The 57,671-nt window shown below is 41.1% G+C and carries 49 protein-coding genes (2 of these 49 cut by a window edge); 35 read left to right on the top strand and 14 right to left on the bottom strand.

From position 1 onward, the window contains the following. On the top strand, positions 1-510 hold the 3' portion of the coding sequence (locus H6G76_RS07295; protein WP_190697679.1) for an aldo/keto reductase. It extends 297 nt beyond the left edge of the window; 510 of the gene's 807 nt are visible here — the last part of the coding sequence; the start codon falls outside the window, past its left edge; the stop codon is at positions 508-510. Between the two features lie 146 nt (positions 511-656). Here H6G76_RS07295 and H6G76_RS07290 read toward each other — a convergent pair whose 3' ends face one another. Beyond that, positions 657-2,246 (bottom strand): helix-turn-helix domain-containing protein, encoded by a 1,590-nt coding sequence (locus tag H6G76_RS07290; protein WP_190697677.1) that lies wholly within the window; start codon positions 2,244-2,246, stop codon positions 657-659. A gap of 1,007 nt (positions 2,247-3,253) precedes the next feature. Between H6G76_RS07290 and fdxB the strand changes: the two genes are divergently transcribed. The 8 genes from fdxB to H6G76_RS07250 all read left to right on the top strand — a co-directional run bounded on the left by fdxB (position 3,254) and on the right by H6G76_RS07250 (position 9,855). Continuing rightward, the gene (gene fdxB / locus H6G76_RS07285) at positions 3,254-3,547 is read left to right on the top strand and encodes a ferredoxin III, nif-specific (RefSeq protein ID WP_190697674.1); all 294 of its coding nucleotides are present in this window, start codon (positions 3,254-3,256) and stop codon (positions 3,545-3,547) included. A 569-nt stretch (positions 3,548-4,116) separates the two neighbouring features. Beyond that, positions 4,117-5,085: a cytochrome c oxidase subunit II gene (locus tag H6G76_RS07280; RefSeq protein ID WP_190697669.1), complete on the top strand. Its 969-nt coding sequence runs from the start codon at positions 4,117-4,119 to the stop codon at positions 5,083-5,085. A gap of 257 nt (positions 5,086-5,342) precedes the next feature. Then, positions 5,343-7,022: a cytochrome c oxidase subunit I gene (gene ctaD / locus H6G76_RS07275; RefSeq protein WP_190697666.1), complete on the top strand. Its 1,680-nt coding sequence runs from the start codon at positions 5,343-5,345 to the stop codon at positions 7,020-7,022. Between the two features lie 160 nt (positions 7,023-7,182). Then, positions 7,183-7,779: a heme-copper oxidase subunit III gene (locus H6G76_RS07270; protein WP_190697663.1), complete on the top strand. Its 597-nt coding sequence runs from the start codon at positions 7,183-7,185 to the stop codon at positions 7,777-7,779. 66 nt (positions 7,780-7,845) lie between these two features. Continuing rightward, positions 7,846-8,331 carry a hypothetical protein gene (locus H6G76_RS07265; protein ID WP_190697659.1) on the top strand — a complete coding sequence of 162 codons (486 nt, stop codon included), beginning with the start codon at positions 7,846-7,848 and terminating at the stop codon, positions 8,329-8,331. Between the two features lie 87 nt (positions 8,332-8,418). Then, complete coding sequence (locus H6G76_RS07260; RefSeq protein WP_190697656.1) at positions 8,419-8,586, top strand: hypothetical protein; 168 nt, start codon at positions 8,419-8,421, stop codon at positions 8,584-8,586. Positions 8,587-8,591: 5 nt separating this feature from the next. After that, entirely contained in the window at positions 8,592-9,203 is a 612-nt protein-coding gene (locus H6G76_RS07255) for a cupin domain-containing protein (RefSeq protein ID WP_190697653.1), read from the top strand. 172 nt (positions 9,204-9,375) lie between these two features. After that, positions 9,376-9,855 carry an ArsC/Spx/MgsR family protein gene (locus H6G76_RS07250; RefSeq protein ID WP_190697651.1) on the top strand — a complete coding sequence of 160 codons (480 nt, stop codon included), beginning with the start codon at positions 9,376-9,378 and terminating at the stop codon, positions 9,853-9,855. A 141-nt stretch (positions 9,856-9,996) separates the two neighbouring features. On the opposite strand, the gene cysK is transcribed toward H6G76_RS07250, so the two are convergent. Continuing rightward, the gene (gene cysK / locus H6G76_RS07245) at positions 9,997-10,941 is read right to left on the bottom strand and encodes a cysteine synthase A (protein ID WP_190697648.1); all 945 of its coding nucleotides are present in this window, start codon (positions 10,939-10,941) and stop codon (positions 9,997-9,999) included. Between the two features lie 1,056 nt (positions 10,942-11,997). On the opposite strand from cysK, the gene H6G76_RS07240 reads away from it, so the two are divergent. The 10 genes from H6G76_RS07240 to H6G76_RS07195 all read left to right on the top strand — a co-directional run bounded on the left by H6G76_RS07240 (position 11,998) and on the right by H6G76_RS07195 (position 19,495). Then, entirely contained in the window at positions 11,998-12,426 is a 429-nt protein-coding gene (locus tag H6G76_RS07240; protein WP_190697645.1) for a hypothetical protein, read from the top strand. A 30-nt stretch (positions 12,427-12,456) separates the two neighbouring features. Further along, positions 12,457-12,723, top strand: a complete 267-nt coding sequence (locus H6G76_RS07235) for a hypothetical protein (RefSeq protein WP_190697642.1) — start codon at positions 12,457-12,459, stop codon at positions 12,721-12,723. 2 nt (positions 12,724-12,725) lie between these two features. Next, positions 12,726-13,037 carry a hypothetical protein gene (locus H6G76_RS07230; RefSeq protein ID WP_190697640.1) on the top strand — a complete coding sequence of 104 codons (312 nt, stop codon included), beginning with the start codon at positions 12,726-12,728 and terminating at the stop codon, positions 13,035-13,037. A 253-nt stretch (positions 13,038-13,290) separates the two neighbouring features. After that, positions 13,291-13,653, top strand: coding sequence for a hypothetical protein (locus H6G76_RS07225; protein WP_190697636.1), 363 nt, complete (start codon positions 13,291-13,293; stop codon positions 13,651-13,653). A 12-nt stretch (positions 13,654-13,665) separates the two neighbouring features. Continuing rightward, on the top strand, positions 13,666-14,673 hold the full coding sequence (locus tag H6G76_RS07220; protein WP_190697633.1) for an LLM class flavin-dependent oxidoreductase: 1,008 nt from the start codon (positions 13,666-13,668) through the stop codon (positions 14,671-14,673). Further along, positions 14,666-15,037 (top strand): hypothetical protein, encoded by a 372-nt coding sequence (locus H6G76_RS07215; RefSeq protein WP_190697631.1) that lies wholly within the window; start codon positions 14,666-14,668, stop codon positions 15,035-15,037. The genes H6G76_RS07220 and H6G76_RS07215 overlap by 8 nt, the downstream gene beginning before the upstream one ends. Positions 15,038-15,333: 296 nt before the next feature. Beyond that, positions 15,334-15,693 (top strand): type II toxin-antitoxin system prevent-host-death family antitoxin, encoded by a 360-nt coding sequence (locus H6G76_RS07210; RefSeq protein ID WP_190697628.1) that lies wholly within the window; start codon positions 15,334-15,336, stop codon positions 15,691-15,693. A 139-nt stretch (positions 15,694-15,832) separates the two neighbouring features. Continuing rightward, positions 15,833-16,006 (top strand): type II toxin-antitoxin system RelE/ParE family toxin, encoded by a 174-nt coding sequence (locus H6G76_RS36890; RefSeq protein ID WP_242056332.1) that lies wholly within the window; start codon positions 15,833-15,835, stop codon positions 16,004-16,006. Positions 16,007-16,508: 502 nt separating this feature from the next. Next, positions 16,509-18,812 (top strand): heavy metal translocating P-type ATPase, encoded by a 2,304-nt coding sequence (locus tag H6G76_RS07200; RefSeq protein ID WP_190697625.1) that lies wholly within the window; start codon positions 16,509-16,511, stop codon positions 18,810-18,812. A gap of 83 nt (positions 18,813-18,895) precedes the next feature. Next, positions 18,896-19,495, top strand: coding sequence for a cupredoxin domain-containing protein (locus H6G76_RS07195; RefSeq protein WP_190697623.1), 600 nt, complete (start codon positions 18,896-18,898; stop codon positions 19,493-19,495). 27 nt (positions 19,496-19,522) lie between these two features. Here the strand turns inward: H6G76_RS07195 and H6G76_RS07190 are convergent, their stop codons facing one another. Next, positions 19,523-20,164 (bottom strand): FMN-binding negative transcriptional regulator, encoded by a 642-nt coding sequence (locus H6G76_RS07190; protein WP_190697620.1) that lies wholly within the window; start codon positions 20,162-20,164, stop codon positions 19,523-19,525. Positions 20,165-20,350: 186 nt separating this feature from the next. On the opposite strand from H6G76_RS07190, the gene H6G76_RS07185 reads away from it, so the two are divergent. From H6G76_RS07185 to H6G76_RS07165, 5 genes are all read left to right on the top strand, one after another. Beyond that, the gene (locus H6G76_RS07185; RefSeq protein WP_190697617.1) at positions 20,351-20,764 is read left to right on the top strand and encodes a heavy metal-responsive transcriptional regulator; all 414 of its coding nucleotides are present in this window, start codon (positions 20,351-20,353) and stop codon (positions 20,762-20,764) included. A 370-nt stretch (positions 20,765-21,134) separates the two neighbouring features. After that, positions 21,135-22,445 (top strand): efflux RND transporter periplasmic adaptor subunit, encoded by a 1,311-nt coding sequence (locus tag H6G76_RS07180; protein WP_190697614.1) that lies wholly within the window; start codon positions 21,135-21,137, stop codon positions 22,443-22,445. A 35-nt stretch (positions 22,446-22,480) separates the two neighbouring features. Beyond that, positions 22,481-25,636 (top strand): efflux RND transporter permease subunit, encoded by a 3,156-nt coding sequence (locus tag H6G76_RS07175; RefSeq protein ID WP_190697611.1) that lies wholly within the window; start codon positions 22,481-22,483, stop codon positions 25,634-25,636. 177 nt (positions 25,637-25,813) lie between these two features. Next, entirely contained in the window at positions 25,814-26,698 is an 885-nt protein-coding gene (locus H6G76_RS07170) for a hypothetical protein (RefSeq protein WP_190697608.1), read from the top strand. Between the two features lie 155 nt (positions 26,699-26,853). After that, positions 26,854-27,444 (top strand): Crp/Fnr family transcriptional regulator, encoded by a 591-nt coding sequence (locus tag H6G76_RS07165; RefSeq protein WP_190697605.1) that lies wholly within the window; start codon positions 26,854-26,856, stop codon positions 27,442-27,444. 128 nt (positions 27,445-27,572) lie between these two features. On the opposite strand, the gene H6G76_RS07160 is transcribed toward H6G76_RS07165, so the two are convergent. Together H6G76_RS07160 and H6G76_RS07155 are read right to left on the bottom strand one after the other, a co-directional pair. Next, entirely contained in the window at positions 27,573-28,184 is a 612-nt protein-coding gene (locus tag H6G76_RS07160) for a hypothetical protein (protein ID WP_190697602.1), read from the bottom strand. A gap of 110 nt (positions 28,185-28,294) precedes the next feature. Next, positions 28,295-30,700, bottom strand: a complete 2,406-nt coding sequence (locus H6G76_RS07155; RefSeq protein ID WP_190697599.1) for a transglycosylase domain-containing protein — start codon at positions 30,698-30,700, stop codon at positions 28,295-28,297. Between the two features lie 358 nt (positions 30,701-31,058). Between H6G76_RS07155 and folK the strand changes: the two genes are divergently transcribed. The 5 genes from folK (at position 31,059) to H6G76_RS07135 (ending at position 33,122) form a co-directional block, all read left to right on the top strand. Next, the gene (gene folK, locus H6G76_RS07150) at positions 31,059-31,556 is read left to right on the top strand and encodes a 2-amino-4-hydroxy-6-hydroxymethyldihydropteridine diphosphokinase (RefSeq protein WP_190697816.1); all 498 of its coding nucleotides are present in this window, start codon (positions 31,059-31,061) and stop codon (positions 31,554-31,556) included. Between the two features lie 72 nt (positions 31,557-31,628). After that, positions 31,629-32,174 (top strand): NUDIX hydrolase, encoded by a 546-nt coding sequence (locus H6G76_RS07145; protein WP_190697596.1) that lies wholly within the window; start codon positions 31,629-31,631, stop codon positions 32,172-32,174. 258 nt (positions 32,175-32,432) lie between these two features. Continuing rightward, a complete protein-coding gene (locus tag H6G76_RS07140) occupies positions 32,433-32,648 on the top strand; it encodes a hypothetical protein (RefSeq protein ID WP_190697592.1) in 216 nt (71 codons plus the stop codon). Next, positions 32,609-32,782 carry a DUF5674 family protein gene (locus tag H6G76_RS36885; RefSeq protein WP_313934754.1) on the top strand — a complete coding sequence of 58 codons (174 nt, stop codon included), beginning with the start codon at positions 32,609-32,611 and terminating at the stop codon, positions 32,780-32,782. The genes H6G76_RS07140 and H6G76_RS36885 overlap by 40 nt, the downstream gene beginning before the upstream one ends. Beyond that, complete coding sequence (locus H6G76_RS07135; protein ID WP_190697589.1) at positions 32,763-33,122, top strand: hypothetical protein; 360 nt, start codon at positions 32,763-32,765, stop codon at positions 33,120-33,122. The genes H6G76_RS36885 and H6G76_RS07135 overlap by 20 nt, the downstream gene beginning before the upstream one ends. A gap of 118 nt (positions 33,123-33,240) precedes the next feature. On the opposite strand, the gene H6G76_RS07130 is transcribed toward H6G76_RS07135, so the two are convergent. The 7 genes from H6G76_RS07130 to H6G76_RS07100 form a co-directional block, all read right to left on the bottom strand. Then, entirely contained in the window at positions 33,241-33,576 is a 336-nt protein-coding gene (locus tag H6G76_RS07130; RefSeq protein WP_190697587.1) for a XisI protein, read from the bottom strand. Next, positions 33,564-33,983, bottom strand: a complete 420-nt coding sequence (locus H6G76_RS07125) for a XisH family protein (RefSeq protein WP_190697584.1) — start codon at positions 33,981-33,983, stop codon at positions 33,564-33,566. The genes H6G76_RS07130 and H6G76_RS07125 overlap by 13 nt, the downstream gene beginning before the upstream one ends. Before the next feature lies 1 nt (position 33,984). After that, positions 33,985-34,635, bottom strand: a complete 651-nt coding sequence (locus tag H6G76_RS07120; protein WP_190697581.1) for an HAD family hydrolase — start codon at positions 34,633-34,635, stop codon at positions 33,985-33,987. Positions 34,636-34,671: 36 nt separating this feature from the next. Next, positions 34,672-35,871 carry an NAD(P)/FAD-dependent oxidoreductase gene (locus tag H6G76_RS07115; protein ID WP_190697578.1) on the bottom strand — a complete coding sequence of 400 codons (1,200 nt, stop codon included), beginning with the start codon at positions 35,869-35,871 and terminating at the stop codon, positions 34,672-34,674. A gap of 318 nt (positions 35,872-36,189) precedes the next feature. Beyond that, a complete protein-coding gene (locus H6G76_RS07110) occupies positions 36,190-37,125 on the bottom strand; it encodes an alpha/beta fold hydrolase (protein WP_190697575.1) in 936 nt (311 codons plus the stop codon). An 18-nt stretch (positions 37,126-37,143) separates the two neighbouring features. Continuing rightward, positions 37,144-37,647, bottom strand: a complete 504-nt coding sequence (locus H6G76_RS07105) for a DUF4112 domain-containing protein (RefSeq protein ID WP_190697572.1) — start codon at positions 37,645-37,647, stop codon at positions 37,144-37,146. Positions 37,648-37,774: 127 nt separating this feature from the next. Then, positions 37,775-38,668, bottom strand: a complete 894-nt coding sequence (locus H6G76_RS07100; RefSeq protein WP_190697569.1) for a YihY/virulence factor BrkB family protein — start codon at positions 38,666-38,668, stop codon at positions 37,775-37,777. 479 nt (positions 38,669-39,147) lie between these two features. Here H6G76_RS07100 and H6G76_RS07095 point away from each other — a divergent pair, with 479 nt between their 5' ends. Both H6G76_RS07095 and H6G76_RS07090 read left to right on the top strand, forming a co-directional pair. Further along, entirely contained in the window at positions 39,148-41,595 is a 2,448-nt protein-coding gene (locus H6G76_RS07095; RefSeq protein WP_190697566.1) for an FG-GAP repeat protein, read from the top strand. Positions 41,596-41,826: 231 nt separating this feature from the next. Then, positions 41,827-42,285 carry a hypothetical protein gene (locus H6G76_RS07090; RefSeq protein WP_190697563.1) on the top strand — a complete coding sequence of 153 codons (459 nt, stop codon included), beginning with the start codon at positions 41,827-41,829 and terminating at the stop codon, positions 42,283-42,285. A 199-nt stretch (positions 42,286-42,484) separates the two neighbouring features. Here H6G76_RS07090 and thrC read toward each other — a convergent pair whose 3' ends face one another. Then, a complete protein-coding gene (gene thrC, locus H6G76_RS07085; RefSeq protein WP_190697561.1) occupies positions 42,485-43,576 on the bottom strand; it encodes a threonine synthase in 1,092 nt (363 codons plus the stop codon). Positions 43,577-44,033: 457 nt separating this feature from the next. Between thrC and H6G76_RS07080 the strand changes: the two genes are divergently transcribed. Further along, positions 44,034-44,222 (top strand): hypothetical protein, encoded by a 189-nt coding sequence (locus H6G76_RS07080; RefSeq protein WP_190697559.1) that lies wholly within the window; start codon positions 44,034-44,036, stop codon positions 44,220-44,222. Between the two features lie 56 nt (positions 44,223-44,278). Here H6G76_RS07080 and H6G76_RS07075 read toward each other — a convergent pair whose 3' ends face one another. Beyond that, the gene (locus tag H6G76_RS07075) at positions 44,279-46,603 is read right to left on the bottom strand and encodes a hypothetical protein (RefSeq protein WP_190697556.1); all 2,325 of its coding nucleotides are present in this window, start codon (positions 46,601-46,603) and stop codon (positions 44,279-44,281) included. 196 nt (positions 46,604-46,799) lie between these two features. Between H6G76_RS07075 and H6G76_RS07070 the strand changes: the two genes are divergently transcribed. The 3 genes from H6G76_RS07070 to H6G76_RS07060 form a co-directional block, all read left to right on the top strand. Then, a complete protein-coding gene (locus H6G76_RS07070) occupies positions 46,800-48,491 on the top strand; it encodes an iron uptake porin (protein WP_313934750.1) in 1,692 nt (563 codons plus the stop codon). 478 nt (positions 48,492-48,969) lie between these two features. Next, positions 48,970-57,543, top strand: a complete 8,574-nt coding sequence (locus H6G76_RS07065) for a non-ribosomal peptide synthetase (protein WP_190697553.1) — start codon at positions 48,970-48,972, stop codon at positions 57,541-57,543. Between the two features lie 81 nt (positions 57,544-57,624). Next, positions 57,625-57,671: the start of a hypothetical protein gene (locus tag H6G76_RS07060; protein ID WP_190697550.1), read on the top strand. It continues 778 nt past the right edge of the window; 47 of the gene's 825 nt are visible here — the first part of the coding sequence; its start codon is at positions 57,625-57,627; the stop codon falls past the right edge of the window.

The raw sequence follows: 57,671 nt of genomic DNA, 5'->3' as shown, positions 1-57,671 counted from the left end.
TATGTGTTTCCTGGTGATGATAGCAAACAAATTCTGGCAGTGCTTGAGGAATTGCGATCGCAGCAACAAAAAGGACGAGTACGCTATGTAGGAATTACCACCCATAATCGAGCGATCGCATTAGAGATGATACAGCACCAGCAGTGTGACGTGTTAATGCACCGTTATAATATGGCACACCGCAAAGCAGAAGAAGATGTTTTACCCAACGCTCACAAAGCTGGTATTCCCTTAGTAGCATTTACTTGTACACGTTGGGGTTCACTACTTACCAAGCATCCAAACTGGCAGATGCAACCACCGACAGCAGCAGACTGCTACCGTTATGTACTACATAATCCGGCAGTCAGCCTAGCACTTACCGCCCCAAAAACTCAGCAGCAATTAGAAGCAAACCTCAGCGTTCTGCATACTCCGCCACTCTCCCCTGAAGAAGTAGCTAAATGGCAAGAATATGGCGACTTAGTTTATGGAACTGGTCAGGATGCTTTTGATACCCAGTGGGCTTAACTATAGAGAACTTGGCATTAAAAACTATTAGACTCAGTAAGTCTGCGGTAAGAAGTGCCAAAAATTGCAAATTATTGGCAGATAAAAACACAGATGCTAATAGGTCATCTGTGTTTATTTATATATATCTGCGTTCAATACTCCAGTTAAGCGAGATTTAGCACCTTGCGTAACAGTGCTTGGTCTTCTATTTTCGCTTTCAGACGACCATTTTCGACATCTCGAATCCAGCTTTGGCTTTTGCCAGTGAGTTTGGCTAACTCTCGTTGGGAAAGATTTAAGTTTTTGCGGGCTTCTAAAATCTGTTCGCCAACTAAATCGCCTGTAATTCTGACTCGTCTTCTGTTTTTGATAGTGCGGCGCTGCTTTTTTTCAGAGTCAGAGATTTGCTGTTCCCATTCTGGCGGGAGTTCAAATGACAAAATCCGCGCATTCATTAGCAGGTTCCATTTGCCGCGAGGGCCGGAATCTGTCAGGCGAGTTTCGCCACCACCATCATTAATCCAAAATTCTAAGGCTTCGTCTGGATCTTCAGGTATCCCCATTAACTTTGCCCACAATGGTTGAATTTCTAAGGGGTAAGTTACAGGGTCAAACATGGGTTTGACTCCCAAATGATTCAGCACCTCTAAATCACTTTCAAATGTCCGCAGTAGCCGTTTGCGTTCTTCTCGCTGTCGGGAGGCTAGGGTAACTTTTTCTTCTCCATAGGCGATGCGTAATAAGGTAGGAACAGTGATGCGTTGTTCTCTACCCATCTTGGTTTTAAAGAGCAACCACAGCATGAGTCGGACTGCGCCTTCGTGTTGCTGCCAAATACTCATGACGGTGGTTAGCACGGTTTTTGGCAAACTGCCGTATTGATAGAAGGCGGTGCGCTCTTTACAGGCTTGTTTGTTTAAAAAATACTGCGCCCAGACTCCAGCGCGAATTTTGAAGGTTAGCCCAACTAGGTATTTACATCCTATGTCGTCTTCTTGGAAGTGGTGTTGAATATGGACTAAGTGCCACAAGCGAGATTTAGTAACTGAAAATCCTTTGACGCGGCCTTGTTGCGGCCAGTCAATGGAAATTAACAGGGAACAAGCTTGTTGGACAAGATTTTTCATTAAGGTAAGTTTGGCAGTTTTACTTAGGTCTTTGCGTTTTTCTAGCCCTAAGTATTTTTCTATTTGCCGTTCATCTAGAGAAAATTCTTGCTCCCAAGGTTGTTCTAAGGTTGTAGCATAGGCAGCAAATATTAAATGGATACAAGCTGCCCTAATATCCATTGTCTCAATCGCTTCTAAATTAGTGATCCGATCGCTAACTTGGAAAGGATGTTGAATGTGAAAGGCGATCGCACCTTTGCCTTGGCTGACTTGTCGGCTGTAACATAAATATCCTTCTGCATCGTGTTCCCAATTTAAGGAGGTGCGTTGAGCCAATACATTACACGCTTCCCAAATTGCGATCGCTGAAGCAAAAGGGTTATTCTTCCCATTAGAAAATAAGTCCGGGCTGGTAGGATCTCGCGGTTCGACTTTACATCTCCCCTTTTTCGCCTGCCAAGGTATGGGAGCATTTGTCGGACAAGCTATTACACACTGGGGTTCAGGATAAAAGCCCTCACAATTGTTACACAGACAAGGATCAATCCAATATTCATCGTCTTCTAACTGAATCGCACCCGTAGGACATTGGGGACGGCAGTTATCACATCCAACGCAACTGTTGTTAGGAATTGTATAAGGCATAAAACTTCTTCCCACCTAATCGTTGAGATGTTTGGCTCAAGTCTCCCCCTGGATGTGTCCTGTTTATTAATCACTCGCAACCACATTATTTACCTAGCAATAAGTAAAGGCTTCACCTTGGGGAAAAGCGAAGGGGTAAAGGTTTCTTCCCCTTTTCCCTTTCACCTTTCCCCCTCTTGCAAAACTATTTTTGCAGGAGGTCTATTGCCCACATCCATATTCAGACTTTGCATCCAATCGGAGGCTATGTCAGGCTTTTAAGCCGAGCCGAATATTAGTTCCTCATTAACTATAAATTTCATAAATATTTAGATGATTTTGTTCATCATGAGCTTAGGAAATTTTCTTAAGCTTTCATATTTTTTTATTCTTAATCTTTAACCTTTGCCTTCAAAAGCTTACCCTAAAGATTTTTGCCGAATATTTATATACACAATTATTTCTAAAAATAGCATTTATTAATAATTTTAATATTTAATATCATGCTAACTGCTGCTATAAAAGTTACATTTTTACTGAAGATGCCTAAATTCCTCTCTATTACCATGATTCGTGCATTTTTATTATTAATTAACAATACTTGGCTAATACAAATTGAAAATATATTTATGTAACTGAATAACATATGTTGTGTATAGCGAATTACTAGATTTTTAAGTTCGGCTTAAAGCTGCGAAGTAATTTCATTATTAATATAGGTAGTAATTACCTTGCTAGGAATTTATTTGGCTTAGTATATATGTCTCAGATTCCCAAATTCTTAAACAATTTGGGAGTCTTGTAGTTCACACATGATTTAATGCTGGGCTTTTTATGAAAATTCTCCAAAATTTATTGCTATAAAATCTCATTTAATTAATAAAATAAAATTTGAAATTAGGATAAAAGTCATCAAACTTTAATGAAAGAAAAATTAATCGTTTCACAACAAAACAAAACAATTAGATTAAGTTAGTATGAAATTAAGTACAAACGATTAGATAGGCAAAATCGCCGAAGGTTTATTCATGGCAACACTAACAGGATTGACATTTGGAGGTAAGACCTGGACACCTAAATTTGCCCAGGAGATTGACAAAGATAAATGTATCGGCTGTGGCAGATGCATTAAAGTTTGTGGCTATAGTGTGCTGGATTTAAAAGCACTCAATGAAGAAGGCGAATTTGTAGAAGACGAAGAAGATGATGAAATCGAGCGCAAAGTAATGGTAGTTGCTCATCCAGAGAACTGCATTGGTTGCGTAGCTTGCGCCCGGATTTGTCCGAAGAACTGCTACACCCACGCTGAATTAAACAACTAAATATTTGGTGACTGTTCACAGTTGTTGTTTTGATAAGGGGGGGATTAAGCAAGGTAACTAGAGGGGAATTTATATAGCAGGGGACAGGTGACAGGGTTAAAATTCTTGTGTATCTGTTAATGGGCTAAACTATGCTTCAATTGCTATATATTTACTAGAACTGGATAAAAAGTTCATAGTAAACGAATGCGTAAATTGTAAATTGTTTATTACTAACTAAATCATACTTGCTGCTATTTTTACTGTTCAATATTAGAACTAATAGCACCCTCTTTAAACAACTAACTGTTGTAGAAGTAGAAGGTACTCTTGTGATAGTCATTAGAAATATTGTTAAGTTTTGGGGGAAGGATCTGAAGAGATCTGGAAAATTCCCCCAATTTTTATAGGGGATGAGATACAACTTTAATAAGTAGAAGTCAAAAGTTAAAAATCAAATATCGTAAAAATTTGATGATGAGCTTTTGTACTGTTTTCCATGATGGAGTTATTGATGCTGCTGAAGTATAAAAATTGAAGCGTTAACTATAACATTTCATACTTCATACTTCATACTTACAGGAGCTTTTATGCAACAAATTCCTGTTTCACTATGGACGCTAGTTGCTGGCATAGTAGTTACAGCCTTGAGTGTTTGGATTGGTCACAACCACACGCTATTACCAGAACAAGCCTCACTACAAGCACCTTTGGTAGACGGATTTTTCAATATCATGTTTACCATTGCGATCGCTTTATTTCTGGTTGTAGAAGGAACTATTCTCGTTTTTTTAGTCAAGTATCGTCGCCGTCGCGGTGATGATACTGATGGTTTACCAGTAGAGGGCAATGTTCCCTTAGAAATTTTTTGGACAGCCATCCCATCAGTGATTGTCATTGGCTTAGGCATCTATAGCGTAGATGTTTTTAATCAGATGGGAGGTTTTGAGCCAGGAAATCATCCTCATTCTCCGGCTCATGTTGCTTCAGGAAGCGCAATAGCGGCAACTCTCAACAATACCGCAGAATCGAAAACAGCCCCAAGCATTGGCATTGGTGCGCGCAACAGCCAAAGCAAACCTGCTGATTTAGTAGTGAACGTTACCGGAATGCAGTTTGCTTGGATTTTTGAGTATCCCAACAGTGGCGTTACTACTGGTGAATTGCACGTTCCTATTGGTGCTGATGTCCAGTTGAATTTGTCAGCACAGGATGTGATTCACGCCTTTTGGGTTCCTCAATTCCGCCTGAAACAAGACGCGCTTCCAGGTATCCCCACCGAACTGCGATTCACCGCCACAAAAACAGGTACATATCCTGTAGTTTGTGCGGAACTGTGTGGAGGTTATCACGGTTCCATGCGATCGCAAGTCATTGTCCACACACCCGCAGAATACGATAGCTGGTTAAAAGAAAGCCAAGTTGCCCAAAAGCCTGATTTGCATCAAGCTGTTGCAGTTAATCCAGCCGACTTATCAACATCCGAGTTTCTTGCACCCCACATCCAACACCTGGGCGTAAGTGCAACAACTCTAGAGTCAATAGTCAAAGGTCAATAGTCAATGGTACTAAGACTTACACAATAACTCTCTGAAACTCTTATTCCTCAGTGTCGCGCCAGTTGCTTCTCCTCATCGGAGACCAAGGCGAACAAGTCGGGGAACCCGCCCAACGCACCGGCTTCTCTGCGCCTCTGTGGTTCGATTTTCCATTATCTGTGCATAAGTCTGAATTAACTAACCAATGACAAAGGACAAATGACCAATGACCAATGACATAGACGCATTAGCGGCTTCCCGCCGGGTAGGACTAATTTATGACACAAACAGAATTACCTCGGAATACACCACCAGATAAGAATCCCAAAGTGACGGTTGCCCATAACTTACATCCCAAGGCGTGGAAATGGTACGACTACTTTACCTTCAACGTAGATCATAAGGTAATTGGGATTCAATATCTAGTCACGGCGTTTTTGTTTTATCTCATCGGTGGATTGATGGCGATCGCAATTCGCGCCGAACTCGCCACACCAGAGGCAGATTTACTCGACCCCAATCTGTATAACGCCTTCATGACCAACCACGGAACAATCATGATTTTCTTATGGATTGTTCCCAGTGCGATTGGGGGATTTGGTAACTATTTAGTACCGTTGATGGTTGGTGCTAGAGATATGGCATTCCCCAAGCTGAATGCAGTTGCCTTTTGGTTAAACCCACCAGCCGGATTACTCCTGTTAGGAAGTTTCTTCTTTGGTGGTTCCCAATCAGGTTGGACAGCTTACCCACCACTAAGTTTAGTCACCGCGCCAATTGCCCAATCTATGTGGATTTTGGCGATTGTCTTAGTCGGAACTTCCTCAATTTTGGGTTCGCTAAACTTTGTCATCACCATCCTAATGATGAAAGTCCCCAGTATGAAATGGGATCAACTACCCTTATTCTGCTGGGCAATTTTAGCCACCTCCGTCCTAGCACTTGTCTCCACACCTGTATTAGCTGCGGGTTTAGTGCTGCTGTTGTTTGACCTCAACTTCGGCACATCCTTCTTTAAACCAGATGCAGGTGGTAACGTTGTTATTTACCAACACTTATTCTGGTTCTACTCTCACCCGGCAGTATATCTGATGATTCTGCCCATCTTCGGCATCATGTCCGAAGTGATTCCCGTTCACGCGCGTAAGCCAATTTTCGGATATAAAGCGATCGCTTATTCCAGTTTGGCAATTTGCGTTGTCGGTTTGTTCGTCTGGGTACACCATATGTTTACCAGTGGTACAGCCGGTTGGATGCGGATTTTCTTCACCATCTCTACCCTGATTGTTGCCGTTCCTACTGGCGTGAAGATTTTCGGCTGGGTTGCTACTCTCTGGGGTGGCAAAATCCGCTTCACCAGCGCGATGCTATTCGCCATTGGCTTGTTGTCGATGTTCGTCATGGGTGGTTTAAGCGGCGTGACAATGGGAACAGCCCCCTTTGATCTTCATGTCCACGATACTTACTATGTAGTCGGACACTTCCACTACGTCTTATTTGGCGGTTCCGTGTTTGGTATTTACGCAGGTATATATCACTGGTTCCCCAAAATGACCGGACGCAAGCTAAACGAAGCTTGGGGACGCGTTCACTTTGCCCTCACACTCATTGGGACTAACCTCACCTTCTTACCTATGCACGAATTAGGTTTGCAAGGAATGCCCCGACGAGTAGCAATGTATGACCCCCAATTCATTAGCTTGAATCAACTTTGTACCATTGGCGCATTTGTCTTAGGCTTATCAGTCATCCCCTTTACCATCAATATTCTTTGGAGTTGGAGTAAAGGCGAAGTCGCTGGTGATAATCCTTGGCGTGCCTTAACCTTAGAATGGACAACCAGTTCACCCCCTCTAATTGAGAACTGGGAAGTCTTACCAGTAGTAACTCATGGCCCCTACGACTACGGTCATAGTGTAGAAGTACAACCCACCGCAACACCAGAAGCCAGCACCTAAAGAACTCCGCGCACCTTTGCGTTAACCTCCCTTAGGGTTCACCAGTCGCCTGCGGAGGGAAACCCTCCCGCAGCGCTGGTTCACCGCGATACTTTGCGTTAAAAACCTCCTCTTCCCTCAAAATCAGGGAAGAGGTCAAAGAATTTCAAATGGTAAAAATATGACAGTCGCCACACCCAGCGAACATCACGGACATGATGCCGAACATCATCCAGATTTGCGAGTTCCGGGATTATTAACCTTCCTCATCTCAGAATCCCTGATGTTCGGCGGATTCTTTGCTACTTACTTGTTCTTTCGCGGCACTACACCAGTATGGCCGCCAGAAGGAACAGAAGTAGAATTACTCGTACCGACAATTAACACCATCATTCTGGTGTCTAGTAGCTTTGTCATTCACTTTGGCGATGTCGCAATTAAAAAGAATAACGTTGCCGGAATGCAAAAGTGGTACAAAATTACCGCCATCATGGGCGCGCTGTTCTTGTTAGGTCAAGTTTATGAGTACCTAACCTTAGGATATGGCATGACAGCCAACGTCTTCGCCAACTGCTTTTACATCATGACAGGCTTCCACGGCTTGCACGTATTTGTGGGACTGTTATTGATTTTAGGAGTATTAAAGCGATCGCAGCGTCCCGGCCATTATTCAGCCACCAAACACACCGGCATCGAAATGGCAGAAATTTACTGGCACTTCGTAGACATCATTTGGATTGTTCTGTTTTCTTTGTTGTACATTCTGACTCAGTTTTAAAAGTGAGTAGGGAGTAGTAAATTACTCCACTTCCTACTCCCTACTCCCCACTCCCCATTCACAAATATGCAAATCGATACCAATAGATTTTCTTGGTTTCAAGTACCAGAAAATGTCAAAAAGTTACTAATCTTAGCAGCAGATACTTGGCATAATAATTCTGAATCCGAGAAATATATGCAACAAGCTATCACAGAAGCCGGAGACAATACAGACATTTTAGTTTCAGCATATAGATATTTTTACTACAAAAATAATTATTCTCTTGCCTTGCAAACAACATCGAAATTATTAGATAAAATTAAGAAAGCAGAAAATTTTCCTGAAAGTTGGGAACAGCTAAAACCCATACTTATCAATCGGAGGGAAGAAAACCAAATCAGATTGTACTTAAATGCCTACTCTGCTACTGGTTTGGTTTTAGCTAAATTAGGAAACCTAGAACAAGCTAAAGAAATCAGCATCAGGGTGCAAGAAATTGACCCCAAAAATGATTATGGTGCTGGTATCCTCCTGGATATTTTGACACGCCCAGCAGAGGAAGATGATTGAACAGTCAAAAGTCAATTGTCAATAGTAATTTGACAATTTACCAAGAACAAATACTTACCAACACTCAACGGTCAAAATTTACAAACCATGATGAACAATTTTTCTGTGTATCGACCTCTTTCCACATTTAAGTTTCCAGAAAATCCATTCCCCACTAGTATTAACTTATCTCCTGTGAATTTTCCTGATACTAGTTCACCTTGGTATGCAATGCCAGTAATTGTCACGCCTTCAGCTTCTCAATTTAGATTTTAAAAGTTATGCAAGGTAGGGATTGGCTACTCACTGGAGAAGGTCAGTATCAAATCTGTAAATCTGTAAGAGCATGGGATTTATTGCGAGATAATTATCGCCTCTATCGTTTTTTGACTGAGGTGGAAGATGTTCTCAATGGTATTGAGGATGAGTCTAGCCGTCTGCCAGAAATTAGGATGTTGGTGAGACGCTTAATTGCCAATTCCTACTGGGTCAGAAGTCAACATCTAGAGCCTTGTCCGAAAACAGGTACTTCTGTTATTCTCTTATACGATGAATTAGGTTTTCCGTTGACTGTCCAAACAGTAACTTTTGCACCAGGGACAACTTCAACAATACATAATCATGGAACTTGGGGAGTTGTAGCGGTGTTAAAAGGTCAAGAAAAAAACACTTTTTGGCGACGCAACAACGATTCAAAATCTCCAGATAAAATTGAACAGACGGGAGAAATAACTTTATCTCCAGGAGATATTGTCAGCTTCACTCCCGATGCAATTCATAGCGTGCAAGCAGTCGGTGATGAACCAACTGTAACTTTCAATATTTATGGGGAAACTGATCCAAAACAAAGATTTGAGTTTGATTTAGTAACCCAGACTGCACGGAAGTTTTAAGGAGGGACTAGAGGCTAGAGGCTAGAGGTTAGGGAATACTATTTTTATTCAGTACTCAGCCCTTTAAAATCTCTCTTATCTAGTCTCTAGCCCTAGTCTCTAACCTCTATTTTCACCTTAGAGGGTTCTCTGCGTAAGCCCTAAACCATAAAGTGGATTGGGAGCAAGCACAATGGCAAGAGTAATTTTTTATGAAAAACCAGGCTGTAAAAATGGTACTAGACAAAAAGTTTTGCTGACTGCGGCTGGTCATGAAGTAATTGCATACAACTTATTAACCGAACCTTGGACAATTGAGCGTTTACGGTCATTTTTTGGTAATCGCCCTGTAGCTGAATGGTTTAACCGGGCTGCGCCGCGTGTTAAATCTGGTGAAATCGTTCCTGAAACCATCGATGCAGAAACCGCATTGGTACAAATGTTGCGCGACCCGTTATTAATTCGTCGCCCTCTACTTCAAGTAGGCGATCGCCGCGAAGTCGGTTTTGAAGTGGAAAAGCTTGACGCTTGGATTGGCTTAAAACCTGTAGATGAATCCTTCAAAGAGATGAGTGAAGACCTGATGAGCAAGGATTTACAAGGCTGCGCCCACGGCGGTAATCACCACCATGACCATGAACATGGTCACGGTCATGGTAATTGCAAACATTAAATAAGTAACCTCTCCCTTCCAGCCTCCCTCTCCTTGTAGGAGAGGGAGGAGCAAGATCATAAGCTTTTTAAGCCTCTCTCCTTGTAGGGGAGAGGTTTGGAGAGGGGTTAATTTTACTTTTTCCTTTTAACTTTCGCCTTCTTAACTAAGGCTCAAATCTTGAAACATTGCTGTACTGAGGTAACGTTCACCAAAGGAAGGCTGAATCATCACAATCAAACGACCAGCATTTTCTGGTCGTTTTGCTACTTGCAATGCAGCACACAAAGCCGCACCCGAAGAAATCCCAGACAGTAAACCTTCTTCTTTAGCTAAACGCCGCCCGTAAATCATAGATTGGTCATCGCTGACTCTGATGACTTCATCAACTAGTTCCAAGCGCAGCACATCGGGGACAAATCCTGCACCGATACCTTGAATTTTATGGGGGCCTGCTTCACCACCAGAGAGGACAGGGCTATTGCTGGGTTCAACTGCGATCGCCTGTAAACTCGGTTTACGTTGTTTCAATACTTCGGCAATTCCGGTAATTGTCCCGCCAGTACCAACGCCAGCAATCACAATATCTACTTCCCCATCTGTATCTTCCCAAATTTCTTCGGCGGTGGTTTCGCGGTGAATTTTTGGGTTAGCTGGGTTGCGAAACTGTTGCAGCATATATGCATCGGGTGTGTTCGCTACAATTTCCTCGGCTTTGCGAATTGCGCCGCGCATTCCTTCTGGGCCTGGTGTCAATTCTAGTTTTGCACCATAGGCTCTCAGCATCGAGCGTCTTTCTTGGCTCATGGTTTCTGGCATAGTTAAAACTAAGCTATAACCACGGGCTGCTGCGACCATTGCTAGGGCGATTCCGGTATTTCCAGAGGTTGGCTCGACTAAAACAGTTTTACCGGGTTTAATAAAACCCTCGGCTTCGGCTGAATTAATCATACTCACGCCAATCCGGTCTTTAACAGAAGCGGCTGGGTTCATACCTTCTAGTTTGGCAACTATCCGCGCGACTGCTCCTTCTGCTTGCGGAATTTTATTAAGTTGAACTAACGGAGTTCTGCCGATAAGTTCTGTAACATCTTTAGCAATTCGCATAAATTAACTCCTAAAATCTTTAATTTTAAAGCAGCATCTTTACTTATAACAATCATTTTTGGGTAACTGCTGGGGTGAGCGATCGCCAAACCTATTTACTCTCACTAAAGCATAAATATGTAATCCCAAGAAATAATTTTGGTTAATTTACACCTAAATTCGTATTGTCTACTACCATTGACTTAAAATTTAACTTTTTAAGTATTGTGAAATACTAAACTTCAGTTTGTTTGTTGAAACTTAATTTGCTTACTTCCGTCTAATAAAGCAGGATGATAAAAATCCCCTTCATATTCTTCAATAGTTTAAAAATAAAATCAACAGCTTATTTAACAGTTTGATTAAATATCTGAATTTCCTAATATAAAGCTCTAAAATGTAAATTAAACACAGCAATATATTAAATAATTACAACTTGAGATTTTGAATTTATTTAATTGAACTTTTAATTAATTTTAGTTATTTAAGGCATTCAATCTTAATCTTGAGTACAAAATTTATTCATCAAAATTTGTTCAAAAAAATCGTTTTTAATGATAACCAGTCTAGCTTTGAGGCTGAGTGCAAAAATCCCCGAACCCCACCTCAGCAATACTAGTACCTTTACCCGAAAATACTAGCACCCATTCCCGCAAAAATTTTGCAAAGCTTGTGCAGTGGTTGTTTGCGGCTTTGAGTACAACTTTAATCAATTTAATAAACTTAACCTACACCAACTAAACAGGTGTTGAGAAAGTCGGCTGATATAACACATATAGGATTTACGCAGAGATTCCCCTCTACCCCCCGAAGTTTTCTAGCTTGCTAGCGAATTAGGGGGGACTTCTTAACTCCCACATTGTTGCTCAAGATATAAAACAGCATTTCTGGGTGAAAAGGCGTTAAGTCTACAGGTATAAAAATAGAATTTTTATAAACCAGATAATTAGTCACCAGCTAATAGCTAGTGTCTTTTAATAGACAAAAAACTATTATTTTTTAGTTATTGAATACTGATAAAACGCTCTTATCTAGCCCCTAGCACCTAACCTCTAGTATCTAGATTCTACCTCCAGGATGAAAGTTAAACTTCTAAATGTTCTCACGGTTTGCCTCGTAACATTAATAGTAATTTCTCCAGCGATGGTAGTCCTAAAAGTAGTTTGGGAAAAACATGGGGAGTTAGTTAAGGCACAGAATTCAACTTGTGAAGTTAATAAGATTGACGAAGTAAATCAAGCCTTAGATCCTGCGGCTGCAATTACTCATTACTCGCCACATCAGGCTAGCGTCAATTATTGCGATCGCAACGTCGTGAACGAACCGCTAACTACTGATTTTGTATATAAAGCTGCCATTATCTTGCAATGGTTTATCTTGCTAACCCCAGTTTGTATCGGGTTAGGAATTCTTGTATACGACAGGTATTTAGCTTATCGCGCTGCCGTATTTCAAGAACAAGTAGAAATGTTAGAAAGACTTTGGCAACAAAGTATTGAAAAATAAGCTATTCACGCTACAAAATTACAAAATAACATGACAGACGAACGGCAAGCCCAATATTTTGATTTAATCGATAAATTACTTCACTGTCCTAATGGTCAAGAACCAGAAGTTTTAGAAGCTCATTCAGAATTAATTGATGCTAACTTCGTAGAAGCAATGGCTAGAGTTGCAACTATGTTTGCTCACGAAGGTAATCAAGATGGCGCACAATTTTTATTTCATGTAGCGCGTGAGCTTGCCAAACAATTAGGCTTATACCCAGATTTAAAAAATTCCGAAGTGCCAAATAAGGAGTAATCATGCTACTGACGGCAACTGATGCTGGACATATAGCGTTAGAGTTTCTCTTAGCAGACTGGAATATTCGTGACGAATACAGAGAGTGGTTTACGATTATAAAATCTTGTTTAGTTGGCGAGTATTGGTACATTGTAGAATTAGGTATAGAAGGCTTTCCTGATCGATGGTTTATTCAAGTCTACGATACAGGAGAGTGCGATCCAAGCTATACCTTTATTTCTCCTATCAGTGGTAAAGAGGGATTTTCTGACCTTTGTGATTTACCTGAAATGGTTGCTGAAGTATTAGTAGCAGAGCGAAAATCTCGATAATAAACTTGATTATCTAGAACATCTATCAAAAGTTATGAAGTTTTAGATCCCCGACTTCTTAAAGAAGTCGGGGATCTTAGTTTATCTTATCCTAAATGAATGACCTTACTCCCCACGCCCTACTCTCTATCTCCCCCAGAATTTAATAAATAAATTGCCATAGTCTCTATAGATTATTTAACAATAAATAGTAATATAAAATACCCTTTATGTCATGCTTAATTGACAAATATATGTTATATTAAATAGCGTGATGAACGCTACAGAAATATCAGTTAAAATGATTACTGAAGATATCATCGCTACAGAATTCAAAAGAATCGTCAGCGAGTATTATCCAAAAGTTGGGGAACTACTAGACGGGTGTCATGTGAAAGTGATTACCTGTTTTTGGGGAAGGCCTCCTAGACGTTTGCAATACATAGGTATTTATTGCTCTGAGGAAATGCTGCCTTATGTAAGAGAACAACAAAGAATACTCAGAGATATAGCAGACAATATGGGATTAGTTCAAGTAGTTTGTATGAACGCTAAACGCTTAATTCGAGATCCCAAATCGAAGCTAAAAGATACCGATCCGCGCTTGTGGTTGGAGTTGCAAATGGTAGCAACCTAAGAATAGCAAACAATGAAAATTGGACTTTTCTGCAATTACGAAAATCATCACAAAAATCCCCGTCGCGCTATTTTTGAACAAGTTGCCTTAGTCAGACAAGCCGAAAGCTTAAACTTTGCCGAAGCTTGGGTGAGTGAACATCATTTTAGTGAAGTCAATCTCAGTTCTTCGATGCTGGTATTGATGGCACATCTAGCTGGTGTTACCTCAACAATTAAATTAGGCACGGCGGCGGTTTTACTTCCCTTTCACAACCCGATTCGGGTAGCAGAAGATATTGCTACTTTGGATAACTTGTGCAATGGCAGATTATTATTTGGAGTTGCCAAAGGCGGGCCATTCCCTCAGCAAAATCAACATTTTGCGATTTCGATGGGAGAATCTCGCGCCAGAATGTTAGAGGCAGTAGCTTTGATTCAAAAGCTGTTATATGAAAATGAAGTTTCATTTCAAGGGCAATATTATCACTGCGATCGCCTCACCGTTCACCCCAAACCTTTGCAACAGCAAATTCCGGTATATATAGCCAGTGGTGATGATACAAGCATAGAATTCGCGGCTAAAAATGCCTTTAGCTTGATGGGAGGGCCACCCTTTGCGCTAGAGAGATTGAAAAAGACCGTTAGCCAATATCGAGATATTAATCCTAGTGGTGCGGATAACTTTGTATTAGCGCGTTTCTTTTTTGTTGCCAAAACTAACGAAGCCGCCATCAGTGAAGCAATGCCTTTCATCCGCCAATTTAGCCAAAAAATGAAAGCTAATTCGGCGTTAGTAATGCAGAATAGTTCCACTAACAACGGTCATAAACCATTTGACCGCACAAACATTTGTTTTGACGAAGACTATTTGATTGAAAATTCAATCATTGGTGATGCTATCACTTGTCGAGACAAAATCAAAAAATTCCAAGACGAATTGAATCTGGGTACATTAGCACTCAAACCCACGTCGTTTGATATGCAAAAAAACATCGAGAGTTTGCAGTGCTACAACCAAGAGGTACGCAATTATGTCTAAATTAAACCAGCTTCCACCCGATGATTTACCTCCAACTAAGGTAACAAAAGAGGATGGAATGCTGCACTTAGAGTTAGAGCAATCGATTGGGCGATGTTTTTATCACAGTTGCGATCGCATTACTCAAGCTCTACTCAATAATTGTCAGTGGTATTTAACTGATAAAAACACGAAAGTGTTGTTAGTAATTGATTGCCCTGACATCGTATCTTACTGGCATATAGTCAGCAATATTGCCCAATTAGGCAATAGATTAGAGAGATTTACCACCAACGCCAAAATCAAAGTTTATCCCCCCTTTGGTAAAGGTGAGCCGTTAGAAATTAGTGTGCATGAAATCTCTGCTTATCGAGATTGGTTGTAAATTTTTAATTTACTCATTCTTAAACCCAGTTTTTTGAAAAAACTGGGTTTTTGCAGTTTTAGCGCAGCTTTACAAAGAAATATAAGACTCATATTTGATTTTTGAAAAAAATCGGTACATCGTTACCTGCCTTGTTTTCTGTTGCCTATTGCCTATTGCCTATTCCCTCCCTACACAAGTATTTTAAGTAATCAAACCGAATTCCTCTAGATTAAATTTGACTTTCTTGATTATGTGAGCATTCATTTCGGTTTAAACATCTAATATAATATCTATAAAGCACTTTATTTGATGCTATGGTTAATAAAATTAATTTGGAAAATATTCAAACTCTTACAGACTTTAAGCGGAATGCTAAAGACTACGTAGAGCATATAAAAGCAACAAAATCACCACTGGTGCTAACCGTTAATGGTAAAGCTGAGGTTGTAGTGCAGGAAGCACAAGCGTTTCAGGAGATGATAGATCAATTGGAACAGATGGAAAAAGAACTTAAACAACTTAAGCTAGAAGCGTTAAAGCGAGAAATCGCCATTGGCATAGAGCAGTTAGAGAATGGTGAATACAAAGAATATAATGAAGAGTCTATTTCTATTTTGTTTGAGGAAATTGCCGCACGGGGAAGAAAGAAGTTAGCTGATAACAGCACACTATGAGCCGCTTTAAGATTTCTCAACAGGCAATGCAAGATATTGAAAATATTTGGAATTATATTGCCGAAAACAATCCCCAGGCTGCTGACAATTTTTTGATAAGCTCAGAGAAAAATTTCCGAAGTTAGCGAAATTTCCACAAATGGGAAGGCAGCGATCTGATTTAGCGGCTTCCTTAAGGTGCTTTCCCGTTGAAAGTTATCTTATTTTCTACCGTTCCATAGAACAAGGGATAGAGATTGTACGTATCCTTCATGGAGCGCAGGATATGGAGAGAATTTTTCAAAAAATAGAGGATACACAAGAAGAAAGCTGAGAATTATTAAGTTATTTAAAGGATAAATTTCCTAGAAAAATAATCTGAACCGAAAAGTCCTTGGTGAACAGACTTTTATAGCATTTTAAGTACAGGATTTGAACTGAGGTGGAATTCTTCAAAATTACCTCTTGACTCTCCAGTTCACTGGAGGATTCAAGATAAGGATAGTTGTTAGCTAGGCTGGTATGCGTTTAAGTTGCACATTCTCTGGTTGAGGCTGTCATTAGTTATTTGTCCTTTGTAAATACAAATGACTAATGACAAAGGACGACCTTTACGAGTGGTTATGTAATTTAACCTGAGTTCGACAGAGCTAAAAAACCCCTCTCCAAACCTCTCCCCTGCAAGGAGAGAGGCTTCAAAACCTTTATTTTGTGTTGAGTTTTAAACATATTTAAGCCCCTCTCCGCGTCGGAGAGGGGTTGGGGTGAGGTTCATCGAACTCACGTTAATTTAGATGTGTTTCAGCTTAGTCCTACTTAGTAATAGGAGTAGACAGATGGAGAATGCCACACTGAAATTACGCGGTATGAGTTGCGCTTCCTGTGCCAAAAGTGTAGAAGATGCAATTCGTTCTGTCCCAGGTGTAAATGAATGTAGCGTGAATTTTGGGGCAGAACAGGCAACAGTAGATTACGATCCCAAAACAACAGACTTACAAGCTATCCAAAATGCGGTGGATGCAGCAGGTTATTCTGCCTATCCCCTCCAAGAACAAAACTTGATGGCGGGAGAAGATGACGAAGAAAAAAGATATCGCCAGAAAGAATCTCGTGATTTGCAGCGAAAGGTGACAGTAGGGGGCATCATTGGGACTGTGTTGATAATTGGCTCACTACCAATGATGACAGGGTTAAACCTACCTTTCATTCCAGCATGGTTGCATAACCCTTGGTTGCAATTAGTTCTGACTACTCCTGTACAGTTTTGGTGCGGTTACTCCTTTTACGCCAATACCTGGAAGGCTTTCAAGCGTCATGCTGCCACAATGGATACGTTAATTGTTTTAGGCACAAGTGCAGCATATTTCTATTCACTATTTGCTACTTTAGTTCCTGGCTTTTTTATTGCTCAGGGTTTAAGTCCAGATATATATTATGAAACGGCGGCAATTGTCGTTACTTTGATTTTGTTAGGACGGCTGTTTGAAAACCGCGCCAAAGGGCAAACCTCAGAGGCTATCCGCAAGCTGATTGGTTTGCAAGCGAAGACAGCAAGGTTGATTCGCAACGGACAAGAAATAGATATACCGATTGAACAAGTAAAAATTGGTGACGTGGTGCTGGTTCGTCCTGGGGAGAAAATTCCTGTTGATGGCGAAGTAGTTGACGGGACATCGACAGTTGATGAAGCGATGGTGACTGGCGAAAGTGTAGCTGTGAAAAAGCAACCAGGGGATGAAGTCATCGGCGCAACTATCAATAAAACTGGGAGTTTCAAATTTCGAGCGACAAGAGTTGGTAAGGATACTGTACTGGCGCAAATTGTCCAATTAGTGCAACAAGCGCAAGGTTCAAAAGCTCCTATACAGAGGTTAGCAGACCAAGTTACTGGGTGGTTTGTACCGGCGGTAATTGCGATCGCTATCCTCACTTTCATAATTTGGTACAACATCATAGGTAATGTCACCCTGGCATTGATAACTACAGTTGGGGTGTTAATTATCGCTTGTCCTTGTGCTTTGGGTTTAGCTACACCAACCTCAGTCATGGTAGGTACAGGTAAAGGTGCAGAAAACGGCATTTTAATTAAAGGAGCCGAAAGCTTAGAATTAGCGCACCAGATTCAAACAATTGTGTTAGATAAAACTGGCACAATTACTCAAGGTAAACCGACAGTTACAGATTTTGTCACAGTTAACGGTACAGCTAATGGTAACGAAATTAAGCTGATACAACTAGCCGCATCGGTAGAGCGTAATTCTGAGCATCCTTTAGCAGAAGCAGTTGTTAGGTACGCTCAATCTCAGGAAGTACCATTAGCAGATGTTAGAGATTTTGAGGCTGTAGCAGGTAGTGGCGTGCAAGGTATAGTGGCTAACTGTCTTGTGCAAATTGGGACACAACGTTGGATGGAAGAATTAAGTATTAACACTCAAGCTTTGCAACAAGACAAAGAACGCTTAGAATATCTGGGTAAAACCGCCGTTTGGTTAGCAGTTGATGGCGAAATCAAAGGAGTGATGGGGATTGCTGATGCAATTAAACCTACTTCCATCCAAGCTGTAAAAGCATTGCAAAAACTCGGTTTAGAAGTTGTAATGCTTACAGGTGATAACCAGCGCACCGCCGAAAGTATTGCTCGTGAAGTTGGTATCAAAAGAGTCTTAGCAGAAGTCCGCCCGGATCAAAAAGCCGAAGTAGTTAAAGTGCTGCAACTGGAGCAGGGGAGCAGAGGAGCAGGGGAGCAGAGGAGAATAAAATCTAAAATTGTGGCGATGGTTGGTGATGGTATAAATGATGCACCAGCCTTGGCTCAAGCCGATGTGGGAATTGCGATTGGGACTGGTACAGATGTGGCGATCGCAGCTAGTGACATCACTTTAATCTCTGGTGATTTGCAAAGCATAGTTACAGCAATTCAACTCAGTCGCGCCACAATTCGCAACATTCGCCAAAACTTATTCTTTGCCTTCATTTATAACGTTGCTGGTATTCCCATCGCTGCTGGTATTCTCTATCCCTTCTTCGGTTGGTTACTTAACCCGATTATCGCCGGTGCAGCAATGGCTTTTAGTTCAGTTTCTGTAGTCACCAATGCGCTGCGTTTACGTAAATTTCAACCTAAAGGTGTTAGAGGTTAGTTTTTGTGTTTTACTTAACACTTTCTTCTCTAGTCCCTAGCCCCTAATCTCTAGCCCCTTTTTTCAACACAGGAGATTTTTCAATGGTGAACAGAACAGCACTTATAGGCAGTATAGCAAGTTTAGGCATTTTATTCGCAATTGCATCTGGTGAAGCAGCAACACAAACATCCCATGAGACACACTCAGTCCAAACCAATCAATTTCAACGTATTGATCAACCCTTAGAGAGGAAGGTGGCCGTCACCCTCGGCGGGTTGGGACTCATTGGTTTAGAACTCTGGTGGTTCTTGCTGAGTAAATCCAAATCTCAAAAAGCAATTGCAACAGGTGGAAATGTCCAGGAAGTAACCGTTACTGTTGATGGCGGATATGAACCAAGTCGAATTGTAGTGCAAACGGGGACACCAGTACGACTGAAATTTGAACGCAAAGATCCCAGCAGTTGCTTAGAACAAGTAATAATTCCAGACTTTCATATTGCCGCAGATTTACCGCTTAATCAGGTAACAATTGTGGAATTTACACCCGAACAAGCCGGAACATATCTTTTCACCTGCGGAATGAATATGTTTCGCGGTGAAATCCAAGCCGAAGCATCAGACATTCAAGGCGCGATCGCTATTAAAGATGAAACGATGATCAAACTTCAACCCAAATCTTTAGGCACTGTCAAGGAATAAATTTCTGCACAAAAATCATCAGTTCGATTATTTGGGCGAATCTCCATCCTTTTCAAGGTTCTGTTTCATTGCTGCACCTATAGCCTGAACAGTTGGCTCTGAACTTTGTAGCAGTGTATGTGCAACATTATACTGGTCAGCATGACTGCGATTTTGGCTAAGTTTGTATTTCCCTTCTAAGCGTGTGACGGTCATCTCAAAAGCAATGATGCCATTCATCATTCCCTCGCGGAAGTTATGAGATAAGTTATGCCACTGAGATTTATACTCAGATTCATAAGTATCAATCATCTCGTCAATTATTTTATCCATCTGTTCTGGCGAATCTCCGAGGGTGATAATTTGAGGTACTCCGTAGGCGTGTACAGCGATGAAGTTCCACGTCGGTACACTCTGTTCCTTCTCATACAAAGATGGTGAGATGTAAGCGTGAGGCCCGGTAAAGACAGCAAGTGTCTGACCAACGCCAAAACCTTGCCATTGAGGATTGGGTTTAGCAAGATGTCCTGACAGCTTAACAACACCGTTCTGTACTGTGACAACAAGCGGGATATGTGAAGCAACAGGGACATCATTCAAAATAGATACTAACGTAGCAAAACTATTAGCACGCATGAAAGCGACCAGTTTCTCAATGTCATCTTCTCGAAAAGCGGTTGGGATGTACATGGTCTGAAAATCATAATGATGACGTAGTTTATTACGGCTTCGCTTACTTATTCAACCGAATGGCTGACCAAAACCATGAGTGGGTAAGCATTATAAATAACGATACTTTTCATGCTTGACTCTCCAGCTAAATGGAGAGTTTAGGATTAAAATTAGCAATCATATCTCACTGAAGGTTTGGTAAGTATGTTAGCCCAAGCAGAAGCAAAACAGATTGGTGTAGTCGCCAAAGAAAGCGGCGTACCAATTAAAACTATTCGCTACTATGAAGAACTTGGCCTACTTAAATCATCAGGCAGAACTGAGGGTGGATTTAGATTATTTAACTCTGAAGTTTTGGAGCGACTGCATTTTATTAAACGCGCTCAAAGTTTAGGATTAAGTTTGTTAGAGATTAAGGAATTTTTAAATGTTCATGATGAGGGAGAATTACCTTGTGAGCATATCAAAATTAAACTGGAAGATAAGGTAAAAGCTATTGATGAACAAATTCAGCAATTATTGATTTTGAGACAAGAATTATCAGGGTTGCTTTCTGGTTGGGAAATAAAACCTGATAATGACCATTCAACTATTTGCCCAATTATCGAAAATGAATAAATAGTTTTGTCAAGCTAGAGATATAAATATCAACGGTCTTTAGTACAAAAATAAAAAGTTAATTATATATAAAACAACAGATTCACACAGATAAACACGAGGATGTATTTGTGGACATCTGTTGTTAAAAGTCTGAGCAGAGTAAGCTTCCGCTCAGACTTTTTGTTTGTTTATTTGTGGTTGATTTTTTTGATTTTACTCTTGACTCTCCAGGATGATGGAGAGTTTAAGCTAATTCCAAGTTGAGTAAATTAATTAAAACTCTGTTAGTTATCCATCAATATAGGGTTTTTTAAAGTCTATCAACAGTTGGCAAAAGACTAATTGTTGATAGAAAGTTCTCAATTGAATTTATAGGAATTCCTCAAACATGAACCCCTTGGAAAACCAAACCCCTATTCTAGATATAAATGATGATTTCGAGACTGAATTACAGTTACCGCACTTAACAAGACCGTGGCTTTGGCTATTGCTAACCTTATTCTTAGTAGGTGGAGGTATTGTTAGTTGGCGAGTGCTGACTCCCACCCAGAAATCCCCAGTAGCTACAGATGTTGCACCTCCTGGCGTAAAAGTTAAATTATCCTCACTACAAGCAAGCACAATTGAACAAAGTTCAAGTTTTATTGCTAACCTCCAATCTCGCCGCTCAGTCACTCTCCGTCCCAGAATTCAAGGACAAGTCAGCCAGATTTTTGTGAGATCCGGCGATGAAGTAAAAGCAGGTACACCAATTTTACAAATAGATGCAGAAGAACAAAAAGCAGTAGTTAGCGGTGTGGATGCAGCAGCAATGGCGGCGCGATCGCAACTCGAAAATGCTAAAGCGACTCTCAAATCTATAGAAGCTGAACGTTTATCTAAGCAAGCTGATGTCAAGCTAAACGAGTTGGACTACCAAAGGTACTCTTATCTGGCTGCGGAAGGTGCGATATCTCGCCAAACTCAAGATCAATACGCTAACAAACTAGCTACAGCTAAAGGCAGTTTGAATGCGATGGATGCCCAAATTCAAGCCCAAAAAGCTGCGATTTCTCAAGCCGAAAAAGCAGTACAGCAAGCTCAAGCAGCTACCAAGCAACAACAAGTCCAGTTGAAATACTACAAAATTACTGCTCCTTTTGCTGGCAAAGTGGGCGATATCCCCATCAAAATCGGTGATTTTGTTGATACTTCGACGCAATTAGCAACTATCACCGAAAATCAAACTCTAGAAGTCAATATCTCCGTACCAGTTCAGCAAGCAACCCGATTACGTCCTGGAATGACATTGCAGTTAATTGACGAACGAGGTAAAAATCTCGGAAGCAGTCGAATATTTTTCATTGCTCCCAACACCGCTAACGATACTCAGTCAGTCTTAGTCAAATCACTATTTGATAATTCCCGGAGACAGTTGCGAGCCGACCAATTCGTGAAAGCTAAAGTGGTTTGGGACAAACGCCCAGGAGTATTAATTCCTACAACAACTGTTATCCGTTTGGGTGCAGAAACCTTTGTTTATGTAGCTGAATTTTCACCTAAGGAACAGGGGTTAGTAGCACGGCTCAAACCTTTAGAGCTAGGTAGTATCCAGGGTAATCAGTATCAAGTGCTGAAAGGTTTAACCGCAGGAGAAAAAATTATTGTTTCCGGTTTAATCAATTTAAGAGATGGCACTCCTATTATTCCTGAGCCTTAGCTAAATCCAGATTTTTATTTACAAAGAATAAGTTTATGTTTGCGAATTTTTTTATTAAGCGACCTGTATTTGCGATCGCCTGCGCTTTAGTAATGCTCATGGTAGGTATAATCAGCATTCCGCTACTACCAGTAGAGCAGTACCCAGATATCAGTCCTGTGCAAATCAATGTCACTGCAAATTACATTGGTGCTAACGCTCAAGTTGTAGAAGATACAGTAACAACAGTTTTAGAACGCCAAATTAATGGTGTCGAGGGCTTGAAATATATCACCTCAACCAGCAGCAGTGATGGTACTAGTAACATCGTTGTCACTTTTGAGCAAGGATATAACATCGATGTTGCAGCTAATGATGTGCAGAATCGCGTCTTGCTTGCAGAACCAAAACTGCCAGAAGTTGTCCGACAAACGGGCGTTTCTGTCACAAAGCAATCCAGTGGTATCGTCTTAGCGATGGCTATGTATAGCGAAGGTGATAAATATGATGACACTTTTATTAGTAACTACGCCGACCTTTATGTTTTAGACCGCCTCAGACGCATTAAAGGTGTAGGTAATATTGCAACTTTTGGCGATCGCCGCTATGCGATGCGGTTGTGGCTTGACCCGACTCAACTTGCCAATCGCAAACTGACGACAGAGGATGTAATTAACGCCCTTCACCAACAAAACTTACAGTTGGGTATTGGGAGTATTGGACAGCCACCCGCACCAAATGGGCAAATGTATCAAATCGAGTTGCAAACTCAAGGGAGACTAAAAGAAGCTGACGAATTTGAAAACATGGTCATCAAAGCGGATACAGATGGCACACTTGTGAAACTAAGAGATGTTGGTCGTGCTGAACTTGGGGCAGAAAATTACAGTTCCTTTGCTCGCTATAGTGGTCACGTTGCTGTCGGCTATCAAATTCTGCAAATTCCTGGGAGCAATGCTTTAAAAATTGCCAATGCGGTAAAAGCCGAAATGGAGCAAATTGCAAAGGACTTTCCACCTGGTTTGAAATACGAATTTCCCTATGATTCTTCACTATTTGTCGAAGCGTCTCGTCAGGAAGTTGTCAAAAATTTATTGGAATCAATTGTGCTGGTTGTCTTAGTAATTTTTGTTTTCTTACAAGACTGGCGTACTACCCTCATTCCCGCAATTACAATTCCGATTTCTTTAATTGGAACGTTTGCCTTTGTAAAAATTTTCGATTTTTCACTTAACAGCTTGACTTTGTTTGGTTTGACTTTAGGGTCGGGGATGGTGGTAGACGATGCAATCATCATCGTCGAACAAATTAACCGCTTTATCCAGAGTAAAGGGATGAATCCCCGGCGGGCGGCTAGTGAATCCATGACAGAACTGTTTGGGGCGGTAATTGCCACATCCCTCGTACTCATGGCTATGTTTATTCCTGTGGGATTCTTCCCTGGAACAACGGGACAACTATATAAACAATTTGCACTGACAATTGCTTTCTCAATTGTACTTTCGACTTTTATTGCTATTACCTTAACTCCAGCTCTGGCAGCTATGTTGTTGCGGAAAACTCAAAAACCACGCGGTTTACTAGGCTGGATTTTTGGAGCGATTAATTGGTTACTTGACTGGATGCAAAAAGGATACCAACAAATTCTCCGGTTGCTTATCCACTTAAAAATTGTTGTTGTGGTTTTATTTATTGCATCTTTGGTTTGGACAGGCTGGCTTTACCTGCGCGTACCGACAGCATTTTTACCAGAAGAAGACCAAGGTTATTTTATTAACTTAATACAGGGGCCAGATGGCACTTCACTCAACTACACCCGTGAAGTTGCGAAGCAAGCAGAAAAAACACTGCTGAAAATACCAGAGATTAAAGGTACCTTTGCAATGGGTGGTGTTGGTTTTAGTGGTAACACTCCCAACAGAGGTTTAATATTTGCACCTCTCAAATCTTGGGATGTGCGAAAAACAGCCCAACAAACAGCATCAGCAATTGTGAATCAAGCTAGAGGTGGACTGTCAGCAATTAAAGACGCAGCCGTGTTTGCGGTGAATCCTCCGACTATCCAAAGTTTAGGTAGTGTGGGTGGTTTTGTGTTTCAGTTGCAAGATAGAGGCGACAGAAATAATAGCGACATCAATAATTTAGTCAAAATCAGTCATGATTTAATCGGCAAAGCAAATCAAACACCAGGACTGCAAGGAGTATTTAGTACCTACACCGCTAACGCACCGCAGTTACTTATCGAAGTAGATCGAGAAAAAGCCGAAGCCTTACAAGTCCCTGTTAGAGATATCTTTAGCACATTGCAGACTTTCATCGGTTCACGCTACGTCAACGACTTTAATGCTTTTGGTCGCACGTACCGAGTCTATGTTCAAGCAGATCAACAGTTTCGCGCCAACCCAGAAGATATTGGACAACTATATGTGCGTTCTAGACAAGGTGAGATGATTTCCCTCAGTAGTTTGGTTAAAGTAAGACCAACTACCGGGCCGCAAACAATTAACCACTACAACCTGTATCGTTCAATAGAAATCAATGGCGCAGCTGCACCTGGTTTTAGTTCTGGACAAGCAATCCAAGCGATGAAAAGTTTAGCCACTACTGTCTTACCAAAAAATATGGGCTACGAATGGTCAGGGATTACTTTAGAAGAATTAGAATCTGGTGGTCAAGCACCAATTATTTTTGGTCTAGGAATTTTCTTCGTTTTCCTAGTGCTGGCTGCTCAATACAATAACTTCGTTGACCCTTTGATTATTTTATTATCAGTTCCCTTAGCTGTTTTAGGAGCATTATTAGCTCAATCATGGCGTGGTTTGTATAACGATGTTTACTGTCAGGTTGGTTTAGTGATGTTAATTGGTTTAGCTAGTAAAAATGCAATTTTAATTGTTGAATTTGCTAACCAATTACGCGACCAAGGTTTTTCAATTACCAAAGCAGCCGTCAAAGCTTCTGGAGAACGCTTACGACCAATTATCATGACTGCTATTTCTACGCTACTGGGAACTTGGCCGCTTGTTGTCGCTACAGGCGCAGGGTCAGCTAGCCGTCAATCTCTTGGTACTGCTGTCTTTGGTGGAATGTTCGTTGCTACTTTCTTGAGTTTGTTTGTAGTACCTATCCTGTATATCGTGATTAGCCAAATTCGTATGCGGTTTGCAGGTTTACCAAAGGCTAAATATCCAGCAGGTGAGTTAGCAAAATAATCAGGAGATATAAATCTTAATGCGCGTTTATTAAAAATAATAAACGTGATTTTTTATTAATATAGAATCAACTAATAATTATTTGATTTTTCCTCTTGACTCTCCAGCTAACTAGACAATTTAAAGTGATTTTATGTTGAGTAGATAATTCGTAAATTCACTAATGGAGCAAAGTCAATGAAAAGATTTATCAATGCGATCGCAATAACTACTACTTTATTCATTGCTCAAAGTTGTTCGTTATTACCTAAAGCTGAAGAAAAAGCAATATCTGTTAGTACACATCAGCATGAAGACTTTTTAATAAGTGATAACCATCATACAGAACATTCAACAAGTAGCACAGTTCATGGTGAAAAGAAAGCAGTAACTCAGGCAAAACTCACAATTTCTAGTACCATTAGCCAGAATACAAGGATTCCGATATTGATTGAGGTTCACGATTTTGATGGAAAGACAATTACAAATTTTGACACTTTCCAAGAAAAGTTAATGCACTTGATTGTTGTCAGTGATGATCTTCAGTATTTTAGTCATCTTCATCCCGTATATAAAGATAATGGGCAGTTTGAAGTTGAAGCTAATTTTCCCCAAGCTGGTGGTTACACATTTTTTAGTGACTACAAACCTACTGGTCAAGCAGAACAAATCTCTGTATTGAAAACACAAGTTCCAGGAATAACTATTGCTGCTCCAGAAATTGACATTAAGCGTAGTAAAACTTTCAGTGATACTAAAGTCAATCTTGCTCTCTCTGAAGCCACTGTAAAAGCAGGTAAAGAAGTCACTTTAATTTTTCACTTAAAAGATGCTTCTAACAATCAACCGCTTACAGATTTACAGCCTTACTTAGGAGAACAAGGACATTTAGTTATCCTGCGACATTCAACCCCATTAACAGCAGCAGATTACATCCATGCTCACGCACTACAAAATACCCCGACTGGACAGGTTCATTTTATGACTAGCTTTCCACAGCCAGGAAAGTATAAGCTTTGGGGTCAGTTCAATCGCAATGGTAAAATCATCACTGCTGATTTTTGGATAAATGTTACAAGCTGAGGCTGGAGACATTAGGGGAGGTAGTTTCTTCCTCTGCTCCCCCTGCTTCTTTTACTCCTGACTGGGAAGAACAGTTTTTTAAAGACCTATAGACTCATGAAATTTGATATATATGTATACTACGGTTAATATATCGAAAAATCGGTCTATACATCATGGTGTCTTTACACTCCAGCTTGTCTAACCCATCTACCAGAAATGCCAAGCAGCATTTTACCAGGCGTTCATTCTTGCCAGACCATGAAAATATTCTCTGGCAGATTGAAAAGGGTTTCGTGCGGACATTCACTTATTTAGAAGACGGTACAACAGTTGCTCTAGGATTATGGGGGCCTGGAGATACGGTTGGTAAGGTTTTGTCAAAAATGGAACCTTATCAGATGGAGTGTTTAACAAAAGTAGAAGTAAAGACTTTATCTATAGAAGAATGGTATCAACCACAAGAAACTCTTTTAGCACATATTCAACAGGCTCAAGAGTTGATGGTGATTCGTAGTTATAAAAAAGTAGATACTATGCTGATTAAATTATTAGCATGGTTATCTAAAAAGTTTGGTTGTGAAGTTGAGAAAGGACGTTTAATAGATATGCGGTTAACTCATGAAGACTTAGCTGAAATGCTTGGTTCTACGCGCGTGACTATCACTCGAATTTTGGGTCAATTTGAGGAGGGAGGTTTGATTGACCGTTTATCTCTACATCGCATTGTGGTACGAGAAGAAGAGGTTTGGTACTATGAGATTTAAAATGCAGAGGTATGCAAAGTTGAGCCAGTGCGTTGCGCGGGTTCCCAAGGCACTCCGTTGAGCGGCTTCGCCACGTTGTAGTAACTGGCGTAGCGCGGAGTAGCGCAGAGTTTTTTAGATTTCGTAAATTATTTTTCTCTTATCCATAGTGCTAGTCCGCCGCCTCGACCACGTGCTGCGATTAAATTTTCGGTGGCTAAAAAGAAGGCGAAAAAGGGTAATTTACCTATGGGTTGGTTGTCAAAATCTTCTATTTGCGTTTTAGAATTACGGATAGGTTTGTTGTAAATAGTACGACCAAATAAACTAAATTGTATGTGGGTAAAGTCAAATGCTAAAAGGTTTTTTTTGCCTAAATATTTGGCTGGCCCTGTGAGTTTTAACAACACTGGCCCTAGTTGTACTTGATTGCTAATTTCTGCTTTGGCTGAAGTTTCATTTATGAGTGTTTTTCCAGTAAAGGTAATGTAAGTTGGCGTAAATTTAGGCCAATAAAAACCTTTACCTAAAATGATTCCGCCTCGCTGTTTAGCTTTGCGAGTTCCAGTAGCAAAGCATAGTCGCCATTTTCCGACAAGAGAATCAAAATTATAGGTAAGCCGTTGTTGTTTGGCAGTTTTTTCGGCTTGTAATAGAGCATCAACTACTACCGTAGCAGATGGGCGATCGCTATCTTTTCCAGCTTGTAATAAAGTAGCAAACAACTCAGATGAAACAGGTGATGGTAACTCAGCAGTCATGAAAGCATTTTTTCAGGGAACAAGAATGTATTTTTTTGAATAGGGAAAGGGCAACAGGAAACAATAAATAACTTTTTACTATTGCCTATTGCCTATTGCCTATTCCCTAATTATTGTGAAGAACCTGGTCTGAGTCTTTCCCGCCAAGAAGGTGTTGATGCAGAACCAGAACTTGAAGAGTTAGAACTACCACTACTAGAAGATGAAGCCCGTCGAGAGCTGCGAGGTGTAGGAGAATCTGATTCTACTCGGCGCGACCTGCGGGGTGTAGGAGAATCTGATTCAGCTTGCCGATATCTTCTTCTACGACGAGGTTGTTCTGTTACCGTGTTGCTGGAGTCGTTTTCTACACTACGATAACGCTGTCTTCTTCTTGGTCTTTCTGTTTCTGTATTATCCTCTTGCTGTTGGTAACGATAACTACTTCTGCGTCTGCGTCTGGATGAGCCGCTATCATCGTCATTACGGTAATTTGACCGTTCTGAATCGTCATCATCATCAGAGGATATTGAACGATTCTGTACCTTCCCTGGCTTGATGGGTTGGGCTTTAATAGTCCCTTTACGACCTTCTAACTTTGGTCGGGCGGGGAATTTTTCGACTGGCATTCCCTCAACAGCTTTTTCCATAAATTCGTGCCAAGTGTAGGCGGCACTGCTACTGCTGCCATAGGTATGGCGGTTGTTATCGTTACCTAGCCAAACCCCTGTTACTACTTGGGGAATGTAGCCAATAAACCACAAGTCCCTGGCTTCATCAGAAGTGCCAGTCTTGCCTGCTACAGGTCGATTATCTAGTTGAGCGGCTCCACCAGTACCAGCTTCCACAACGTTACGCAGCATCCAGGTCATAATTGCGGCACTTTCAGAATCGAGTGCGCGTTCAGGTTTAAAATCTGCTGACCAAATAACTTGACCTTGGCGGTTGAGGATGCGTCGCACTCCATGTGGCTCTGTGTGTAATCCTTGAGTGGCAAAGCTACCGTAAGCACTAGTTAATTCTAAAAGATTGACTTCGTTGGAACCAAGAGCTAGAGAGTAATGGGGATTGAGTTTTGATTTAATGCCCATTTTATGCGCTAGTTCGATGGTTGGCTCAAACCCCACATCTAACAAGACTTTTAACGCAACTATATTCACCGAGCGAGTGAGGGCATCTCGCATATTCATCTCTCCCCGGAAGGTTTCACCGTAGTTTTTTGGTTCATAACCATCAACTACTAAAGGAGCATCGACATAGGTATTGTAGGGGTTTTTGCCGGCGGCGATCGCCGCCGCGTAGACAAACCCTTTAAAGGTTGATCCTGGCTGACGCTTGGCTTGGGTAACGCGATTAAATTGGTTCTTATCAAAATCTTTACCACCAACCATCGCTTTAATTTCCCCATTCCGGGGATCAATAGATACTAAGGCTGCTTCCTTAAAGTTCTCCCAACGCCCTTGATTACGTAGTACTTTAGCCACTGCTTCTTCGCCTGCTTTTTGCCAAGTCGGGTCTAGGGATGTTTCTACAGTTAAACCTCCTGTAGATAACACATCAGCAGGTACATATTTAGGTAATTCTTGTTGGATGTAGCTGGTAAAGTAAGGCGATTGTTTTTCTAGGCGTTTCGGTGGACTGCTTTTAACAACTAGCGGTTCTTGGGAGGCTGCTTGTCTTTCGGCTTCGGTAATTACTCCATCTTCCCGCAACCGTTGCAATACGAGATTTCGCCGTTTTTTAGCTGCTTCAGGATTGTTCTCTGGGGAGTAGGCACTGGGTGCTGGTGCCAAACCTGCAATTGTGGCTGCTTCTGCTAAGGTAAGTTGGTCTACTGGTTTGCTGAAGTAAACCCAGGCTGCATCTGCAACACCGTAAGCCCCTGAGCCTAAATACACCAGATTTAAGTAACGCTCTAAAATCTGGTCTTTGGTCAGTTCTGTTTCTATTTTTTGAGCGAGGCGGACTTCTTTGAGTTTGCGCCAAATTGTTCGCTCTTGGCTGAGGAAGAGAATACGCGTTAATTGTTGAGTGATGGTGCTACCACCTTCTACCACACCTTGCGATCGCAAGTTATTTAAACCTGCCCGCAAAATACCTTGGGGATCAACACCTTTATGTTCTGAAAATCTGCGATCTTCTGAGGCGATAAAAGCTTTTTTTAATTTATCGGGAATTTGTTCTATTTTGAGTTGTTCTCTACTAGCTTCTCCTTGTTGCTGAAGGATAGTACCATCAGCCGCTTTAATTGTTAACGTTTGCTCTCGAACAACTGCTTGGAGTTCCGATTTATCCGGCAAAGTCTTATCTATCGAGGTAATGAAGTATTTTGTCCCTACTACCCCACCACCTACTGTTAGTATTGCCCAAAACCAGAACCGACGATAGAACGGCTTTTCCCGACTGCTAAATGTGGTCAATATCCCAGATGGAACATTACCCATTTTGCCAAATAGCTGCTTTACCTTTGCTAGTTTGCTTGGGGGTAAGCTTTCTTGAGTGGATTCCTTGTTCTTGTATTGATTCCCAGGCGACAATCGCAGCTCCTCCTTGCCAAAGTCACTCAAAATTTGGTGCTTGTTGCTTGAACCAGGAGGTGCGCTTCCCCACGTTAGTTCCTCGCTTCAAGTCGGCGCAAGCTCTCCGCCTAAAACAGAGTTTAGGGGTTAGCTCACTACGTTCGTGTTAGTATATTATCCTATAAATTTTTAACTGAATTCATTTATACATAAAATCTTTTGTCAAATTACTAGTTGATTTTTTTAAGATTTTCCACCAAGTTATATTTAATTGAGTAAAGAAAAATTGTTAAAAATATTTAACGATAATGGGGATCAAAATATAATAAATCAGTCTAAAGATAGTGGGCAAAAAATCTTTGGGAATGAGTTGCCTATTTTGGCTGCGTTAGCTCTGGGTAGCAATCTTGGTGATTCTCAAACAATATTAGAAACAGCGATCGCCCAGTTAGCTGCACTACCAGGAATTGAATTAAAATCAGCATCTAGTTGGTATAAAACCAAAGCAGTAGGGCCACCACAACCAGATTACATTAATGGTTGTGCCATATTGCAAGTAGCAATGACACCGCAGTTATTATTAGATACTTTGTTAGCCACAGAACAGAAATTTGGGCGAGTGCGACAAGAACGTTGGGGGCCGCGATCACTGGATTTAGACTTATTGTTGTATGATCAGGTAATTCTAGACACACCAACTCTCCAAATTCCTCACCCACGGATGCGTGAACGAGCATTTGTCTTAGTCCCCCTAGCCGAAATTGCCCCAGATTGGATAGAACCAGTTTCCGGATATGCGATCAAACAGTTGGTAAAAGATGTAGACTGTTCTGATGTACATTTACTGAAGAGCAATTTAAGTCACCACCCATAAACACGCAAAACTCTGATTCTGCAAACGACCGCAGTGTTTGTCTGTGTATTTTGAAAAGATAAAACTATAACTATGCCACTAGGTAGAGAATTACCACAGCTGTTAAAACAACGCCTGTTTTATAAAGGACGTAAATTTGATTTTGAGGTAAATCGCTTGCGTTTACCTAACAAATCAGAAGGCGAATGGGAATGTATTCGTCACCCAGGAGGGGCGTTAGCTGTGCCTGTGACACCAGAAGGGAAATTAGTACTGGTGCGTCAATATCGCTTTGCTGTTCAAGGAAGGATATTAGAATTTCCTGCTGGTACTTTAGAATACAACGAAGACCCTCAAGATACAATCATGCGTGAAATTGAGGAAGAAACTGGTTATAGCGCGCAAAAATGGCGCAAACTTGGCGAATTTTTCCTTGCGCCTGGTTACTCTGATGAAATTATTTACGCTTTTCTAGCCCAAGATTTACAAAAGCTAGAAACACCACCCAAGCAAGACGAAGACGAAGATATTGAAACTGTGCTAATGACACCAGAGGAACTGGAAAAAGCAATTTTAGCAGGCGAACCAATAGATGCAAAATCAATTACGAGCTTTTTCTTAGCACGTCAGTTCTTATAGCTTTTCTTGTGTTAGTTAAAAGTCTTATTATACAGCTTATATAAGTTGGAGGCTGCAACAAAGACAGTCTCCTCCATAAGCTGTAATTTAAGATTAAATCTAAGGCTGATATTTTTGATATTTTGAGAGGTTTAACTCACTTAGTCCATTCTATACCAAATCTTAACAAAATAAATTCTTTAGCATCATAATATAATAAAGCATCTATTGTAATTTTTGATACAATAGATGCTTTATTGTAAGATAGGAAAGCAATTGATGAAGAACAAAATAAAACAAAATCGAAAAGATGAGTTTTCCTACTTGCGAAAGATTAATGACGAAACCTATAAAACAGAGCGACAATTAAAAGAACAAATAACAAAAATTGAATCAGACAACAAATCTCTTAAATATAGGCTTAATACTACTAAAACGGTAGTAAACAGCGAGATATTTGGGGTGCTGATTGGGTTCCCTTTAACCAATCAATAGCTTTTGAATCAATTATCAATATTCGCCCCAGCCAAAATAATCGCTCAATGTTAATTCAAGACCCAGTAATTCAAGAACGTGTACAAAAAATCACTCAGGAGTTGATTGGGGGATATGAACCAGAATTTAGATGAAAAAAAAGCACGATTTCAAAGTGTTAATACATCAACTCGCTTAGGTCATATAGCTTCAAATTTAGCCAGGATTAGAACATTTTGTAACAGCACTTATAAAGAAGCTGTTGAGAGTTTAGCAGAGGAAACCACGTGGTTTATTGAATGGACAGCAGCAGAAATTGAACCAGAATATGCGGAAGAACTGGTTAACATTCAAGTTCAACTAGCACGATGGAAATTAACTTTAGATAGTATTTGGTCTAATGATAGCGAACGCAAAAAAATATCAGAACAATCTAACGCTTGGTCAGAGCGAGTATTAGATATGTCAGGATTGGTGTCTGAATCCATAGCATAAATTTCTCTACCCTGCTCTATACAGCTAGTAGGTTGGGTGTAACGAAGTGGAACCCAACATCATCGTTGGGTTACTCCACTCAATCTACTAAAACTCCCTTTAACTTATACTAATTTGTTTAACCAACTCCAAATCCCGTATATTCTCGAATATATGGAGGTTGAAGCCCCAAAATAATATCGTCTTTTGCAACGCCGTTGGCTATTAATATATCGGTAATTAGTGTGTCTGTTTGATTGCGTTGAATCCAAATTTTTTCTTCTCTAATTTCTAAATGAAGCACACAGTTGTAAATCCTCTGATGTCCATTCCATCCCAAGTCAATTAATAAATAACGATCATTGGTTAAATCAAAGACTGTTTCTGTTTCAATATCTCCTCCTAACGTTTTTCCCTGAGATTCTTCTGTTAATAACTGCTGAATATATTGGCGATATTTGTTTAATTTATCCATTTGACAATTACCTCATTTCTTGAGTCATAAATTATTAATTTAAGTTGATATTTCTTAATAGAAGCTTTGGGTAAATCTCGATAAAAGAATGAATCATAGGCTTCAATAGGAACAGCTAAATACAGACGGCGTTCTGGTTCAGTTTCTTCTAAAACTAGACGGTAATTCAAAAATTGCCCCAAAGCTAGATGAAAATCAAAAATCGCTGAATCGCTTAGGAAACTTTTAACTTCTACGGCTATTTTTTGTTCAGCTTTTTCTGCTCCTAGAAGTTGCTCTGCTCCTAAATCTATCGAAATTTTATCCTCTTCACCATATTCAATACGTAATGGATCATGAGTAATTATCCATCCTTCTTTTTCTAAGCCTTGTTTGACAGCGTTATGAAATTTGTCTCTAGCAGACATTCTATTTTTGTTCCCGATTTATCCAAATTCCTCTCATCCCAACTGCTTTCGCCCCTTGATAGTCTTCGACAATGCTGTCGCCAATGTGCCATGCTGCCTCTGGCGGACAATTATGTTTTTCTAAAGCAACAGTAAAAATTTCGGGATCGGGTTTCGCTGCGCGTGCTTGGGTAGAAATAGTGACAGAGGTAAAATAATCGCTCAGTCCTAAACTTTGCAATACTGAGTAAATTCGAGAATCAAAGTTAGAAATAATTCCCATTTCAATACCCAAACGCCGCCAGTTCATCAGCGATGGCAACACATCAGCATAAATAAACCACGGTTCAGCAGTACCAAAGTGAATGTAAAGTTCACTAAAAAAAGCCGAAAAGTCAGGAAATTGCTTGAGAGCGCCAGCAGTTTCAAAGGTATTGAGCGCAATTGTCCGCCACCAGTCAAACTCCCGTTGCGGGATGTCTGCTGGTTCTGCATCGAGAAATATCGGTGGCGGTGCTGCTTTAAAACTGTGGACAAAAGCTTTATTTAATCTAGCCGGAGAAATGGTGACACCAAATTCTCTGGCTATTTGACTATATACTTCGCCCACACTGCCTTTTACGCCGAAGATTGTGCCGACAGCATCAAGGAAAATAACTTTCGGTCGTTCCATCAAACTGTTTGTGATTATGTATTTTGAATATGAGATTTAGATTGACTGAGAAAGTGTCTCTATAATAGGACGGACTAGCCAATTAAAACCAACTTTGAGTTGATGATCGAAAGTCGGCATCCGATAGAGGTAGGTAAGGCGACGGGCAACATACGCTAAAGAACCATCTAATTTGATGCCTAAACTAGTTAAGGTAGCGTTGTCTATTCCCAGTGCCATCATTTCGCCTAACTTTTGATAGCGGAAGGGAAGTAAAGGTCGCTGGGTAAAGGAAGCCCAAATATTCCAAGCAGTATAATCAGCTTGTTGCAAGGCAGCTTGTGCTGTAGCCGGGACTTGCTGGCCTTCGGCATCACAACAGTCGGCTAAATCACCTAAAGCAAAGATTTCGGGATAGTCGAGAACTTGTAGCGTTGGTGTAGTACTAATTTGATTTCGCTGGTTTTGCTTTAAAGGCAAGACTTTGACTACAGGAGCTACCCTTGTACCTACAGTCCAAATCACCAAATCTACAGGAATTGTATCTACCTGATTTTTGTATTCCAGTGAAATGGTATCTGCGGTAATTGCTTCAACTTTGGTTTCTAAATCAATAAATACACCCCTTGCTTCTAAAGCTTTTTTAGCGGCTTCGCGGTTAAACTCTGGGGATGTGCGTAAAATTTGGTCGCTAATTTCAACTAACCGCAACCTACCTCTGTCGCCTAATCTGTCAGCTAATTTACAAGCAAGTTCGACACCGCTATAACCAGCCCCAACAATTGCCACACGAATTTTGTCAGCCTCAGATTCTTCGAGAATTCGTAAGCGTTCTTCTAAACGGTAAGCATCATTAACTGTGCGGAAGGGGTGGGCGTAGGATGCGCCGCCAGGAACGATATCTAATGGTGTTTCTCCACCTAAGGCCAGCACTAATCTGTCGTAGGGTATTTCTGGGCCGTCTTGTAATTGTATCCGTTGCTGGTCGATATCAATGCCTGACACAACGGCTTGGTAAAAGCGTACTCCTGTACCTTGGAGAAGTTCAGCAAACGGCGGGGCAATTTCCCAAGTTTGCAGTTCACCAGTGAGTAATTCGTAGAGTAAGGGGGAAAATAGAAAGCGATCGCTTTGATCTACCAGTACAATTTCGGGCTTTTGTTGAGATTCCCAAGGTAACTGGCTTAAGCGCAAAGCAGTATAAAGGCCACCAAAGCCTCCACCAAGGATCACAATTCTCGTAGTTTCTTTAGTCATTTTATGTAGGGGATGGTCAATCCCAGCAGGGCAACTAACTCTCAGTTTAATGATTTATCTCGTTCTTTGTTCATCTTAGATTTTATCGACATTTCGCCTGCTACCCCAATACGCTTCGGATAAGAAATTTACTCGTGTTCGCGTAGCGTCTCCTTGAGGAGAAGATCGCTCCGTTGCGGTTACTCAGACTTTTCACGGGAAGTCCTAAAACCTCTGTCAAGACAGGGGGCAAAAAGCAGCTTTCAATCGAAGCTGCTTATCGGCAAATTGGCATCAAAGAAGCAATCCACGCGGAGCGTTCCCTGAGGTAGGACATGGTTAAATAAAATTTGTTTCCTGCAAAAACTCCACAATAGAGGCATTTATAACTTTTGCAGAACCAGTAGAAGCATCATGATAACAGTCAGTTAAAATTTGAAACTTGGAATTGGCAATACATTTATGTAGTTTTTCTCCATGACTAGCAGGAAACCAACTATCTTTATCGCCCCACAAAATAAGCGTGGGACATTCAATAGTAGATAGCTTGTTTTGAATTCTAGTCAGCATATTGGGTTTATTTATTTGCCAGTTTTCAATTTCTTTAGCTGCTAGTTGTAAATCTTCAGCAACTTTCACTACAGTTCCCGGCAATTCAACAAAAGGATAGGTGATCCAATACACATCTTCTTGTGACAAAATTGATGGATCAAATAATACTCTGCGTCTTTCGATCGCCATAATTTCTCTGACTAGCGGGGCTACTAAATATGGCAAACGTAAAGAGTCTATGGCTTGCAATATTTCTAATGGTGTTTGCGCGAGTACATACATTACCCAATGAGGCAGCCGTTCAGCAAAAATTGGTACATTAACTACTACTAACCGCGCAATTAAATCAGGTCTTTCTTGCGCCAGTGCTAAAGCAACTAAACCGCCTAGCGACTCTGCCACAACAACAGCAGGTTCATCACATAAACCCTCAATAATGCGCTCTAATTCAATCACTTGATGTCCATCATCTTCTCGACGATAACAGGGTTTTTCAGAAAATCCAAACCCTTTAGCATCAAAACAAATAACACGGAAATATTTCGATAGCGGCTCAAGACTATAACGCCAGTTATAGCTCCAACTACCCATCCCATGTAATAAAATTAAAGGCTTACCTGTACCTATTTCACCATAAGCAATTTGTACGGGATATCCTTGAGCATCAGTAATAATTAAACTTTGCCGCCCTTGGGGAAAAGTTGCTTGCCACCAATCTTTCATGCTGTTATTAATCAATATCTAAGCACCAGTTAATAATCGCCACAGTGCGCTAATTAATATTACTGGTATTGTAATTAAGACAATGCCTATTAATAATAATCCAACCAGAACTGCTAAAACAAACCAAGTGTCTGCTTTTTGGTTACTGCGGGGACTTTTTAAGTGTTCTTCTAATAGCTTAATGTTATATTCATTTGATTTCCAGGCAAAATCAAACAAGTCTCCGCCTACAGGTAAACTTCCAACCAAGCTATCAATAATTAGATTCAAAATCATTCTACCTAACGTAGCTTTGGATGCACCCATTCGTGCTGATTCTAAAATGATGTAGCTGGAAAATACCAATCCTAAAACATCACCGCCAACAGGTATAAGCCCTAACAGTGGGTCTAACCCGACACTAACTCTTGTGCCAGGAATAGTAAAGGCTTGATCAAGAACTCGACTCAGTTGGCGCAGTCGCCTTAATGAGGATGTAGCATCAGGAGCTATATGAGGAATTTGTGAGTAAGGATCAGGCATGAAAGCGATCGCTTTTTTCAGGTTGAACCGTTCAATATTTTAATCTTGTATGGCTATTTGACAAGAGTTTGTCCTAATACTTAATTTATGAGTCAATGGTCATTTGTCAAACCCCTAACTCTAGCCTCTAGTCTCTAGCCCCTTCTTCCTTATGATGGCGCATATCTTCACCAACAATCACATTCATCTGGTCACCTATCAGCAAAACAGCCGCACTCATCCACAGCCAGAGCATTAAAACTATAAAAGTTCCGACAGCACCATAAACTCGATTGTAGTTGCCGAAATTGGCCACATACAGCCGAAACAGTGCCGAAATTACTGCCCACGAAACTGCTGCCAAAATTGCCCCTGGCATGATTGGGGTTCCTGGGTTCCACTTGCTGGGGCCATAGCGATAAATAAAACTAAAGGCGGTGGCAACAATAATTAAGGTTAAAGGCCAGCGTAACAATTGCCAAAGATGCAGCAAAAATAGTAAAGAGCCATGCTCATACACAACTAGTCGCAATACTAAGTCGCTAACAAAGACAAAGAAAGAAGCCAACATCAAAAGTAAAATTGTACCGACTGTTAAGCCTAAAGAAACGAGTTTGGCTTTCCAGAAGGGGCGTAGCTTCTCTGGCGGCATTTTATGAATTTGGTCAAAAGCAGTCATTGCTGTACTAACTGCACCAGAAGCCGTCCAAATGGCGATCGCAAAACTCAGAGAAAACAAACTACTATTTTTAGAGTTGGCAATTTCTGTAGTAGCAAAATCCCGAATCAAGGTCATCGCTTCTTCTGGTGCAACTTGACTTAATAACGCCGCCAACTGTTTAAACGTATTTTGTAAAGATTCTGCCATTAAGCCGATTGCTGTCAGTACAGCCAAGATTGCCGGAAATAAAGATAACATGGCATTAAAGGCAATCTCTGCGGCCAGTCCTAAAAGTCGTCGTTCAATTGTCCTCGCCACAGTTTTCTTGATTGTGCGCCCATTGAGATGGCGAAAGAAGCGGACAAAACGAGGCTGAACCATGATTTATCTTGATTTCTGCTGAGTATCATCTCATAATCTGCCAAATCTGTCACCGCGATCGCATCTATCTTATTAATTTTTTCATGCCCACCTTTATTAAGAAATGAGGAAAAATTCTCCATAAAAATTAGAATAATTTGGGTAATTTTACTTTTTTCCCATAAATCATTTAACAAAATCTTCTTATATTCTTCATAAATAAAATTTGCAGGTTCTACCTTTTAATAGACTCCAAAATCTTATCCAAGTTGCCATTCACCGCTTTGAAGGAGCTTGGTCTTATTTAAATTTTTTCAATCTGCACAAAATTACTACTTAAGAATAATCATCATTTTTGTTATTCCTAAAATAGTGGTTATACAAGGTTATTAACCATTATTCTGCCTGACGAGCTATTGATTAGTTGAAGCGATCGTGCTTATTAATAGGAAGCGATCGCCTTCACATTGTTTATATTTTTGTTAAACACAACTTAAATTATGGCTAATTCGGTATTTAATCTCGCTGATATCAACGGTATTAACGGCTTTATTATCAACGGTACTCAAACGAATGCTTATTTAGGTGTTGCCGTTAGTAATGCTGGGGATATTAATAATGATGGTGTTGATGACCTAATCATTGGAGCTAATTTTGCTGATGGTTCTGACGGCAAAACTGATGCTGGGCAAAGCTATGTAGTATTTGGTGGTCAAAATATCGGTGCTAATGGAGTTGTGAACATCTCTAACCTCAATGGCACTAATGGCTTCGCTATTAACGGCAAATCTGAGTTTGATTATTCAGGTAACTCGGTTAGCAATGCCAGAGATGTGAATGGAGATGGTATTGCTGATCTAATTATTGGGGCTAACTATGCTAATCCCGATGGCAAAAAACGTGCTGGGCAAAGCTATGTAGTGTTTGGTGGCACAAACGTTAGTAATAACGGCGTTTTTAATCTCTCTGCCCTCAACGGCAGCAATGGCTTTACAATCAATGGCATCAATGCCGGTGACGATTCAGGTATCTCTGTTAACGATGCCGGAGATATTAATAACGATGGCTATAATGACCTAGTTATTGGTGCATATTTTGCCGCCCCCAATAGAAAATTCGCAGCTGGGCAAACCTATGTGGTGTTTGGTGGAGCCAATGTAGGTAGTAGTGGCACTATTAATCTGTCTGATTTAAACGGTAGCAATGGCTTTGCAATTAACGGTTTGAATGCCACCGATTTTTTAGGTGTTTCTGCCAGCCATGCTGGTGACATTAATGGTGATGGTATTGATGACTTGATTATTGGCGCACTGAGAGCCTCAGCCAATGCTAATTCTGGGGCTGGGCAAAGCTATGTGGTATTTGGCGGTGCCGGAGTGGGTAGTAATGGTAGTGTTAATCTCTCCGCCCTCAATGGTAGTAATGGCTTTGCAATCAATGGCATCCATGCCGGTGACTTATCAGGCAGATCTGTTAGTAGTGGCGGAGATGTTAATGGTGATGGTTATAACGACTTGATTATTGGCGCAGATGGTGCTGCTCCTAATGGTAATTCTGCGGCTGGGCAAAGTTATGTAGTGTTTGGCGGCGCAGAAGTAGGAGCTAATGGGAGTTTCAATCTTTCTGCGCTCAATGGTAATCATGGCTTTGCGATTAACGGTATTGCTGCTGATGATGGTTTAGGCCTTTCTGTTAGCGGTGCTGGAGATATCAACAAAGACGGCTATGGCGACTTGATTATTGGCGCACTGAGAGCTTCCCCTAACGATAATTCTAGGGCTGGGCAAAGTTATGTGGTGTTTGGTGGTGCCAATGTCGGCGGTGGTGGTTCCCTTAACCTCTCAGACTTGGATGGGAACAATGGTTTTGCCATCAATGGGATTTCTGCGAACGACTTTTCTGGCGTTTCTGTCAGTCAAGCTGGAGACATCAATAATGATGGTGTTGATGATGTAATTATTGGCGCATATTTGGCTGCACCCAATAATATTAGTAATGCTGGACAAGGTTACGTTATCTACGGCAATGCTGCACCTATTCTGGATCTCAATGGTAATCGAGCAGGTATTAATTATGCAGCTACTTTTAATGGTTCATCGGTAAGAGTTATCGATGCTGCTAACCTTAGCCTTAGTGATAGCAACACTTCTACACTTCAGCAAGCCACTATTAAAATTACCAATATCGATGACGGGGAAACCGAAAGTCTCAGTGCTGACACAACTGGTACCGGAATTACTGCCAGGTACGATCGCACAAATGGTACTTTGACTTTGGTTGGTCAGAATACAGTAGCGAATTACCAAAAAGTTTTGCGGACTGTTACTTATAACAATACTGCTACCTCTGCCAACCCCAGCAGCCGAAATATTGAGTTTGTGGTTGATGATGGACAAGCACATTCAAATACTAGTCAGGTGGCTATTACTACTGTAAGTATCGTGCCGCGATATAGATTTACAGGGACTTCTAGAAATGATATTTTGATTGGCAACGCTAGTAATAACACTCTTTTAGGTAAGGGTGCTAATGATATTCTCAACGGTGGTGCTGGGAATGACACTCTTATTGGTGGGGCTGGTAGCGATCGCTTTGTGTTTAACAGCCATCAACCTTTTACTCGTGGTGATTTAGGGGTAGACACCATTGTTGATTTTCGTCGTTACCAACGCGACAAGATTGTCTTAGATCCAAGTACATTTACTGAACTCACAACTGCGCCTGGTAATAGTCTCAATCCCATTGATTTTGTTAAAGTTGGTTGCTGTCATAACCGACAGCCATTGCTACAAGGTATTACCCAAGGAGCGATCGTTTACGATTCTACTAACGGTCGTTTATTCTACAACGCCAATGGTATTTTGCCGGGATTTGGCGATGGCGGTCAATTTGCTCAACTCACTAGTTTCCCCAAACTCACTGCATTAGATTTTGTAGTCCAAGCTTAATGGTCTAACAGGTGACAGGTGATAGGTGACAGGTCGAAGGGTTGGGGGTAGGGTGCAATGATTGTGGGAATTATAACTATAGGACTCATATTTGATTTCTGAAAAAAACTCACTATACCTTTATTCCTTCTTTCCTATTGCCTATTGCCTCTCTACATAAGTATTTTCAGTAATCAAACCGGATTCCTATAATTAACCAAAGGTCTTGATAAACAAAACAGGTAAGCATCTATGGCGCAAGATTTGACACAACAGTGGTTAGAAGAAATACAAGCACTCAGACAACAACTTGCCCAAAAGCAGCATGACCTAAATTCTGCTTGGGAAAGTGCGGAAAAATGGCGTAAACTTTACAACACCGAAGCCGAACAACGCCGCACAGATACTCATCTTTTGCAGCAGACGATCGCATCCCTCAAGGCAGAAATCCACAAACTCCAGGGTATTGATGCAGCAACACTCGCTGACGGTAAAGCCACAGCTGCTATACAAGCCGAAATCAAACAAATTCAAGCTGTCGAGGAATTGCAGGCGAAACTGATCGCTGTTACCAAAGAACGCGATCGCCTGCTGCAAGCTTTTAAAACTGAACAGGAAAGTCATGCCCAAACTCGCAAAAGCCTCACCACCGCTTTAGGTGATGCTATTGATGGCTTGGCAAGAGAAAGGGCAGAAAGGTCTGAAGTATAAAGTACACACTTCATATAGCAATAAGCAAGGTAGTTAGGCAATACCTTTCGGTTAAAGGGGAAAGGGGAAGGGACAAAAGTAGAAGAAAACCTTTAACCCTTACCCTTTAACCTTTTCCCAAAACCAGATTACAAGTTAAAAATGCTTAACCGAACCATATTGTGTCACCTATCACCTGTCACCTGTCACCTGTCACCTATCAAAATCCCATTGCTTCAGCTACAGCTTTAAGTTCTGCGGGGATGCCTTGTTTAAATTGACTTTGATTGTGTTTAATGGCTGTGTCTGGGTCTTTGAGTCCATTACCTGTCAGCACACAAACTACTGTTGCGCCTGTTGGTACTTGGTCTTTAACTTTTAACAAGCCTGCCACAGAAGCCGCACTGGCAGGTTCACAGAAAATCCCTTCTGATGATGCCAAAAGTCGATAAGCTTCTAAAATTTCAGCATCGGTAACAGCATTGAAACTGCCTTGGCTGGAAGATTGGGCGGCGATCGCTTTATCCCAACTTGCAGGGTTGCCGATCCGAATTGCTGTGGCGATGGTTTCAGGATGCGCTACAGGTTGACCATTTACTAAAGGTGCGGCACCTGCGGCTTGGAATCCCATCATGCGCGGTAGGCGATCGCACTTCCCGGCTTGATGATATTGACAAAAGCCCATCCAATATGCTGATATATTCCCGGCATTACCAACGGGGATACATAGCCAGTCTGGGGCATTACCTAAAGCATCAACTACTTCAAAGGCTGCTGTTTTTTGCCCTTCTAAGCGATAAGGATTGACGGAATTAACTAAGGTTATCGGATAGCTTTCTGCCATCTCGCGCACAATTTCTAAGGCTTGGTCAAAATTTCCTTGAATGGCCAGCACTTCAGCCCCATACACCAAAGCCTGGGCTAATTTGCCAAGCGCGACATAACCATCAGGAATCAACACAAAGGCACTCATGCCACCACGCCGCGCATACGCTGCTGCTGCTGCTGAGGTGTTACCTGTACTCGCACAAATTACTGCCTTTGCCCCGGCTTCCTTCGCTTTGGAAATGGCCATAGTCATCCCCCTGTCTTTGAAGCTGCCAGTAGGGTTAAGACCGTCGTACTTTACAAACACACTTACTTGTCTGCCAATACGCTCTGCGATCGCTGGCACCGGAATTAAGGGAGTATTACCCTCTAAGAGAGTAACAACAGGCGTTTTTTCGCTGACAGGTAAGTACTCACGATAGGCTTCTATCAGTCCGGGCCAGGGTTGGCGATGAGATTTAGCAACAGACAAGCTCACAGTCACAGGATTTAACAGTTTTTCGCTAAAGATTTGCAGATAAGGAAGCTTCAGAAAGCAAATTTTCTGCCTTCTGCTGCCATTAAACTTTGGATTCTAAAAGAATATTATCTCTTTTAGTCTAAGTGTTTTAGTGATGATTTTATTTTAAGCAGATTGTTAGTTTACCATAACCTGCTGTAGCACCGAGTTTTAGATGCAACAGGTATTATTTTTTTGCAAAAGTCAGAATATCTTGGAGCTAAATTTGGTGTATTGCCTTTGTGATCGGCATTTCCAACTTTCTACCCAAAACTTTTTAGCTCTGGAACAAAACCCTACTTATCGTTGTCACTTATCACAAAACACATAAACTATTAGAGTATATGATGGAAAATATACAATAATTTAACAATCCTTAAACCTACATTACTATAATATTTAATATTGGTGTGAGTTGAGTTGTGTATTGAGTTAGTAAGCGATGTCTACTTCATCTCCTGTTTCAGAAAGAAAATGCCAAGCTACCTTGGTGAGTGATTTAAATAAGTCTTTTTATCAAGCAGATCAGCAAGCGAAGTTTAAAAATTTGCAAGCAGAAATTGACTCTCTGTTGCAACAATTGCAAAACTTGAAAGAGCAAAGACTGGCTGCGCCTGAGTCAGACGAATAAATTTGGTTTAATTAAGGCGATCGCCTGCTTTGGTTTAATCTGAATGTTGAGCGATTTTACTCAAAGCGTTGAGTTTTGTCTGACCAACGCTGGAGGCTATAATTATGCTCATTTTCTACGAGTAAAGCTAAAGATTGCTCATCAGATACTCTGGCGATCGCTGTTAAGGCTTGTTGGGTATTGCCTTGAAAATCGGTGTAAATAACTTTACCACTATCAGAAACGATTAAAGTCCGAGGACGGTACTGTTGTTTCTGATTGGCAGGTGTTTTTAGTGAAGAATTTTTTAATGTAGCGATCGCAGCCTCTGAGATAGTAAGCACAGTCTCCGGCTTGTGATCATTGTTTAAATCAATGACTTGCACTGGCCAGTCAGCAGAAATTTCTTCCAGTTGAGAAAAATTAGGAGACTCATCCGCAGTTAACTCGCCAGAGTCTTGCAAATAACGCCAGAGGATTGGTAATAAAGTCTTGACTCCTTGAGGATTTTGGCGAGACATTTCCGCTAGGGTAATAGGAGATGGTTGCACCCATTCGAGTGCATCATTAGTTAAAGCTAACGGACGCAACCCAAAAGTGTTGTGATTTTCAGGTACGGGTTCGCCAGCTGCCAACAACTGTAAATTACCATTGTGTAATTGCACTCCCTTAATTGTGGCGGTAGAGATTTTTTGTTCTCCATCTGGTAAACGGGCAATTATTTGAATGGCAGAATCAACATTCAGACCCAAATTAGCCCAAAGAAATTTACCTGGGTCATTTTTCTGAGAATGCACATCCTCAAAAGGGTAATTCAACCAGTTTTTACCATCTTGAAATGCACTGACTGTGATTCGATACCAAACTTGATTGTCTGGAAGTTTGAGGTCAGACTGAGAATCTGCTAGCAGCCATTGGTGAGATTTGACTTGCGAAATTACTTCTGCTGCACCAATAATTTGACTAGGATGATTAGCTGGGATATAGGCCTTTGCTACCTCAGTATTCAGACGTTTTAATAAGCTTTGAATCTCAGCGAGATTTGCTTTTGTGATTTTTGGCTGCTGTTGTAGCCAAGAATGAGCACTGTCTTCCCCTTGCTGAACAGCTACAATCAACGCACCCCAAGCAAGTACCTCTGGTTGTTCTGGATTAACTTGCAATGCTGCTACTGTGCGATTCCATAACCTGCCCTTGTCTGCTTTCAGCAAGGTAGCAATTTCTTGGATATTTTGCGATGATGCTGCAAACACTTTTAAAGCTTTGCCCCAACGACCATCGATTAAATCTGCCAATACTTGTTCACTGGGACTCGCCCAAATTTTATCAGCTTGAGTTTGCGTAATTTGAGCATATTGACCAATGAGATCGATTTGCGCTTGCGCTGTTGCTGGTAATGGGTTTTTGCGTTGTTTTTGAATTGACTTTAAAGATTCTAAAGCTGGTGTCCATAGACCACTACGGGCAATTTTTAATGCATTTTGGTAAGCAGTATCCTGAATAGCTGGCGTTGCGAGACTGATTTTTTCTAACTGAATCGGGTTGAGATAAAGCTTGGTAGGTTTGACCTGGTAAATTTGTAAGTGAGGTTCTAAACCCACTGTTAGATTGATAACTAACTCTTTATCACCGCCACCAGTGATTTGTTGCCATTGAGGTAATTCCTCAGTAGGACTTTTCCACGATAAAAGTTGTTGTATGTTAGTGCGTTCTGGATTGTAGTACAAAATCTGACCGTAAGCGAGCGCACTTTTGCCTTGTTGATATTGACCCCGCAGATAAAACCAGACTCCCTTTGCAGGTGTGTCGCCTTCAAAGCGTTGCACTTGGGTTAAAGGTAAAAAAGTTTTGGTTTCCTCCTGTTCTGCTGTCCCTTCAATAAAAGATTTTTCTAGACCTGTGACCGATAGTTGCGTAGCTAAACGATAATATTTTTCTGTTTTTGATTGTAATTCAGCGTCTTTTGCTAGTTGATAAACTTGCAGTGCTACCAGTTCTTGACACTCAGACTGACAATTGACACGTTGCTGAAAAACTGGCAATAAAAAAGAGTTTTCGCCCTCATCCAAAACTAATTGTTCCCCAGATGTTTGTTTCTGTTGCTGCAAACTGGCTTTAATTTCTGCCAGAGTGTGGGGGTGTTCACTATAGCCGAAGGAAATTTGCGCCCATTCTGGTAAAAACTTATTCATCCAGCCTATTTTTTCTGGATTAAAGATAAATAGAATACTCAACCAAGCAAAAATCAAAACTAACCCAGCACTACTGATTAAAAGCGCGATCACCAATGTTGATGACAGCAGACCTCCTTTCTGTGGTTGCTGCACGTTAGTTTCAGCCTTTGGGGAAGCCGGATTGCGTCTCAAAAATTTTGGTGATAGCTTGTGCGACCAATGTGCCATATTAATTCTCTTTCAATCTAGTTGGTAGGCGGCTATCTTTTCTTTTATACTCGCGTTTTCCCTGATTGCCCAGTTCGTTTTTTGTCCCAGATTGTACAAAGTCGGTACAAATTCTCATGCTAAAAAAGATATTTTTGCTTACACTCAAACTTCAGTATGGTGTGTACAGTATAAAAAATTGAAACCTAAGCTAATTGTGAATAATATTAAATTCTGGTTATTTACATCTTTAATAGTTGCGGGATGCAATAGTGTATCAGAAAAAGCATTCGCTCAAGATTACGTCAGTACAGAAGTAGAACAAACAATAAATTCAATTACAAATTATCAAGATAAATCTTCTACATTATTAACAGGTAATTTTCTAGGAGAAAATACGGAATCGATGGCACAAGTCACATCGGTTTCGCAACTCAATGATGTCCAACCTAGTGATTGGGCTTTTGCTGCTTTACAATCTTTAGTAGAACGCTATAACTGCATTGCTGGTTATCCTAGTAACCAATTTCGGGGCGATCGCGCTATTTCCAGATATGAATTTGCCGCAGGTGTCAATGCTTGTTTAGACAAAATTAATCAAATCATTTCAGCAACAACAGCAGAAGTAGTAACGCGTGCAGATTTAGCTACTATTCAACGCCTGCAAACAGAATTTAGCAGCGAATTAGCTACTTTGCGTGGGCGAATAGATAGCTTAGAAGTACGCACCGCAGAAATCGAGGCTAACCAATTTTCTCCTACAACTAAACTGAGTGGGCTAGCAGTTGTTGGTGTTCAAGGACGGACAGGTAATCGTGCTGATATTAATCCTAGAGATGGCGTAAAAGATACAGAAGATGCAGGCACAAACGCGAATGTTATATCTTTATCACTGCTATCTTTAACCAGCCAACTAACGCCCCGCAGTTATTTATATACAGGTTTGTTACAGGGAAAAGGTAGTACACAGCCGAGATTTAGTAATGACGTTGTGCTTGGTTATGAATATCCCACAGATAACTTGACTATCACTGACTTAAATTATCACTGGTTAGTTACGGACAACTTAGCTCTCATGGTGGGAACAGAAGGCGTAAGTATGACAACGGCTTTCCGTGGCCCCAACCGATATGAAAGTGGAGCTACAGGCCCATTATCCTACTTTGCTCAGAGAAACCCTATCTTAAATATAGGTTTTGGTCATGGTGGAATTGCGATCGATTGGCAATTTGCTAAACGTGCTAGTTTGCAAGCTTTGTACTCTAGTTACACTCCTGGTGATCCTGATGGACGCAATGGTTTGTTTGATGGCAATACAACAACAGGCATACAGTTGCTCTTAACACCCGTTGATGCGGTGGATGTGAGTTTGTATTATGTCAACAATTACGCTTCTGATGGTTGTTTGTTGACCTTTGTGGGTGATGAGTGTTTAACAGCGACTAGCGAAACTACTGGCCAGTCAGCACCTTTACAAACTAACGCTTATGGTGCTACCGTCAATTGGCAAATTTCGCCCCGTGTGACTTTAGGTGCTTGGGGTGGCTATACTAAATCAAATATTCCTGGGCGATCGGGTCATGTCGAAACGACGAATTACATGGTATTTTTGAATTTTCCTGATTTGTTTGCTAAGGGTAACTTGGGCGGCATTTATATCGGACAACCCCCGAAAATTACTAGTAGCACTCTACCTGTGGGTAATAATGTTCCTGACTTTATCAATACAGGTTTGGGACGTGCGGGAGGACAACCAGGAAGCACAACACAAATTGAAGCTTTTTACCGTTTTCAGGTTACAGATAACATTAGCATTACACCAGGTATAATTCATATCTTAGAACCAGGTCATACACCAGACAGTGACCCAATTACTATTGGTATTATTCGCAGTACATTTCTGTTTTAACGTGAGTTCGATGAACCTCTCCCCAAACCTCTCTGAGGCGGAGATGGGCTGAAATATCCTTAACTAAAATGAAAAATTAGGCTTTAGAAGCCTCTACCCCACAAGGAGAGAGGCTTTTGTCATTTCTGCACAGATGTATCGAACTAGAACTGATTAGTCGGACATGATATTACAGGAGATGATGCGTCGGTTTGCGCGCAGTTGTCAAACATCTGAAATCTCAATTTAGAGATTTTAATGTAGGCTGCTCAAAATCAGCCAATTAATTTAGTAGTTTTTTATTTATCTTAACGGTCTTAACTTTCTTCTTAACTGTCTTAAATGTCTTAACTGTCTTCGTAACTGTCTTCTTAACTGTCTTAACTGACATTGTGTTTTATTGATGAATCTGAGATTATTGACTAGATAATTGCAAAAATCACTAAATAAATAAAAATTATAGTTCTTAATTACGATAAATATTTTAAATATTAAGTATATGACTGCACAAAAAATATTAAAACAAATCTCTCAGCAAAAAGTTGTTATTACGGCGACATTTACAAGCGAACCAGTTGAAGATTCCTTATGTTATTGGCTTCAAGAAATAGGAATACCTTATTCAATTGAGTTTGCACCTTACAACCAAGTATTTCAAGAACTGCTAAATCCAGTCAGCCTTTTAGCTAATAATCATGATGGAGTCAATGTAGTTTTAGTGAGGTTTGAGGATTGGGAAGCAAATAAAAATCGTCTACAATTAAAGGCTGATGATTCTTTAAAAGAAGAAATTTTTAGCGATCGCTTACGCCACATCTTACCCAATCACATAGAAATTGCTCACCTAAATCAGTACGAAACTGAGTATTTATATCAAGAAATCTTCGTTGATCGCGTCTATTTAAAGCATGGAATCGTCTTTAATGAAGATGATTGCATCATCGATGTTGGAGCGAATATTGGATTATTCACCTTATTTGCTCAACAAAAGTCCCCAAAAGGGACTATTTATGCTTTTGAACCTGCACCGCACGCCTTTGATAAATTACAGACTAACGCCAAGCTTTATTGTCAAAATACGCATCTTTTTAACTGCGGATTGGGTGGCGAATCTAGAGAAGAAACCTTCACTTTTTACCCACGTTCTTCAGTTTTCTCCAGTTTTGCAGCTGATGCAGAGCAAGACGAAAAAGCTATTCGTTCAGTCATTATAAATATGCTGCAACGCGATAATTCTTTAGATGAAGAGACATTAGAGCGTTTGGCCGATGAATTTATTAAAGATAGATTAGATAAAGAAACTTATCAGGCTCAACTGCGGACGCTTTCTGAAATTATCGAAGAATATCAAATTGAAAAGATTGATTTACTGAAGCTAGATGCAGAAAAAAGCGAGTTAGCTATTCTCCAAGGGATAAAAGACAATCACTGGCCTCTGATTAAACAGATAGTTATGGAGGTGCATGACCAAGAAGGCACTACAATTAAACAGGTCTTGCGCTTGCTGGAAGATAAAGGTTTTAAATTTGTTGTGGATGAAGAGTCTCTACTACACGGTTCGGGACTCTTTAATATTTATGCGACTCGCTACAACCAAAACTACCCAGAATTACAGCAAACCAAAAACACCGAGCAATTAGAGCAAACCGTTAAAGATTTTAGCAGTGCCTTAAAAACAGCAGCAATGCGATCGCCCATTTCCTCTTTGATTTGTGTATGTCCTCCATCTCCAAATATTGATACAGCAACTAACAGCGTATACGAGAGAATGCAGGAACTTTTAGTAGCCGATCTCAAAGATGTTAGAGGGATGTATCTGATCGAAACTCAAGAATTGACCAGTATCTATCCAGTAGAGGACTACTACGACCCCTACGGCGATGAACTAGGACACATCCCTTACACTCCAACCTTTTTCTGCGCCTTGGGAACCATGCTAGCGCGGAAGATATTTGCATTGAAAAACTCTCCTTATAAAGTGATTGCCCTTGACTGTGACAATACTTTATGGAGTGGTGTTTGTGGAGAAGATGGAGTTGCAGGAGTAAAAATCGACCCATCATATCGAGCGCTACAAGAATTTATCGTAGAACAGCAAGCAGCCGGAAAGTTGATTTGTTTGTGTAGTAAGAATCAACAAGAAGATGTGTTTGCAGTCTTTGACCAACATCCAGATATGGTGCTAAAGCGTCATCATCTCGTCAATTGGCGCATTAACTGGGAATCGAAATCAGAGAATCTGAAGTTTTTAGCTAACGAATTGCAACTGGGTTTAGATAGTTTCATTTTCATTGATGACAACCCAGTTGAATGTGCAGAGGTGAAAGCAAACTGTCCAGAAGTCTTGACTCTGCAACTCCCCCAAGAGTGTAGTCACATCCCCCAATTTTTACAACATACATGGGCTTTCGACCAACTCCAAGCTACCCAAGAAGACCAACAAAGAACCAATCTCTATCAACAGAATATCCAACGCCAACGCTTACAACAGGATTCGCTTTCCTTTGCAGATTTCCTCGCCCAACTGGAGTTAGAAATTGAGATTTACCCCATGCAAAACGAGCAACTTTCGCGGGTTGCTCAACTTACAGGGCGCACTAATCAGTTTAACCTGACAACAATTCGACGGTCTGAGGCGGAAATTCAACAACTTTGTAATTCAGGAAAATTAGAGTGTCGTGTAGTTAAGGTAAAAGACCGCTTTGGTGATTATGGCTTAGTAGGTCTGATGTTGTTTGCAGTTGAAGAAAATGCTCTAGTTATAGACACATTCTTGTTGAGTTGTCGGGTACTTGGTCGGGGTGTAGAGCATAAAATGCTGTCCTATTTAGGACAACTCGCCCAAGAAAGAGGATTAGAAAGAGTCCAACTTTTGTATATACCTACGCCGAAAAACCAACCAGCCAGAGACTTTCTGACTAGTGTTGGTAAAAAATTTCAGCAAGAAAAAAATGATGCTTGGTTATTCAATATTCCATCTCAAACCGCATCTAAGAGTAATTTTCTATTAATGTCCGATACACATACAGTAGTTGAACAAGCAAAACCTCTCCAAACTCTCCGCGCCTCTGCGCCTCTGCGTGAAATAAATCTCCCCTCCGACTTCTTTGAACCCATAGCCTTAAATCTCTACAGCCCTGAACTCATCCTCAAAGAGATTACATCTCGACAACAACGCCAACGTTCTCAGTTAGAGATAGAATTTGTTGCGCCTCGTACTCCTCTAGAAAAAGCGATCGCTAATCTATACGCAGAAATCCTCAAACTTGACAGAGTAGGTATTAACGATAACTTTTTTGAATTAGGTGGCGATTCCATCCGGGGAGCCATCCTCATTAATAAATTACAAGCTCAATTAAACGAAATTATTCACTTTGTAGTTTTATTTGATACTAAAACAGTAGCAAACCTAGCAGCTTACATAGAAGAAAACTATCCACAGACAGCAGCCAAACTATTAGGTAAAGAAACTACAGCAATTATTGAGTCATCACAAGAGCGCATCGATGAAACTAAAGTTTTGCAAATGCGCTGCTTAATCCCCTCAATCGCTCCCCCAATAGATAACGACGCAGAGAAAAACCCGCCAGCTATCTTTATCCTGTCGCCTCATCGTAGTGGCTCTACCTTACTCCGCGTTATCTTAGGAGGAAACCCGCAACTGTTCGCGCCACCAGAATTAGAACTGCTGACATTTAATACTCTGGGAGAAAGAAAAGCAGCATTTTCTGGACGTTATAGCTTTTGGGCGGAAGGGACGATTCGCACCATCATGCAAATTAAAAGGTGCAGTCCTGAAGATGCGATCGCACTGATGGAAGAATTGGAAGCGCAAAATCTTACCACCAAGCAATTCTATCGCCTTATTCAGCAATGGCTAGGCGATAAAATCTTAATAGACAAAACCCCCTCTTATTCCATAGATTTAGAAACCCTCAAACGAGCAGAAATCAACTTCCAGAACCCTCTCTACATCCATCTGATACGTCATCCATTAGCAACTATGCGATCGTATGAAGAAGCCAGAGTAGAGCAAACATTCCCCTATAAACATCCTTTCAATAGACGAGAACTCGCTGAATTAGTATGGCTAATTAGCCATCAAAATATCTGCCAATTCTTGCAAGAAATTCCTCAACAAAGGCAATATAGAGTCAAATTTGAAGATATAGTTATCCAACCAAAGACTACTGTAGAAAGACTATGCCAATTTTTAGGGGTAAACTTCCATCCCGATATGCTGCAACCATACAAAGAGAAAAAGCAGCGCATGACTGATGGTATTTACGCCCAGTCTAGGATGGTGGGGGATGTGAAATTTCACGAACATCAGACCATTAATCCCAGCACCGTAAATAGTTGGAAACAGTATTACAACAACGACTTCTTAAGTGATGTGGCTTGGCGGTTAGCAGAGTCTTTGGGTTATGGAAGGGAAGAGGGAACAGATAATCAAATCAATAACCGTGTTATTCGGCAAGTGCGTCGGGGAAGTAAAACAGAATCCCAGACATTCCCTGTTTCTTTCGCCCAACAGAGGTTATGGGTTTTGGCACAATTAGAGCCGGACAACCCTTTCTACAATATGTTTAAGGCAGTTCGTCTGGATGGACGGATAAATATAGAAGTTTTAGAACATAGCCTCAACGAGATTATCCGCCGCCATGAAATTTTACGCACTACTTTTAGTTCTGAAGAGGGAACGCCTGTACAAATAATTGCGCCGCACGCCACGATGAAACTTGCGGTGGTAGATTTGCAAAGGTTTTCCGGACAAGCACAGTTACAACAACTGCAAGACGTAGCCACTCAAGATCAATTGCAACCCTTTGATCTCACCAAAGGACTTTTACTGCGAGTGACCCTAGTACAACTAGAGTCAGAATCTTATGCTTTGTTATTGACCATGCACCACATTATCGGTGATGGCTGGTCAATGGGAGTATTTATCAAAGAATTATCGAGTTTGTATCGAGGTTTCTTAGCTGGTGATACTTCTTCCCTCCCAGAGTTACCAATTCAATACGCCGATTTTACGATTTGGCAGCGTCAATGGTTGCAAGGCAAAGCATTACAAACCCAAGTCAATTACTGGAAGCAACAGTTAGCAGACGCACCACCACTTTTAGAACTACCAACAGATAGGCCTCGCCCCTCCGTGCAGACTTTCCGGGGTTGGTGTTTTTCCTTCCAGTTAGATGCAGAACTCACAGCATCCCTGAAAGAACTCAGCCACAAGTCAGGAACTACCCTATTTATGACCTTGATGGCGGCTTATGCTACCTTACTTTTCCGTTATAGTGGTCAGTCAGACATTCTGTTAGGAACGCCCATCGCTAGCCGCAATCAACAAGAAATAGAGGGGTTAATTGGCTTTTTTGTCAATACTTTGGTGATGCGAACTCGCCTAAAAGGTAATCCGAGTTTTTCAGAACTCCTAATACAAGTACGTTCTACTTGCATGGATGCCTACGCTAACCAAGACGTACCTTTTGAGCAGATTGTCGAGGCTTTACAAATAGTGCGTAGTCTGAGCCACAGTCCTTTATTTCAGGTGATGTTTGCATTGCAAAATGCGCCAATGGAACAATTAGAAACGCCTGAGTTAGCTGTTACTCCTCTCCATCTAGATAATGTTAATGCCAAGGTTGATCTGACATTACAAATGTGGGAACAAGGTAACTGTTTACAAGGGTTCTGGCAATACAACACCGATTTATTTGATGAAGACAGAATCGCTCGAATGAGTGGTCATCTCCAAACATTATTAGCGGGAATTGTCGCCAACCCGCAGCAGTCGGTAGGTACTTTACCACTGCTAACTGAGCGTGAACGTCATCAGTTGTTAGTGGAATGGAATGATACTCACTTACCCTATCCTGATAGCAAGTGTATTCATGAAGTATTTGAGGAACAGGTAAGACAAACACCTGATGCTGTGGCGGTAGTGTATGAGGATGAATCTCTCACATACCGGGAATTGAATCACCGCGCCAATCAACTGGCGCACTATTTACAAACTTTGGGAGTTAAGCCAGAGGTATTGGTAGGGATATGCGTTGAGCGTTCCCTAGAAATGATCATCGGTATCCTGGCTATTAACAAAGCCGGCGGTGCTTATGTTCCCTTTGACCCCGCCTATCCCCAAGAACGCTTGGCTTATATGTTCCAAGACACAGGGGTATCAGTGCTACTCATCCAACAGCAGTGGATGGGATTACTACCACCCAACTCAGCCAAGGTTATTTGTCTAGACACAGACCAGGAAATTTTCGCCCAATACAGCCAAAAGAACCTGAAAACAGAGGTGACACCAGATAAACTCACTCACATCATGTATACCTCTGGTTCTACAGGAATCCCCAAAGGTGTCTGCATTATCCATAGAAATGTTGTCCGCTTGGCTAAGGGAACAAACTATGCCTCATTAACACCACAAGAAGTTTTTCTTCAACTCGGCCCTCTTTCCTTCGATGCTTCCACACTGGAAATTTGGCCTTGTCTTTTGAATGGAGCCAAACTCGTCTTGATGCCTAGTCAAAAGCCATCTTTGGCAGAGTTAGGTGAAATCATCCAACGCTATCAGGTAAGTATTTTATGGCTCACAGCCAGCTTATTCCATCTGATGGTGGATGAAAGATTGCAGGATTTACAACCTGTGCGTCAACTGATGAGTGGCGGTGATGTATTATCTGTAGCTCACGTCCAAAAAGTTGTGCGAGAATTGAAGAATTGCCAATTCCTCAACGGTTACGGCCCGACGGAAAACACAGTATTTACTACTTGCTTCCCTATAACGGCAGACACTCAACTTGAGAAATCAATTCCTATTGGTCGTGTGATTGGTAATACCCAAGTCTATATATTAGACTCCAATCTCCAACCTGTACCAGTCGGGGTTTGGGGTGAAATGTGTGTTGGTGGTGCTGGTTTAGCTAGGGGTTACTGGAATCGTCCCGAACTCAATCAGCAAAAATTTATTCCTAATCCTTTTGGTCATCCAGATGCCGATCGCTTGTATAAAACAGGGGATTTGGTGCGTTATTTACCCGATGGTAATATAGAATTTTTCAGTCGCATTGACAACCAAGTAAAAATCCGGGGCTTCCGCATTGAACTGGCGGAAATTGAGGTAGTTATAACCCAACATCCCCAAGTACGCGATGCTGTTGTCATTGCTAGAGAAGACAAGCCGGGGAGCAAAAATTTGGCAGCTTATGTGATCCCCGAAGGAACAAAGCCCAGTAGTAGCGAGTTGCGATCGTTCCTTCAAGAAAAGCTTCCCGACTATATGGTGCCAGCATCCTTCACAATTATGGAGGCGTTGCCGATTACGCCCAATGGTAAAGTAGACCGTCGCGCCTTACCAGTACCAGAGTTCGAGTTCAATGATTCCACTAGCTTGGTTGCTCCCCGCACCGATAGCGAAAAAATCTTGTTGCAAATTTGGCAAGATGTTTTACTATTAAAACAAGTTTGTATTCATGACAACTTTTTTGAATTGGGTGGCGATTCCATCATTGGCATCCAAATTATCGCCAGAGCCAATCAAGCTGGATTAAAACTAACTCCAAAACAGCTATTTCAGCATCAAACCATCGCCCAGTTAGCTGCTGTAGCGGTGAAAACGACCTCTCAAGAGGCAGAACAAGGCTTAGTTACAGGCATTGTTCCCTTAACACCGATTCAGCATTGGTTTTTTGAGCGAAATTTACCCGAACCCCATCACTTTAACCAGTCTGTTCTGCTAGAAGTTCCGCCCAATATCAAACCGGAATTACTAGAAAAAGCATTGCAAAAGCTGTTATACCATCACGATGCTTTAAGGCTAAGGTATGTGCAGCAAGCAGCGCAATGGCAACAGTGTTCGGTCGTAGACTATCGCTTATCCTTAGTTATTGCTGATTTATCTGGTCTGACTCCAGCAGAACAAACTAAAGCCATTGAGAGTCAGGCAGATGAAATCCAGCGATCGCTAAATTTAACAGATGGGCCGTTACTGCGGGTCGTACTGTTTAACTTAGGCGAATTTTCTCCTGGTCGGCTACTGGTCGTCATCCATCACTTGGCTGTAGACGGGATTTCCTGGCGGATTTTGCTAGAGGATTTATCTCAAATCTACAAACAATTAGATAGTGGGAATAGCATCCAACTTCCTGCAAAAACCACTTCTTTTAAAGATTGGGCAATTCGATTGCACAACTATGCAGACGATGAAGAACTGCGAACAGAACTAGACTACTGGCTCAACTCAATGCAGTTTGCAGTTGCGCCTATACCGTTAGATTTTCCTGCTATTGCATCAGCCAACACTGTCGGTTCAAGTCGCATTGTTTCTGTATCCCTAAGTGTAGAACAGACTCGCGCTCTACTACAGGATGTCCCTGTTGCCTACAACACCCAAATTAACGATGTACTATTGACCGCATTAGTGCAGAGTTTTGCCCAATGGACAGGATACGAATCTCTACTGATTGAATTAGAAGGTCATGGAAGAGAGGACTTATTTGCAGATGTAGACTTGTCACGTACAGTAGGCTGGTTTACGAGTATATTTCCCGTTTGCTTAACAGCAGGCCTTTACCATCCGGGGGAGGCTCTCAAGTCAGTCAAAGAGCAACTGCGACGTATTCCTAACCGAGGTATTGGCTACGGTATTTTGCGGTATCTAAGCTCAGATGCAACCATACACAAGCAACTTGATCTGCTTCCTCAAGCTCAAGTGAGCTTCAATTACTTGGGTCAATTCGACCAACCGCACCTAGCATCTCTGGGTTGGAAATATGCTCAAGAATCTAGCGGTTCTATTCACAGTCCCAAAGGACAACGCCGTCATTTGTTGAATGTGAGTGGATTAGTAATTGAAGGTAGATTGCAACTGGAATGGAAATATAGCTCGGCTTTCCATCATCAGTCTACGGTAGAAAACTTGGCTAACAACTATGTGAAAACCCTAGAAGCGATTATTGACCACTGCTTATTAACAGAAGCAGGAGGTTATACACCTTCAGATTTTCCCGAAGTTAATTTTAGCCAAGAAGCGTTGGATGAACTGCTAGCAGAAATTGAATAAAGTCGTTCACAACTCATCTCTATTAAGAGAAGACTTGTTCTCACTTTGTCCATTGTTTCATACCAATCATATTCATTATTTATGACCATCTCGAAAGCAACACTCACAACCACGCGGGATTCAGGAGT

The sequence above is a fragment of the Nostoc sp. FACHB-152 genome (genome assembly GCF_014697475.1).
Lineage (GTDB): Bacteria > Cyanobacteriota > Cyanobacteriia > Cyanobacteriales > Nostocaceae > Nostoc_B.
Note: the sequence above shows the minus strand (reverse complement) of the source record. Positions and strands in the feature narration are given on the sequence as shown.

Excerpts from the sequence above, each read along its gene's own strand:
- H6G76_RS07290 (WP_190697677.1), bottom strand. The coding sequence starts at position 2,246 with ATGCCTTATACAATTCCTAACAACAGTTGCGTTGGATGTGATAACTGC.
- fdxB (WP_190697674.1), top strand. The coding sequence starts at position 3,254 with ATGGCAACACTAACAGGATTGACATTTGGAGGTAAGACCTGGACACCT.
- H6G76_RS07280 (WP_190697669.1), top strand. The coding sequence starts at position 4,117 with ATGCAACAAATTCCTGTTTCACTATGGACGCTAGTTGCTGGCATAGTA.
- ctaD (WP_190697666.1), top strand. The coding sequence starts at position 5,343 with ATGACACAAACAGAATTACCTCGGAATACACCACCAGATAAGAATCCC.
- H6G76_RS07270 (WP_190697663.1), top strand. The coding sequence starts at position 7,183 with ATGACAGTCGCCACACCCAGCGAACATCACGGACATGATGCCGAACAT.
- H6G76_RS07265 (WP_190697659.1), top strand. The coding sequence starts at position 7,846 with ATGCAAATCGATACCAATAGATTTTCTTGGTTTCAAGTACCAGAAAAT.
- H6G76_RS07260 (WP_190697656.1), top strand. The coding sequence starts at position 8,419 with ATGATGAACAATTTTTCTGTGTATCGACCTCTTTCCACATTTAAGTTT.
- H6G76_RS07255 (WP_190697653.1), top strand. The coding sequence starts at position 8,592 with ATGCAAGGTAGGGATTGGCTACTCACTGGAGAAGGTCAGTATCAAATC.
- H6G76_RS07250 (WP_190697651.1), top strand. The coding sequence starts at position 9,376 with ATGGCAAGAGTAATTTTTTATGAAAAACCAGGCTGTAAAAATGGTACT.
- cysK (WP_190697648.1), bottom strand. The coding sequence starts at position 10,941 with ATGCGAATTGCTAAAGATGTTACAGAACTTATCGGCAGAACTCCGTTA.
- H6G76_RS07240 (WP_190697645.1), top strand. The coding sequence starts at position 11,998 with ATGAAAGTTAAACTTCTAAATGTTCTCACGGTTTGCCTCGTAACATTA.
- H6G76_RS07235 (WP_190697642.1), top strand. The coding sequence starts at position 12,457 with ATGACAGACGAACGGCAAGCCCAATATTTTGATTTAATCGATAAATTA.
- H6G76_RS07230 (WP_190697640.1), top strand. The coding sequence starts at position 12,726 with ATGCTACTGACGGCAACTGATGCTGGACATATAGCGTTAGAGTTTCTC.
- H6G76_RS07225 (WP_190697636.1), top strand. The coding sequence starts at position 13,291 with ATGAACGCTACAGAAATATCAGTTAAAATGATTACTGAAGATATCATC.
- H6G76_RS07220 (WP_190697633.1), top strand. The coding sequence starts at position 13,666 with ATGAAAATTGGACTTTTCTGCAATTACGAAAATCATCACAAAAATCCC.
- H6G76_RS07215 (WP_190697631.1), top strand. The coding sequence starts at position 14,666 with ATGTCTAAATTAAACCAGCTTCCACCCGATGATTTACCTCCAACTAAG.
- H6G76_RS07210 (WP_190697628.1), top strand. The coding sequence starts at position 15,334 with ATGGTTAATAAAATTAATTTGGAAAATATTCAAACTCTTACAGACTTT.
- H6G76_RS36890 (WP_242056332.1), top strand. The coding sequence starts at position 15,833 with ATGGGAAGGCAGCGATCTGATTTAGCGGCTTCCTTAAGGTGCTTTCCC.
- H6G76_RS07200 (WP_190697625.1), top strand. The coding sequence starts at position 16,509 with ATGGAGAATGCCACACTGAAATTACGCGGTATGAGTTGCGCTTCCTGT.
- H6G76_RS07195 (WP_190697623.1), top strand. The coding sequence starts at position 18,896 with ATGGTGAACAGAACAGCACTTATAGGCAGTATAGCAAGTTTAGGCATT.
- H6G76_RS07190 (WP_190697620.1), bottom strand. The coding sequence starts at position 20,164 with ATGTACATCCCAACCGCTTTTCGAGAAGATGACATTGAGAAACTGGTC.
- H6G76_RS07185 (WP_190697617.1), top strand. The coding sequence starts at position 20,351 with ATGTTAGCCCAAGCAGAAGCAAAACAGATTGGTGTAGTCGCCAAAGAA.
- H6G76_RS07180 (WP_190697614.1), top strand. The coding sequence starts at position 21,135 with ATGAACCCCTTGGAAAACCAAACCCCTATTCTAGATATAAATGATGAT.
- H6G76_RS07175 (WP_190697611.1), top strand. The coding sequence starts at position 22,481 with ATGTTTGCGAATTTTTTTATTAAGCGACCTGTATTTGCGATCGCCTGC.
- H6G76_RS07170 (WP_190697608.1), top strand. The coding sequence starts at position 25,814 with ATGAAAAGATTTATCAATGCGATCGCAATAACTACTACTTTATTCATT.
- H6G76_RS07165 (WP_190697605.1), top strand. The coding sequence starts at position 26,854 with ATGGTGTCTTTACACTCCAGCTTGTCTAACCCATCTACCAGAAATGCC.
- H6G76_RS07160 (WP_190697602.1), bottom strand. The coding sequence starts at position 28,184 with ATGACTGCTGAGTTACCATCACCTGTTTCATCTGAGTTGTTTGCTACT.
- H6G76_RS07145 (WP_190697596.1), top strand. The coding sequence starts at position 31,629 with ATGCCACTAGGTAGAGAATTACCACAGCTGTTAAAACAACGCCTGTTT.
- H6G76_RS07140 (WP_190697592.1), top strand. The coding sequence starts at position 32,433 with ATGAAGAACAAAATAAAACAAAATCGAAAAGATGAGTTTTCCTACTTG.
- H6G76_RS07135 (WP_190697589.1), top strand. The coding sequence starts at position 32,763 with ATGAACCAGAATTTAGATGAAAAAAAAGCACGATTTCAAAGTGTTAAT.
- H6G76_RS07130 (WP_190697587.1), bottom strand. The coding sequence starts at position 33,576 with ATGGATAAATTAAACAAATATCGCCAATATATTCAGCAGTTATTAACA.
- H6G76_RS07125 (WP_190697584.1), bottom strand. The coding sequence starts at position 33,983 with ATGTCTGCTAGAGACAAATTTCATAACGCTGTCAAACAAGGCTTAGAA.
- H6G76_RS07120 (WP_190697581.1), bottom strand. The coding sequence starts at position 34,635 with ATGGAACGACCGAAAGTTATTTTCCTTGATGCTGTCGGCACAATCTTC.
- H6G76_RS07115 (WP_190697578.1), bottom strand. The coding sequence starts at position 35,871 with ATGACTAAAGAAACTACGAGAATTGTGATCCTTGGTGGAGGCTTTGGT.
- H6G76_RS07110 (WP_190697575.1), bottom strand. The coding sequence starts at position 37,125 with ATGAAAGATTGGTGGCAAGCAACTTTTCCCCAAGGGCGGCAAAGTTTA.
- H6G76_RS07105 (WP_190697572.1), bottom strand. The coding sequence starts at position 37,647 with ATGCCTGATCCTTACTCACAAATTCCTCATATAGCTCCTGATGCTACA.
- H6G76_RS07100 (WP_190697569.1), bottom strand. The coding sequence starts at position 38,668 with ATGGTTCAGCCTCGTTTTGTCCGCTTCTTTCGCCATCTCAATGGGCGC.
- H6G76_RS07095 (WP_190697566.1), top strand. The coding sequence starts at position 39,148 with ATGGCTAATTCGGTATTTAATCTCGCTGATATCAACGGTATTAACGGC.
- H6G76_RS07090 (WP_190697563.1), top strand. The coding sequence starts at position 41,827 with ATGGCGCAAGATTTGACACAACAGTGGTTAGAAGAAATACAAGCACTC.
- H6G76_RS07080 (WP_190697559.1), top strand. The coding sequence starts at position 44,034 with ATGTCTACTTCATCTCCTGTTTCAGAAAGAAAATGCCAAGCTACCTTG.
- H6G76_RS07075 (WP_190697556.1), bottom strand. The coding sequence starts at position 46,603 with ATGGCACATTGGTCGCACAAGCTATCACCAAAATTTTTGAGACGCAAT.
- H6G76_RS07065 (WP_190697553.1), top strand. The coding sequence starts at position 48,970 with ATGACTGCACAAAAAATATTAAAACAAATCTCTCAGCAAAAAGTTGTT.